55 protein-coding genes and 1 pseudogene (1 of these 56 running past the window's edge) are annotated in these 55,262 nt (G+C 71.3%); 20 read left to right on the top strand and 36 right to left on the bottom strand.

The genetic code is table 11. From position 1 onward, the window contains the following. Together E1294_RS12100 and E1294_RS12095 are read right to left on the bottom strand one after the other, a co-directional pair. Positions 1 to 90: the beginning of a phytoene desaturase family protein gene (locus E1294_RS12100; RefSeq protein ID WP_132507858.1), read on the bottom strand. 1,308 nt of this gene lie to the left of the window's left edge; 90 of the gene's 1,398 nt are visible here — the first part of the coding sequence; it begins with the start codon at positions 88 to 90; its stop codon lies off the left edge, out of view. A 4-nt stretch (positions 91 to 94) separates the two neighbouring features. After that, the gene (locus E1294_RS12095; RefSeq protein ID WP_132507856.1) at positions 95 to 733 is read right to left on the bottom strand and encodes a DUF305 domain-containing protein; all 639 of its coding nucleotides are present in this window, start codon (positions 731 to 733) and stop codon (positions 95 to 97) included. A gap of 121 nt (positions 734 to 854) precedes the next feature. Between E1294_RS12095 and E1294_RS12090 the strand changes: the two genes are divergently transcribed. Continuing rightward, positions 855 to 1,565, top strand: coding sequence for a thioredoxin-like domain-containing protein (locus tag E1294_RS12090; RefSeq protein ID WP_132507854.1), 711 nt, complete (start codon positions 855 to 857; stop codon positions 1,563 to 1,565). A 6-nt stretch (positions 1,566 to 1,571) separates the two neighbouring features. Here E1294_RS12090 and ald read toward each other — a convergent pair whose 3' ends face one another. Beyond that, positions 1,572 to 2,687: an alanine dehydrogenase gene (gene ald, locus E1294_RS12085; RefSeq protein WP_132507852.1), complete on the bottom strand. Its 1,116-nt coding sequence runs from the start codon at positions 2,685 to 2,687 to the stop codon at positions 1,572 to 1,574. Between the two features lie 149 nt (positions 2,688 to 2,836). Here ald and E1294_RS12080 point away from each other — a divergent pair, with 149 nt between their 5' ends. Further along, entirely contained in the window at positions 2,837 to 3,748 is a 912-nt protein-coding gene (locus E1294_RS12080) for an excalibur calcium-binding domain-containing protein (protein WP_132507850.1), read from the top strand. On the opposite strand, the gene E1294_RS12075 is transcribed toward E1294_RS12080, so the two are convergent. The 3 genes from E1294_RS12075 to E1294_RS12065 are packed head-to-tail and all read right to left on the bottom strand — an operon-like array spanning position 3,745 to position 7,607. Further along, on the bottom strand, positions 3,745 to 5,124 hold the full coding sequence (locus E1294_RS12075; protein WP_132507848.1) for an NCS2 family permease: 1,380 nt from the start codon (positions 5,122 to 5,124) through the stop codon (positions 3,745 to 3,747). The two genes, E1294_RS12080 and E1294_RS12075, sit on opposite strands and share 4 nt — an antisense overlap. Positions 5,125 to 5,181: 57 nt before the next feature. Next, positions 5,182 to 5,415 carry an EF-hand domain-containing protein gene (locus E1294_RS12070; RefSeq protein ID WP_132507846.1) on the bottom strand — a complete coding sequence of 78 codons (234 nt, stop codon included), beginning with the start codon at positions 5,413 to 5,415 and terminating at the stop codon, positions 5,182 to 5,184. Continuing rightward, positions 5,415 to 7,607: a molybdopterin cofactor-binding domain-containing protein gene (locus E1294_RS12065; RefSeq protein ID WP_132507844.1), complete on the bottom strand. Its 2,193-nt coding sequence runs from the start codon at positions 7,605 to 7,607 to the stop codon at positions 5,415 to 5,417. The genes E1294_RS12070 and E1294_RS12065 overlap by 1 nt, the downstream gene beginning before the upstream one ends. 94 nt (positions 7,608 to 7,701) lie before the next feature. On the opposite strand from E1294_RS12065, the gene E1294_RS12060 reads away from it, so the two are divergent. After that, positions 7,702 to 9,237 carry a helix-turn-helix domain-containing protein gene (locus E1294_RS12060; RefSeq protein WP_132507842.1) on the top strand — a complete coding sequence of 512 codons (1,536 nt, stop codon included), beginning with the start codon at positions 7,702 to 7,704 and terminating at the stop codon, positions 9,235 to 9,237. A gap of 4 nt (positions 9,238 to 9,241) precedes the next feature. Here E1294_RS12060 and E1294_RS12055 read toward each other — a convergent pair whose 3' ends face one another. Both E1294_RS12055 and E1294_RS57120 read right to left on the bottom strand, forming a co-directional pair. Further along, the gene (locus E1294_RS12055; protein ID WP_132507840.1) at positions 9,242 to 12,040 is read right to left on the bottom strand and encodes an AfsR/SARP family transcriptional regulator; all 2,799 of its coding nucleotides are present in this window, start codon (positions 12,038 to 12,040) and stop codon (positions 9,242 to 9,244) included. A 237-nt stretch (positions 12,041 to 12,277) separates the two neighbouring features. Further along, positions 12,278 to 12,412, bottom strand: a complete 135-nt coding sequence (locus E1294_RS57120; RefSeq protein ID WP_281284417.1) for a hypothetical protein — start codon at positions 12,410 to 12,412, stop codon at positions 12,278 to 12,280. A 62-nt stretch (positions 12,413 to 12,474) separates the two neighbouring features. On the opposite strand from E1294_RS57120, the gene E1294_RS12050 reads away from it, so the two are divergent. From E1294_RS12050 to E1294_RS12035, 4 genes are all read left to right on the top strand, one after another. Continuing rightward, complete coding sequence (locus tag E1294_RS12050) at positions 12,475 to 13,758, top strand: helix-turn-helix domain-containing protein (RefSeq protein WP_132507838.1); 1,284 nt, start codon at positions 12,475 to 12,477, stop codon at positions 13,756 to 13,758. 95 nt (positions 13,759 to 13,853) lie between these two features. Further along, entirely contained in the window at positions 13,854 to 14,444 is a 591-nt protein-coding gene (locus tag E1294_RS12045) for a copper resistance CopC family protein (protein WP_132507836.1), read from the top strand. Next, the gene (locus tag E1294_RS12040) at positions 14,441 to 16,417 is read left to right on the top strand and encodes a bifunctional copper resistance protein CopD/cytochrome c oxidase assembly protein (RefSeq protein ID WP_132507834.1); all 1,977 of its coding nucleotides are present in this window, start codon (positions 14,441 to 14,443) and stop codon (positions 16,415 to 16,417) included. The genes E1294_RS12045 and E1294_RS12040 overlap by 4 nt, the downstream gene beginning before the upstream one ends. Before the next feature lie 209 nt (positions 16,418 to 16,626). Further along, entirely contained in the window at positions 16,627 to 17,016 is a 390-nt protein-coding gene (locus E1294_RS12035) for a sensor histidine kinase (protein WP_132507832.1), read from the top strand. Between the two features lie 21 nt (positions 17,017 to 17,037). On the opposite strand, the gene map is transcribed toward E1294_RS12035, so the two are convergent. After that, positions 17,038 to 17,886: a type I methionyl aminopeptidase gene (gene map / locus E1294_RS12030; RefSeq protein WP_132507830.1), complete on the bottom strand. Its 849-nt coding sequence runs from the start codon at positions 17,884 to 17,886 to the stop codon at positions 17,038 to 17,040. A gap of 5 nt (positions 17,887 to 17,891) precedes the next feature. Between map and E1294_RS12025 the strand changes: the two genes are divergently transcribed. After that, complete coding sequence (locus tag E1294_RS12025) at positions 17,892 to 18,095, top strand: hypothetical protein (protein WP_132507828.1); 204 nt, start codon at positions 17,892 to 17,894, stop codon at positions 18,093 to 18,095. Here the strand turns inward: E1294_RS12025 and E1294_RS12020 are convergent. Both E1294_RS12020 and E1294_RS12015 read right to left on the bottom strand, forming a co-directional pair. Then, the gene (locus E1294_RS12020) at positions 18,092 to 18,736 is read right to left on the bottom strand and encodes a cyclase family protein (RefSeq protein ID WP_132507826.1); all 645 of its coding nucleotides are present in this window, start codon (positions 18,734 to 18,736) and stop codon (positions 18,092 to 18,094) included. The genes E1294_RS12025 and E1294_RS12020 overlap by 4 nt on opposite strands. A gap of 10 nt (positions 18,737 to 18,746) precedes the next feature. After that, entirely contained in the window at positions 18,747 to 19,325 is a 579-nt protein-coding gene (locus E1294_RS12015; protein WP_132507824.1) for a hypothetical protein, read from the bottom strand. 175 nt (positions 19,326 to 19,500) lie between these two features. On the opposite strand from E1294_RS12015, the gene E1294_RS12010 reads away from it, so the two are divergent. Then, positions 19,501 to 20,643: a lipase family protein gene (locus E1294_RS12010; protein WP_132507822.1), complete on the top strand. Its 1,143-nt coding sequence runs from the start codon at positions 19,501 to 19,503 to the stop codon at positions 20,641 to 20,643. 158 nt (positions 20,644 to 20,801) lie between these two features. After that, positions 20,802 to 21,455: an NADPH-dependent F420 reductase gene (gene npdG / locus E1294_RS12005; protein WP_132507820.1), complete on the top strand. Its 654-nt coding sequence runs from the start codon at positions 20,802 to 20,804 to the stop codon at positions 21,453 to 21,455. Between the two features lie 37 nt (positions 21,456 to 21,492). Here npdG and E1294_RS12000 read toward each other — a convergent pair whose 3' ends face one another. From E1294_RS12000 to E1294_RS11975, 6 genes are read right to left on the bottom strand one after another with little or no spacing between them, the layout of a single operon-like run. Continuing rightward, the gene (locus tag E1294_RS12000) at positions 21,493 to 22,098 is read right to left on the bottom strand and encodes a response regulator transcription factor (RefSeq protein ID WP_132507818.1); all 606 of its coding nucleotides are present in this window, start codon (positions 22,096 to 22,098) and stop codon (positions 21,493 to 21,495) included. Further along, positions 22,095 to 23,177: a sensor histidine kinase gene (locus tag E1294_RS11995; protein WP_165977240.1), complete on the bottom strand. Its 1,083-nt coding sequence runs from the start codon at positions 23,175 to 23,177 to the stop codon at positions 22,095 to 22,097. Before E1294_RS11995 ends, E1294_RS12000 begins: the two co-directional genes overlap by 4 nt. Beyond that, complete coding sequence (locus tag E1294_RS11990) at positions 23,174 to 23,905, bottom strand: ABC transporter permease (protein WP_132507814.1); 732 nt, start codon at positions 23,903 to 23,905, stop codon at positions 23,174 to 23,176. The genes E1294_RS11995 and E1294_RS11990 overlap by 4 nt, the downstream gene beginning before the upstream one ends. After that, the gene (locus tag E1294_RS11985) at positions 23,902 to 24,789 is read right to left on the bottom strand and encodes an ABC transporter ATP-binding protein (RefSeq protein WP_132507812.1); all 888 of its coding nucleotides are present in this window, start codon (positions 24,787 to 24,789) and stop codon (positions 23,902 to 23,904) included. The genes E1294_RS11990 and E1294_RS11985 overlap by 4 nt, the downstream gene beginning before the upstream one ends. Before the next feature lie 45 nt (positions 24,790 to 24,834). Beyond that, positions 24,835 to 25,521 carry an alpha/beta fold hydrolase gene (locus E1294_RS11980; protein ID WP_132507810.1) on the bottom strand — a complete coding sequence of 229 codons (687 nt, stop codon included), beginning with the start codon at positions 25,519 to 25,521 and terminating at the stop codon, positions 24,835 to 24,837. Positions 25,522 to 25,533: 12 nt separating this feature from the next. Further along, the gene (locus E1294_RS11975) at positions 25,534 to 26,964 is read right to left on the bottom strand and encodes an aminotransferase-like domain-containing protein (RefSeq protein WP_132507808.1); all 1,431 of its coding nucleotides are present in this window, start codon (positions 26,962 to 26,964) and stop codon (positions 25,534 to 25,536) included. Positions 26,965 to 27,024: 60 nt separating this feature from the next. Here E1294_RS11975 and E1294_RS11970 point away from each other — a divergent pair, with 60 nt between their 5' ends. Beyond that, on the top strand, positions 27,025 to 28,197 hold the full coding sequence (locus E1294_RS11970) for a trans-sulfuration enzyme family protein (RefSeq protein ID WP_132507806.1): 1,173 nt from the start codon (positions 27,025 to 27,027) through the stop codon (positions 28,195 to 28,197). Between the two features lie 109 nt (positions 28,198 to 28,306). Continuing rightward, positions 28,307 to 29,347, top strand: coding sequence for a pyridoxal-phosphate dependent enzyme (locus E1294_RS11965; protein ID WP_246082957.1), 1,041 nt, complete (start codon positions 28,307 to 28,309; stop codon positions 29,345 to 29,347). A 357-nt stretch (positions 29,348 to 29,704) separates the two neighbouring features. Here the strand turns inward: E1294_RS11965 and panB are convergent, their stop codons facing one another. Further along, positions 29,705 to 30,535, bottom strand: a complete 831-nt coding sequence (gene panB, locus E1294_RS11960; RefSeq protein WP_132507804.1) for a 3-methyl-2-oxobutanoate hydroxymethyltransferase — start codon at positions 30,533 to 30,535, stop codon at positions 29,705 to 29,707. 134 nt (positions 30,536 to 30,669) lie between these two features. On the opposite strand from panB, the gene E1294_RS11955 reads away from it, so the two are divergent. Continuing rightward, positions 30,670 to 32,079, top strand: coding sequence for an MFS transporter (locus E1294_RS11955; RefSeq protein ID WP_132507802.1), 1,410 nt, complete (start codon positions 30,670 to 30,672; stop codon positions 32,077 to 32,079). Here E1294_RS11955 and E1294_RS11950 read toward each other — a convergent pair. Beyond that, positions 32,072 to 32,386, bottom strand: a complete 315-nt coding sequence (locus E1294_RS11950; RefSeq protein ID WP_132507800.1) for a hypothetical protein — start codon at positions 32,384 to 32,386, stop codon at positions 32,072 to 32,074. The two genes, E1294_RS11955 and E1294_RS11950, sit on opposite strands and share 8 nt — an antisense overlap. 454 nt (positions 32,387 to 32,840) lie before the next feature. Between E1294_RS11950 and E1294_RS11945 the strand changes: the two genes are divergently transcribed. Next, positions 32,841 to 34,391, top strand: a complete 1,551-nt coding sequence (locus E1294_RS11945; protein WP_132507798.1) for an MFS transporter — start codon at positions 32,841 to 32,843, stop codon at positions 34,389 to 34,391. 7 nt (positions 34,392 to 34,398) lie between these two features. Then, on the top strand, positions 34,399 to 35,007 hold the full coding sequence (locus E1294_RS11940; RefSeq protein ID WP_132507796.1) for a TetR/AcrR family transcriptional regulator: 609 nt from the start codon (positions 34,399 to 34,401) through the stop codon (positions 35,005 to 35,007). Positions 35,008 to 35,317: 310 nt separating this feature from the next. On the opposite strand, the gene E1294_RS11935 is transcribed toward E1294_RS11940, so the two are convergent. Both E1294_RS11935 and E1294_RS11930 read right to left on the bottom strand, forming a co-directional pair. Beyond that, the gene (locus E1294_RS11935) at positions 35,318 to 36,094 is read right to left on the bottom strand and encodes an ABC transporter permease (protein WP_132507794.1); all 777 of its coding nucleotides are present in this window, start codon (positions 36,092 to 36,094) and stop codon (positions 35,318 to 35,320) included. Next, positions 36,091 to 37,035: an ATP-binding cassette domain-containing protein gene (locus E1294_RS11930; protein WP_132507792.1), complete on the bottom strand. Its 945-nt coding sequence runs from the start codon at positions 37,033 to 37,035 to the stop codon at positions 36,091 to 36,093. The genes E1294_RS11935 and E1294_RS11930 overlap by 4 nt, the downstream gene beginning before the upstream one ends. Positions 37,036 to 37,084: 49 nt before the next feature. Between E1294_RS11930 and E1294_RS11925 the strand changes: the two genes are divergently transcribed. Further along, the gene (locus E1294_RS11925; protein ID WP_132507790.1) at positions 37,085 to 37,849 is read left to right on the top strand and encodes a TetR/AcrR family transcriptional regulator; all 765 of its coding nucleotides are present in this window, start codon (positions 37,085 to 37,087) and stop codon (positions 37,847 to 37,849) included. On the opposite strand, the gene E1294_RS11920 is transcribed toward E1294_RS11925, so the two are convergent. Beyond that, the gene (locus tag E1294_RS11920; RefSeq protein WP_132507788.1) at positions 37,823 to 38,959 is read right to left on the bottom strand and encodes a DUF885 domain-containing protein; all 1,137 of its coding nucleotides are present in this window, start codon (positions 38,957 to 38,959) and stop codon (positions 37,823 to 37,825) included. The two genes, E1294_RS11925 and E1294_RS11920, sit on opposite strands and share 27 nt — an antisense overlap. Positions 38,960 to 39,072: 113 nt before the next feature. Between E1294_RS11920 and E1294_RS11915 the strand changes: the two genes are divergently transcribed. Then, the gene (locus E1294_RS11915) at positions 39,073 to 39,744 is read left to right on the top strand and encodes a TetR/AcrR family transcriptional regulator (RefSeq protein WP_132507786.1); all 672 of its coding nucleotides are present in this window, start codon (positions 39,073 to 39,075) and stop codon (positions 39,742 to 39,744) included. Positions 39,745 to 39,916: 172 nt separating this feature from the next. Here E1294_RS11915 and E1294_RS11910 read toward each other — a convergent pair whose 3' ends face one another. After that, entirely contained in the window at positions 39,917 to 40,279 is a 363-nt protein-coding gene (locus tag E1294_RS11910) for a MerR family transcriptional regulator (RefSeq protein WP_132507784.1), read from the bottom strand. Between the two features lie 76 nt (positions 40,280 to 40,355). Here E1294_RS11910 and E1294_RS11905 point away from each other — a divergent pair, with 76 nt between their 5' ends. Then, positions 40,356 to 40,991, top strand: a complete 636-nt coding sequence (locus tag E1294_RS11905) for an SDR family NAD(P)-dependent oxidoreductase (protein ID WP_132507886.1) — start codon at positions 40,356 to 40,358, stop codon at positions 40,989 to 40,991. 112 nt (positions 40,992 to 41,103) lie between these two features. On the opposite strand, the gene E1294_RS11900 is transcribed toward E1294_RS11905, so the two are convergent. From E1294_RS11900 to E1294_RS11875, 6 genes are all read right to left on the bottom strand, one after another. Next, complete coding sequence (locus E1294_RS11900; protein ID WP_220447688.1) at positions 41,104 to 41,802, bottom strand: GNAT family N-acetyltransferase; 699 nt, start codon at positions 41,800 to 41,802, stop codon at positions 41,104 to 41,106. 71 nt (positions 41,803 to 41,873) lie between these two features. Further along, a complete protein-coding gene (locus E1294_RS11895; protein WP_132507782.1) occupies positions 41,874 to 42,962 on the bottom strand; it encodes a hypothetical protein in 1,089 nt (362 codons plus the stop codon). Between the two features lie 229 nt (positions 42,963 to 43,191). After that, complete coding sequence (locus E1294_RS11890) at positions 43,192 to 43,704, bottom strand: SRPBCC family protein (protein WP_132507780.1); 513 nt, start codon at positions 43,702 to 43,704, stop codon at positions 43,192 to 43,194. Next, the gene (locus E1294_RS11885; RefSeq protein ID WP_132507778.1) at positions 43,701 to 44,072 is read right to left on the bottom strand and encodes a metalloregulator ArsR/SmtB family transcription factor; all 372 of its coding nucleotides are present in this window, start codon (positions 44,070 to 44,072) and stop codon (positions 43,701 to 43,703) included. Before E1294_RS11885 ends, E1294_RS11890 begins: the two co-directional genes overlap by 4 nt. Before the next feature lie 207 nt (positions 44,073 to 44,279). After that, positions 44,280 to 46,052, bottom strand: coding sequence for an NAD+ synthase (locus tag E1294_RS11880; RefSeq protein ID WP_132507776.1), 1,773 nt, complete (start codon positions 46,050 to 46,052; stop codon positions 44,280 to 44,282). A gap of 61 nt (positions 46,053 to 46,113) precedes the next feature. After that, positions 46,114 to 47,328 (bottom strand): MDR family MFS transporter, encoded by a 1,215-nt coding sequence (locus E1294_RS11875; RefSeq protein ID WP_246082956.1) that lies wholly within the window; start codon positions 47,326 to 47,328, stop codon positions 46,114 to 46,116. 59 nt (positions 47,329 to 47,387) lie between these two features. On the opposite strand from E1294_RS11875, the gene E1294_RS11870 reads away from it, so the two are divergent. Next, positions 47,388 to 48,353, top strand: a complete 966-nt coding sequence (locus tag E1294_RS11870; RefSeq protein ID WP_132507774.1) for a DUF5937 family protein — start codon at positions 47,388 to 47,390, stop codon at positions 48,351 to 48,353. Here E1294_RS11870 and E1294_RS11865 read toward each other — a convergent pair. After that, complete coding sequence (locus E1294_RS11865; protein WP_246082955.1) at positions 48,344 to 49,354, bottom strand: terpene synthase family protein; 1,011 nt, start codon at positions 49,352 to 49,354, stop codon at positions 48,344 to 48,346. The genes E1294_RS11870 and E1294_RS11865 overlap by 10 nt on opposite strands. An 8-nt stretch (positions 49,355 to 49,362) precedes the next feature. Next, entirely contained in the window at positions 49,363 to 49,908 is a 546-nt protein-coding gene (locus tag E1294_RS11860; protein WP_132507772.1) for an EF-hand domain-containing protein, read from the bottom strand. A gap of 175 nt (positions 49,909 to 50,083) precedes the next feature. Between E1294_RS11860 and E1294_RS11855 the strand changes: the two genes are divergently transcribed. After that, positions 50,084 to 51,445: a glutamine synthetase family protein gene (locus tag E1294_RS11855; RefSeq protein WP_132507770.1), complete on the top strand. Its 1,362-nt coding sequence runs from the start codon at positions 50,084 to 50,086 to the stop codon at positions 51,443 to 51,445. Positions 51,446 to 51,523: 78 nt separating this feature from the next. On the opposite strand, the gene E1294_RS11850 is transcribed toward E1294_RS11855, so the two are convergent. The 5 genes and pseudogenes from E1294_RS11850 to E1294_RS52630 form a co-directional block, all read right to left on the bottom strand. Further along, entirely contained in the window at positions 51,524 to 52,786 is a 1,263-nt protein-coding gene (locus E1294_RS11850; protein ID WP_132507768.1) for a tyrosine-type recombinase/integrase, read from the bottom strand. Position 52,787: 1 nt separating this feature from the next. Next, a complete protein-coding gene (locus tag E1294_RS11845) occupies positions 52,788 to 52,985 on the bottom strand; it encodes a helix-turn-helix domain-containing protein (protein ID WP_132507766.1) in 198 nt (65 codons plus the stop codon). A 183-nt stretch (positions 52,986 to 53,168) separates the two neighbouring features. Next, complete coding sequence (locus E1294_RS11840) at positions 53,169 to 54,356, bottom strand: DUF3631 domain-containing protein (RefSeq protein WP_181958488.1); 1,188 nt, start codon at positions 54,354 to 54,356, stop codon at positions 53,169 to 53,171. Positions 54,357 to 54,545: 189 nt separating this feature from the next. Continuing rightward, the gene (locus E1294_RS11835) at positions 54,546 to 54,941 is read right to left on the bottom strand and encodes a hypothetical protein (protein WP_132507764.1); all 396 of its coding nucleotides are present in this window, start codon (positions 54,939 to 54,941) and stop codon (positions 54,546 to 54,548) included. Positions 54,942 to 54,969: 28 nt separating this feature from the next. Then, a pseudogene (locus E1294_RS52630) lies at positions 54,970 to 55,262 on the bottom strand (bifunctional DNA primase/polymerase); the annotation flags it as partial.

The raw sequence follows: 55,262 nt of genomic DNA, 5'->3' as shown, positions 1-55,262 counted from the left end.
CAACAACACCCCGCGCCCGGCGCGGGCCAGCAGGACGGCGGCGACGAGCCCGTTGGGCCCGGACCCCACGACGACGGCGTCAGGGCTCATGGCCCTATCGGGGGGTCAGGATCGACGGGTAGGGCCGCGCGCCCCGCTTCTCGAGCAGATCCGTCATGAGCTTGATCTCACCGGACTGGCTGGCGACGATCTTCTGTGCCATGTTGACCACCTCGGAACGCGTGGAGAGCTTGAGCAGGCCCTCGGCCATCTCCACGCCGCCCTCGTGGTGGCGGATCATCAGCTGCAGGAAGAGCACCTCGGCGTCCTTGCCCTGCGCCTGCTTGAGCTTGGTCAGCTCCTCTGGGCTCGCCATGCCCGGCATGACTCCAGGGGTGGCCCCGGGAGCGGCCTCGCCGTGTCCGTGCCCGCGCATCCAGGCCATCACGGGCTGGTCGGTCGCCTGGGTGAGCTCCCACTGCTGCAGCCAGCCCAGGAACATGCCGCGCTGGTTGGCCTGGGTGTTGATCATGTCGAAGGCCAGGCTGTCGATCTCTGCGGCGGGGTCTTTGTCCCTGATCTTGAACGCCATGTCGACGGCCTGCGCGTGATGGGTGGCCATGTCACGGGCGAAACCGGCCTCGGGCGAGGTGTCGCCGGGTGCGCCGCCGCGGCCGAACAGCAGGAACGCCGCCACGGCCAGCACCAGCACGCCGCCGACGGCGAGAAACGATTTCCGCGCGGGTATTTCCATGGTCAGTACAGCGTACCCACCTGGGGGAGCGGCCGTGATCGGACCCTTATGTAGGTCTTATTACCCGCATACGCCCGGAGGGCATAGGGTGACCGGAGTTTGGTACGCCGATGGAGGAACGATGGCCAAGGAGAAGGCGCAGGCGAGGCGCGAGCATCTGGAGAGGATGCGGGCCGAGCAGCGGCGTAAACAGCGTCGCTCAGCGCTGCTCATGTGGGGCACCGGCGGTCTCATCGTCGTGGTGCTCGTCGGCGTGGTGGGCTTCTACCTCGTCAACCAGGCTCGTGAGACCTCTCTCGACGCGGTGACCAGCGCGAAGTACGAAGGTGGCCAGCACGTGTGGACCAAGGTCTCCTACAAGGAGACGCCTCCCGTGGGCGGCCAGCACCACAACAACTGGCAGCAGTGCGCGATCTACGAAAAGCCGATCCACAGCGAGCACGCCGTGCACTCGCTGGAACACGGCGCGATCTGGATCACCTACCGGCCCGACCTGCCCAAGGCGCAGCTCGACGCGTTGACGGAGGTCGCCTCCTCCACGGGGCAGCAGGACTACATGCTGATGAGCCCGTTCCCCAACCTGCCGTCGCCGATCGTCGTCTCGTCTTGGGGTAACCAGCTGAAGCTGGCCGACGCCAACGACCCGAAGCTCGGGGCGTTCATCAAGCGATACCAGAACGGGCCCGACACCCCCGAGCTCGGCGCCACCTGTGGCGGCGACGCCGCCATCACCACCACGGCCGACCAGGCGCCCCTGCCTCCCGAGCCCACGGGCCAGCAGCAGGCGCCGATGGAGACCACCTCCCCGGCGCCCAGCGAGTCCCAGCAGTAAGAGGGCTCAGGGCAGCACGTCCTCCGGCGGTGTCCACTCCATCGCGTGCGCTTCGGCCACCGGCCGGCTGGTCAGCCGGCCCTCGTGGGTGCTCAGGCCGAGCGCCAGCGCCGGATCCTCGCGCATGGCCCGCGCCCAGCCCAGTTCGGCGACGGCCAGCGCGTACGGGAGAGTGACGTTCGTGAGAGCGAACGTCGAGGTGTGCGGCACCGCGCCCGGCATGTTGGCCACGCAGTAGAAGATCGAGTCGTGCACCCGATAGGTGGGCTGCTCGTGCGTGGTCGGGCGGGAGCCGGCGAAGCAGCCGCCCTGGTCGATCGAGATGTCCACCAGCACCGAGCCCGGCTTCATCCGGCTGACCAGGTCGTCGCTCACCAGCGTCGGCGCCTTCGCGCCGGGCACCAGCACGGCGCCGATGACGAGGTCCGCCTCCAGCACCGCGCGCTCGACCTCCAGCGTGTTGGAGGCGATCGTCTGGCAGTGGCCCTGATAGATCAGGTCGGCCTGGCGCAGCTTGTCGATGTTCTTGTCCAGCAGCATCACCTCGGCCTGCATGCCGAGGGCGATGGCGGCGGCGTTCATGCCGGACACTCCGGCGCCGAGCACCACGACGTGCGCCGCCCGCACGCCGGAGACGCCGCCCATGAGCACGCCCCTGCCGCCCTCCGAGCGCATCAGGTGGTAGGCGCCGACCTGCGGCGCCAGCCGGCCGGCGACCTCTGACATGGGCGCGAGCAGCGGCAGCGCGCCGCCGGGCGTCTGCACGGTCTCGTAGGCGACCGCGGTGCAGCCCGAGTCGAGCAGGGCCCGCGTGCACGCCTTGCTCGCTGCCAGATGCAGGTACGTGAACAGCACCTGGCCCTTGCGCAGGCGGTGGTACTCCTCCGGCATCGGCTCCTTGACCTTCATGACCAGGTCGGCCGCGGACCAGAGCTCGTCGGCCTCGGGGACCAGCACGGCGCCCGCCGTGGCGAAGTCGGCGTCGGGGATGGACGAGCCGGCGCCCGCGTCGCGCTCGACGTAGACCTGGTGGCCGTGACGCACGAGCTCGTGGACCCCGGCAGGGGTCAGGGCCACTCGATATTCGCTGTTCTTGACCTCTCGGGGTACGCCGACCTTCATGAGACAACTCTTTTCGCCAGTATGGTGATTTACCCCCAGTCTTCCTTCTATAGCGATGAGAAGTGAGGATTGTTCGGCTGATTACCTGCGTGCCGCTCGTCCTCGATAAGCTCACCCGCATCCCGAACATCAGGATGAGGTCGCCATCGATGGACAAACCCGAAGAGCCGCCACCCGCGGACCCGGGAGAGCCGCAGGCCAGCAGGCTCACCACCATCGTGCTGATCGTCTCGCTCGTCCTCGTCGTGCTCGTGGCAGGTGTGCTCGGCACGGTCGCGGTCCTGATGACCCGCAGCCCCGACACCCCGCTGTTAGGGGGCTCGCCGCCCCAGCGGCTGTCCGTGCCGATCCACTTCGCCCCCGTCAGGGAGACCAAGCCCGCGCCCTGCCCCGGCGACCCCGCCGTGCTCGACGCCGAGCAGACCACCTGCTACCTCCTTGAGGACGGCGTCACGGTCGGCGCCGTGCAGAAGGTCGAGCCGGTGCGCGAGAGAGACGGCCAGTATTCCGTGCGCATCGCGATCGCGGCGGCGTTCAAGGAGCGGCTGGTTCAGCTCATCGACGAGCAGGTGCCCGAGCAGCGGCAGGTCGCCGTCGTGCTGGCCCCGGAGAAGCCCGAGGTGCCGAAGACCGTGCTGGCCGCGCCCATCGTCACGCAGCACATGGACGGCGACAGCATGAGCATCGCGGGATACACGAAGGAGGAGGCCGACGCGCTGGTGGCGCGCCTGCTGGGCGGCACGCCGAGCGCGTCCCCCACCGCCTCGCCGACCGGCCCCGCCTCCAGCGATCCCGCGCCCACCGGCCCCGCCTCCACGGGTCCCGCCTCCACGGGCGTCCCGTCCCAGCCCTCCACCGGCGCTCCCCAGACGACGCAGAGCAGCGGCCCCGGCACGACGCAGACGGGCGCCGCACGCGCCACCGACCGCCGCTACGGGAGCTGCAAGGAGGCCGTGGCCGCCGGCGACGGGCCCTACTACCAGGGCACGCACGCCGAGTACGCCTGGTACACCGACGTCGACCGCAACGGCGTGGCCTGCAACAGCGCCGACATGCGTTAGCCGAACAGCCGCTCGAGCCCGTCGATGGCGAAGTAGGCGAGGAAGACCAGCGAGACGATCCAGAGCAGCCACGGGATCTCCGAGAAGCGGCCCCTGGCCGCCTTGATGAGGGTGTAGACGATCACTCCGGCGCCCACGCCGTTCGTGATCGAATAGGTGAACGGCATCAGCGCGATCGTCAGGAACGCCGGCACGGCGAGGTCCAGGTCGTCCCAGGGCACGTTCCTGCTCTGCATCATCATCAGCGCCCCGACCAGCACCAGCGCGGGCGCGGCCGCCGCGGCGGGCACCACCGTGGCCAGCGGCGTGAACAGCAGCGTCACCCCCAGCATCGCCCCGGTCACCACGCTGGCCAGGCCGGTCCTCGCGCCTTCGCCGACGCCGGCGGCCGACTCCACGAAGACGGTGTTCGCCGAGCAGCTCACCGCGCCGCCCACCATGCCGGCCACGCCGTCCACGGTCAGGATCCGGCCCAGCCGGGGCACCTGCCCGCGCTCGTCGATCAGCCCCGCCTCGTCGCTGACGCCGATGATCGTGCCCATGGCGTCGAAGAAGCCGGACAACACCAGCGTGAACAGCACCACGGTCGCCGTCAGCGCCCCTGCCCTGGCGAAGCCGCCGAACAGGTCGAACGCGCCGACGAGCCCGAAGTCCGGTGCCGAGACCAGCGACTCGGGCACGCGCGGTGCGACCACGCCCCACGCCTGCGAGGGGATGGTGGCCAGCGAGTTCACCAGGATGGCCAGGACGGCGGTGACGGCGATGCTGATGAGGATCGCGGCCGGGGTCCCGCGGACGTACAGGACGATCATCAGGAGCAGGCCGAAGCAGAACACCGTGACCGGCCAGCCCGCGAGGTGCCCGGTGGCGCCGAGCTGCACGGGCGTGCCCGTGCCGCGCGCCACGAACCCGGCGTCCACCAGGCCGATCAGCGCGATGAACAGCCCGATCCCCACACTGATGGCGTGCTTGAGCGCGAGCGGGATCGCGTTCATGATCAACGTGCGCAGGCCGGTCACGGCCAGCACGATGATCACGAAGCCTTCCAGGACGACCAGGCCCATGGCCTGGCCCCACGTCATGTGCGGCGCGGCCTGGTAGGCGACGACCGCGTTCAGCCCGAGCCCGGCGGCCACGCCGAAGGGGGCGTTGCCGACGACGGCCATCAGCAGCGTGGAGACGGCCGCCGCGAGGGCGGTGGAGGTGGTCAGCTCGGCGATGGAGAGCCGCGCGCCGGTGACGTCCCTGGCGCCGGCCAGGATGAGCGGGTTGAGCAGGATGATGTAGGCCATGGCCATGAACGTGGTGAGCCCGCCACGCACCTCACGGCCGACGGTGGTCCCCCGCCCGGTGAGCTCGAAGAGCCTGTCGAGCACGCCATCCCCCTCAATGATCAGGGGGAATGCCCGGGAATTACCCGGCGGGGGACGAGATCACGCCTTTTCGTGCCGCCCTTGGCCCACGAGGCCGACGAACTCGTCGAGCCCGATCGTCCCGTCGCCGTCGTTGTCGGCGGACTTGATGAACGCCTCGACCTCGCTCTCGGACGCGCCCTGCCCGCCCAGCGCCTGGTTGGCCTGGCGGATCTCGGCGGCGGTCAGCAGGCCGTCGCCGTCGGCGTCGAAACGCCGGAACTCCGCCTCGGCCGCCTCACGTGCGCTTGCCATCAGAAACCCCCAGTGTTGACCGTCTCTTGAGACAACGCGATATCTTCCGGCCTAATCGGAACGCGAGTCAACCGGAGCCCGGTCGCCGCGCGCACCGCCGCCGCGATGGCCGGGGTGGAGGAGAGGGTCGAAGGCTCGCCCGCGCCGCGCAATCCGTATGGCGCCGCAGGGTCAGGATTTTCCAGGATTCTCGTCTGCATGGGCGGCATGTCGAGGATGGTGGGGATGAGGTAGTCGGTGAACGACGGGTTCAGCACGAGGCCGTCGCGGACCTGGATCTCCTCCATCAGCGCCAGCCCCAGCCCCTGCGCGGACCCGCCGTGGATCTGGCCCTCCAGCGCCTGCGGGTTCAGCACGCGCCCCACGTCCTGTACGGCCGCCAGCTCGACCACCTTGACCAGGCCCAGCTCCACGTCCACGTCCACGACCGCCCGGTGCACGCAGAGCGCGAGCTGCGTGTGCGAGTCGCCCTGCCCCGTGACCGGGTCCATCGGGTACGTGGGGCGGTGCCGGTATTCACGCGTCTCCTCGATCGGCCCGAACCTCTCCAGCGCCTCCCGGGCCGGCAGGCCGTCGAACCGTTTCCGCACGGCCTCGCAGGCGGCCCGCACCGCGCCCCCGGTGACGTACGACTGACGGGAGGCCGACGACGAGCCGGCCGAGCCGACCGCGGTGTCGGCGGTGGCCACGGTGACGTTCGCGATGCCGAGCTCGGTGCGGGCGATCTGCGCCTGGAGCGTCACCAGGCCCTGGCCCACCTCGGCCGCCGCCGTGTGCACGGTGACGTGCGGCTCGCCGCCGACCAGCTCGGCACGCACGCGGGCCGTGGAATAGTCGTCGAAGCCCTCGGAATAGCAGATGTTCTTGATCCCGACGCCGTAGCCGACGCCCCGGCGCACCGACTCGCCGTGGGTCGTCTGCGAGACGCCGCCCGGCAACGCCAGCTGCTCCGTGGCGGGCGGTCCCTCCGGCAGCGGCATCGACTCCAGGTCGCGCAGCATCGCGGCCAGCGGGGCCGGAGCGTCGATCAGCTGGCCGGTGATGAGGCGCGAACCCTGCGAGACGGCGTTGCGGACGCGGATCTCGACCGGCGACAGGGCGCACGCCTCGGCCAGGCGGTCCATCTGCGACTCGTACGCGTAGCACGCCTGCACCGCGCCGAAACCGCGCATCGCACCGCACGGCGGGTTGTTCGTGTAGACGCCGATGGCGTCCACGCGCACGTTCGGCACCTCGTACGGCCCCACGCCCAGCGAGGCGGCGTTGCCCACGACCGCGGGTGAGGACGAACAGTAGGCGCCGCCGTCCAGCAGGATGTCGGCCTTGACGTAGACGAGCCGGCCGTCGCGGGTGGCGCCGTGCTCATAGCGCATCAGGGCCGGATGGCGGTGCACGTGGCCGAAGAACGACTCCTCGCGGCCGTAGACGATCTTCACGGGGCGGTTCAGCCGCAGGGCCAGCATGCAGGCGTGCACCTGCATGGACAGGTCCTCCCGCGCGCCGAACGCGCCGCCGACGCCCGACAGCGTCAGGCGTACCTTGTCCTGGGGCAGGCCGAGGCAGGGGGCGAGCTGGTCGCGGTCCACGTGCAGCCACTGGGTGGCGATGTAGAGGTCGACGCCGCCGTCCTCGGCGGGCACCGCCAGCCCCGACTCCGGGCCGAGGAAGGCCTGGTCCTGCATGCCGACCTCGTACTCGCCGGTGACGACGACCTCCGCCTCGAACGTGTCGCCCCGGCGTACCGGCTGGTGGCGGACGACGTCCCTGGCCTGGCGAGGGTCGGTGACGGCGGCGCGGACCTCGTAGTCCACCACGATCGCTGCGGCCGCCCTGCGGGCCGTCTCCGGATGGTCTGCGGCCACCAGTGCCACCGGCTCGCCCTGGTAGCGGACCTGGTCGATGGCCAGCACCGGCTGGTCGCTGCGGTCCAGCCCGAAGAACTTGACGCCCGGCACGTCCTCGTGCGTCAGCACCGCCAGCACCCCGCCGATCGTCAGTGCCGGGCCCACGTCGATCGAGCGGATCCACGCCGACGGGTGCGGGCTGCGCAGCGTGACGCCCCACACCATGCCGTCCAGCCACAGGTCGGAGGCGTAGGCGAACTCGCCGGTCACCTTCAGCACGGCGTCCGGCCGCCGCGCGCTCTCACCGACGCCCTGTCCTGCGGTGGTGGTGCTCGCCGTCTCCGTCATCTTCCGAGTAGAGCACCGCCGCCGGTTTCGTCCTATGCGCCCGGCGTCAAATCCGGGTCAGCGGTTGTCCGCACCTCCTTGTATATTCCTCCAAATGCGGATCTCTGACCTGCTGGCCATCGAGGAGCTGCGCCTCACGCTGCTCGCCGGCGACCCCGCCCGCGAGTTCAGCACCGTGCACATCACCGACCTGCCCGAGCCTGGGCGCTACCTGGGCGGCGGCGAGCTGGTCCTGTCCGGGCTCATGTGGTGGCACGAGCCCGGGGACTCGGCGCGCTTCGTGGCCGCGCTGGCCGAGGCCGGGGTCGCCGCGCTCGGGGCCGGTCAGGCCTGGCTCGGCCACGTGCCCGGCGACCTGGTGACCGCCTGCCGGGCCGCCGGTCTGCCCCTGATCGAGGTGCCGACCGAGGTGTCGTTCCGCACGCTGGCCGAGCTGGTCGTGCCCCGCCTGTCCGGCGACGTCCGCGAGGCGCTCGGCAGCCACCGCAGGCTCGTCGCGGCCATGGCCGAGGGCGCCGACCTGCCCGAGTTGTTCCGGCTGACCGCCGCCGAGCTGGGCGTCACCGGCGCCGTCGTGTCCGCGTCAGGCGAGGTGATCGTCGGCGCGGCCGACGACCCGGAACGCCTCGCGACGGCGTACCTGACCGCGCCGCGGCTGCCCGCGCTCGCCGGCGACACCACGATCTTCGCGGTCGGGCGCGGCCACCGGGCCGCGGGCTGGGCGCTGGCCTGCGACGGCGACCTGCTCGGCCGGGCCGACGTCGGCTACGAGCTGGCCGCCTGCGTGGCACTCGAACGCAGCCGCATGGAGGAGGGGCGCAGGGTCGAGCGCCGATTGATCGAGCAGCTCGTCGCCGCCGCACTGGCCGAGGCCGACCTGCCCGAGCTGAACGCCCGGCTGCGGACGTGCGGCATCGACGCGGCGGAGCCGTACACGATCGTGAACGCCACCGTGTCCGGCCAGGGCGCCGCCCTCGGCCCTGCCGCGCTCGGCGGCCAGGTCGTCGAGGAGCTGCTCGGCCGCGAGGCGGTCGCGGCGGTGGTCCCGGGAATGGGCCCAGCGGTGGACCCGGCGGTGGACCCGGGAATGGGCGGGGACGGCGCGGTCGCCGTGGTGCCCCTGCGCGGGCGCACCGCCTCCGAGGTCGCCGGCCGGCTGCGCGCCGGGGCGCGGGTGTTGTCCACCCAGCAGGGCACGCGCGTCTGCGTCGGGCTGAGCGGCGCCCTGACCGGCGCCGCCGCCGTCAAGGGCGGGGTCGAGGAGGCGGGGCACGCCAGACGCCTGGCCGAGGCCCGCGCCGGCGGCGTGGTGACCAGCGACGAGATCTACACGCACGCGCTGCTGCTGGCCACCGTGCCGGTGGACGTGCGCCGCTCGTTCACCGCCCGGCTGCTGGCGCCGCTGCTCGACTACGACCGCACGCACCAGTCGGAGCTGGTGCGCACCCTGCGCGTCTACCTCGACTGCGCCGGCTCGTGGAACGCCTGCGCCGAGCGGCTGCACGTGCACGTCAACACCGTCCGCTACCGCGTCCGCAGGATCGAGGAGCTGACCGGCAGGGACCTGTCGGCGATGGCGGACCGGGTCGACTTCTTCCTCGCGCTCAGGGACACGGGACCGCCCAGATAGCGGATCAGACCTGGTGCAGCGCCTCGTGCACGGCCGCCTGCTCCTCCGCGAGCCGCCGCTCCCAGCGGGGGTTGCCGAGTGCGCCGCCGAAGCCGGCGGCCTCGGTCACGCAGGCGAGCGCCCGGTCCGGCCGCCCCATGACCCGGTGCGTGTACGACAGCCCGACCAGGCAGCGCAGTTTCCCGATCCGGTAGCCGACCAGCGTCATGAGGTCGGAGGCCCGTACGAGGTGCTCCAGCGCCTCCTCCGGCCGGCCCATGGCGAGGTGGGTCTCGCCGAGCCCCATGCGGATCTGGGCCTCGTGGGTGAGGTCGCCCACCTCCTGGGCGTCCGCCAGCGCCGCGTAGAGGGGCTCGCACGCCTTCTCCGGACGCCCAGCGCCGCTGTGGGCGTTGCCCGTCATCAGCAGCGCGTAGCGGACGCCCACCCGCGAGCCGATGCTCCTGGCGAGGGCGAGCTGGCGTTCGGCCCACGGGAGCGCCTCCTCGAAGCGCTCGCCCGAGATGTGCACGACGGCGAGGTTGCCCATCGCGCGCTGCTCGCCGAAGGCGTCGCCGAGCCGCCTGGCGATCGTCAGCGAGGCCCGCAGATGGGCGACGGCCTCGTCGGTGCGCCCCGTCACGCGCAGGGCGTTGGCGACGTGGTCGTGTGCGAGCTGCGCGCTCGCCTCGTCGCCGAGCCGCTCGCTGACCCGCAGGGCCTGCGCGTTCAGCGCGAGCATCGTCGTCATGTCGTAGGCCCGCTGCTGGTGCCAGGCGAGGCCGAACGCGAGGTTGATCCCCAGCCCGGCGATCGTGTCGTCGGGGAAGCTCATGGCCTGGGCGGCCGCGGCGACCAGGATGGGCTCCTCCTCGCAGAGCCACGCCTGGGCCTCCTCGCAGCCGGAGACCTGATGGGGAACCGCGTCCACGGGGGCGGCGGTCTGCACGCGGTGCGGGTCGATGACGCTGCTCGCCAGCCGGGCCGAGGCAGCGTAGTAGGAGAACACGCGGACGAGCGCGTCCCTGGCGCCGTCCGGCCGCAGCTCGCCCGCGAAGAGGCGGACGAGGTCGTGCAGCTGGTAGCGGCCGTGGCCGGCGCGGTCGAGCAGGTGGGCGTCGACCAGGCGTTCCAGCCCCGGCTCCGCCTCGGCGGGCGGCACGCCGAGCAGCGCGCCCGCCACCTCAGCGGTCGCCTCGGGCACGTGCAGCAGGCCGAGCAGCGCGAGGATGCGTGCGGCCTGCCGGTCGACGGCCCGGAGACCGCGCTCGAGCGCGGTGTGGCTGGCCGCGAGGCTGGAACGCACCGCCAGGTCGCCCACGGCGAGCTCGTGCAGGCGCCGCCGCTCGTCGCTCAGCCGGGCGGCCAGTGTCGCCACGGTCCAGTCGGTACGGCCGGCCAGGCGCGCGCCCGCGATCTTCAGAGCCAGCGGCAGGCCGTCGCACAACCGCACCAGGCTCGCCGTCTGCCCCGCGTCCGCCGCCACCCGGCCCGCGCCGGCGAGCCCGGCCAGCATCGTGGCCGAGTCCGCGTGGGACATGCGGTCCAGCTCCAGCTGGAAGTAGTCGTCGCCCCACGTCATGGTCTCGCGGCTGGTCACCAGGAGCGAGGTGCCGAACGGCGTGGCCAGCAGCGGCCGGATCTGCGCCAGGTCCGCTGCGTCGTCGAGCAGCGCCAGCACCCGCCGGCCGTGCAGGCGGCTGCGCCACACGGCGGCCGCCTCGTCGAGGTCGGAGGGCACGGCGTGGGGCGGCACGCCGAGCGCGCGCAGGAACCGCCCGAGGACCTCCAGCGCGGTGAGCGCGGGCAGCTCGGGCGTGGCGGCCCGGCAGTTGACGTAGAGCTGGCCGTCGGGGAACCGCTCTTCCACCAGGTGGGCGACCTGCACCGCCAGTGCCGACTTGCCGACGCCGGGCGGTCCCGTGATGATCACCAGGGGACCGGGCGGCGCGTCGTCCCCGGGTGCCAGCCGCTCCTTCAGCTGGGCGGTCTCATCCGCCCTGCCCACGAACACCGCCAGCCGCCGCGGCAGCTGGTGCGGCGCCGGCGGCGAGAGCGGGGCCGCGTCGGCGCGCAGCACCATCTCGTGGCACCTGCGCAGCCCCTCGCCGGGGGACAGGCCCAGCTCCTCGGCGAGGACGACCCGGCCCTCCTCGAAGGTCTCCAGCGCCTCCGCCTGGCGCCCGGAGCGGAACAGCGCCGTCATGAGCAGCTCGCGCGCCCGCTCGCGCAGGGGGTGCTGGCGGGTCAGGTCGCGCAGCGCCTCGATGATCTCCGCGTGCCGGTCGAGGCGCAGCAGGCTCTCCGCGCGCTGCTCGAGCGCCGACAGCCTGAGCTGCTCCAGGCGGTCGCGTTCCTGCTCAACGAACGGGCCCGAAAGGCCGCTCAGCGCGATGCCGCGCCACATCCGCAGGGCCTGGTCGAGCGCGCGCACGGCCTGCCGGTCGTCGCCGCGCCGCTGCGCCCGGTGCGCCTCGGCGACGCGCTCGCCGAACAGCACCGCGTCCACCTGACCGGGCCGCAGGTGAAGGACGTATCCGGCGGACGTGCCCGCCAGCAGCCGCGACGGCTCGCGGCGGCCGCGCGAGGGCTCGAAAGCGCGGCGTAAGCCGGAGATGTAGGTGTAGACGCTCTGCTCGGCGTTGCGCGGGGCGTCGTCGCCCCAGATGCCGGAGACGAGCCGGTGCATCGGGACGGGCCTGGCGGGGACGGAGGCGAGCAGTGCGAGGGCGACCTGTTGCCGGGCAGGGCCGAGGTCGAAGGGCTCGGCCTCCCGCTCACCGGTGACCGCGCCGAGCAGGCGGATGTAGATCTCTTCGCTCACGCGACCTCCCCGCTCCTGAATCACCCCAAGGCAGCGTCGTCGAAGCGATCACTGTAGATCAAATGTAGACGGCGCCGGGTAAACTTCTGGATCAAGGCCGGGCTGGAGGGCCACTTCGGAGCGGGGTTCGAGGGGCACACATGACGAGGGCGTGCCTCATCGTCCCGGGGAGTGCCAGGAGCGAGGTGCGGTGTCGCGCCCCTGACGCCGGGAGTGTGCCCCTCCGGCCGAATGGCCTCAGCAGCAGTCGCTGGAATCCTGATTGGCGCCGACGGGGGACATTTCAGCACTAGCGGCCGTAACATTGCCCGCAAAGGTCGCAGCGACCATCATCGCGGTGACCAGTGCCGACAGGGCAATACGCATACGCATGGGGGTTCTCCCTCGCCTATGTGGGGGTTGCTCGGACTATATCTTCTCAGGGAGCGACGACTGTGACCACATCTGACCTGGTCGGACTCCGCATCAAGACAGTTCGGCGACAACGCGGCCTGTCACAGGCACAGCTGGCGCATCCCGAGTTGTCGGACAGCTACGTCTCGTTGATCGAGAGTGGCAAGCGTACCCCGACTCCTGCCGTTCTGGAGCTATTGGCCCAGAAACTGGACTGTTCGTTGTCTTATCTGATCAACGGTGTGACCGCCGAGCAGATGGAGGACATCGAGCTGGCCCTCGGTTACGCACGGTTGGCGCTCGAGAACGGTGAGGTCGCCGAGGCCCGCACCCGCTTCCGTGAGCTGCTGGCCAACAGCAACCTGACAGGGTTGCCCACGCTTCGTCAAGACACCGAGTTCGGGCTGGCCCTCGCCACCGAGGCGGCCGGCGACCTCGACGAGGCGATCTCCATCCTCCTCAAGCTCCGCGAGGAGGAACTGTCACCCGAGCGGCGCATCGAGGTCGCCATGGTGTTGTGCCGCGCCTACCGCGACAGCGAGCGGCTGACCGAGGCCGTCACGGTGGGGGAGCAGATGCTGGGCGGGAGCGCCCGCCTGCCGTGGACCGATCCGCTCGTCGAGCTGGCCGCGACCCTGCTGTCGGCCTACATGCACCGGGGCGACCTGCTCCGCGCCCGCCAGTTCGCGGCCGAGCTGCTCAACGCGGCCGACGCGCTCGGCACGCCGCGCTCCGTCGTGGCCGCCAACTGGATGGCCTCCAACGTCGCCTACAACACCGGCCACAACGAGGAGGCGCTGTCCTTCGCCGAACGGGCCATGGCGGTGCAGCTGGAGAACGGTCATCCGCGCAGCGTCGCCAGGATGCGCCTCGCGCTCCTGCAGCAGCGGCTCAAGGCACGGCCCGCCGAGGCCGGCGCCGTGCGCGACGAGCTGCGCGCGACGGTCGCCGAGTTCGAGCAGACCTCGACCAGCACGATCGACAAGGCCAGGGTCCACGTGGAGCTGGCCTACGCCGAATACATGACCGGCGACCTCGACAAGGCCGTCGAGCACGCCAAGATCGGCAGAGGGCTGGTCCCCGAATACGGGCACGTGCTTGGCGCCGAGGCCAACCTCCTGCTCGGCCGGGCCTACGGCTCCGTCGGGCGCTCCGCCGAGGCCGCCGGTCACGTGGCGTCGGTGCGCGACTGGCTGACCCCGCTGCCCGACTCACGCCGCTCCGCCTCCACCTGGCTGGCCACGGCCGAGACGATCGAGGAGCTGGGCGATGCGGAGGGGGCCGTCGAGGCCTACCAGCGGGCACTGGCCTGCGCGGGTCTGTAGGCGGGCCCCTGCATCGGGGCCCGTACATCGGGGCACATACATCGTGTGCATCGGGGTCCGGACCGGGCGGTGGCGTCGGTAGCCTTGAAGGTGCCATGAAGAGATCCCCGTTCGCGGTGTTCGCCGCGATTCTCGCCGCCGCCCTGCTCGTGTCCGGCGCCGCTCCCGCCCTGGCCCACGACGCGCTCAAGAGCAGCTCGCCGGCCAAGGGCGCCGAGGTCAAGGCCCTCGACGAGGTCGAGCTCGAGTTCACCGCCAAGGTGCGCATGCCGTTCGTGATCGTGCGGGGCTCCGGCGACGACCAGCACCAGCTCGGCAAGCCCGAGCTGGACGGCGCGGTCGTGCGCCAGGCGGTCAAGGGGCCGCTGCCCGACGGGAAATACACGATCGCCTACCGGGTCGTGTCCTCCGACGGCCATCCGATCGAAGGGGAGATCCCGTTCCGGGTCGAGGGAGCGGAGACGCCGTCCCCCAGCCCCAGCGAAGAGACGGCGACGAGCGAGGCGCCCGCACCTGCGAGCAGCGTCGCGTCCGAGCCCGCCGCGCCCGCGGCCTCGTCGCCGGCTGCCGAGCAGGCGTCGGCTGAGCAGGAGGCCATGTTCCCGGTCTGGCTGATCATCGTGATCGGCGCGCTCGTCGGCATCGGCATCGGATTCCTGCTCAGCGCGCGGAAGAAGAAGCCATGAGCCGGGCGGCGCGTCTCGCGATCGCCGGCGCGGGGGCCGCCATCGCCGCCCTGGTGATCGGCATGATGGCCGGAGGCAGCGCCTTTCCCAAGATCATTCCCGGGCTGCCCGACGCCGGAGCGGTCGTCAGGTGGGGGCTGCCGCTGTCCAAGCTGCTCATGGACGCGGCCGGAGTGCTCACCGTCGGCTTGCTGCTGATGGCCGCCGCGCTGCTGCCCAACGACAAGGGCGTGCTCGGCAGGACCGCCGTCGACTACGTCAAGGCCAGCTCGTGGGCGGCGCTGGCGTGGGCCGGGTCGGCGTTCCTCGCCATCCTCTTCGGGGCCGCGGAGTCCATCGGCAGGACCGTGCCCCAGATCCTTGAGCGCACCATCCTGACCAGCTACGCCACCCAGACCACGCAGGGTGTGGCGCTGACGCTCGTGGTGCTGTTCGGGGTGGCGATCGCGCTGTTCTCGCGCGGCGCCATCACCGCCGGAGCCGCGGCGGGACTGCTGGTGTTCGCGCTGGCGACGCTGCTGCCCGCGCCGCTGACCGGGCACAGCGCCTCCTCGCCCAACCACGACCTGGCCACCTCGTCGGTGGCGCTCCACCTGCTCGCCCTCGCCCTGTGGGTGGGCGGGCTCGTCGTGCTGGCCGCGCACGCGCTGCGCCGCCAGCCGCAGCTGGAGGTGGCCGCCGCCAGGTTCTCCCGGATGGCCGTGTGGTGCTACGTCGGCGTGGGGCTGTCCGGGCTGTTCAGCCTGGTGGCGCGGCTGGGCGCGGTCTCCGACCTGTGGACATCCGAATACGGCCTGCTGGCTGTGGCCAAGATCGTGGCGTTCGTGCTGCTCGGCTACGTGGGCTACTGGCACCGGCAGCGCACGCTGGCCGACCTCGCGGCCGGCCGGCCCCGGGCGTTCACCCGGCTGGCAGGCGGCGAGACCCTGCTCATGCTGGCCACCGTCGGGCTGGCGGTGGCACTGTCGCGCACGCGGCCGCCCGAGGTCGTCGTGCCCGCCGACCGGGCGTTCGAGCTGCTGGGCTTCCCCATGCCGCCGGAGCTGTCGCTGGCGAACGTGTTCACGTTGTGGTGGCTCGACCTGTTCTTCGCCGTGGTCGCCGCGGTCCTGGCCGGGCTCTACGGGGCCGGCGTCTACCGACTGGCGCGGCGCGGGGTCGCGTGGTCATGGGGGCGCACTGCGTCCTGGTTCTTCGGCGTGGCGCTGCTGGTGTTCGCCACGCAGAGCGGGCTGGCCCGCTACGCCAAGGTCATGTTCGACGTGCACATGATCGAGCACATGACGCTCTCCATGGTCGTGCCGATCTTCCTGGTGCTCGGCGGGCCGGTCACGCTGGCCTTGCGCGCGCTCAAGCCCTCATCGAGGAGGGGCGACCGCGGGCCGAGGGAGTGGATCACCACGATCCTGCACAGCCGGTTCACCAAGGTCGTCACGCATCCCCTGGTGGCCACCTCCATCTTCGTGGCGTCGACGTACGCGCTCTATTTCACGCCGCTGTTCGAGTCGGCCATGCAGGAGCATCTCGGGCACATCTGGATGACCCTGCACTTCCTCATCAGCGGGTGCCTGTTCTTCTGGGTGATCGTCGGGGTCGATCCTGGGCCCCATCGGCTCCCGCACGTCTGGCGGCTGCTGATGCTCTTCGTCACCATGCCGTTCCACGCGTTCTTCGGCATCGCGCTGATGATGATGGGCGCGGTGATCGCCTCCGGATGGTACGAACAGCTCGGCCGCCCCTGGGGCGACACGCTGCTGCAGACGCAGCGCGACGGCGGGGCGATCGCCTGGGGGTTCGGCGAGATCCCGACGCTGATCGTGCTGCTGGCCATCGCGGTGCAGTGGTATCAGGACGACGACCGGCAGGCGCGGCGCACCGACCGCAGGGCCGACCGCGCCGGTGGCCGAGACCCCGAGCTCGACTCCTACAACGCCTATCTCTCCCGTCTCAACCGTGCCGACAAGGGCGAGTAGCCGTTCGGACACGGCCTTCTATCTTCTCCGTACACGTCTCAGGACCGCCGGGTAGCCTGACTTCCAGGGGAGACGAGCATAACCTCATTCGCCGGCGTGCGCAGCCTTGAGGGGGGATTGCGCACCGCGCGGTTTGGGAGCGCCGGAGTGGGGAGCGGCGCGAGCCCGGGGTGCCAAGAGAGGCGAGACCATTGTCTGAAGAGACGCGGATGCGCGGGGGGCAGAGCCTGGCCGAGGCGCTGGAGGCCTGCCTCGTCGAGTGGTCGGAGCGCACGGGAATCGAGGTCGAGACCTGGGCGCTGCCCGCCACGGACGTGCCGTCGCGCGTGACACGCGGCGTCATGGCCGCGATGGGCGAAGCACTGTCGAACGTCGAGCGTCACAGCAGGGCCAAGACCGTCTCCATCGCCGTCACCGCGGGCAGGAGCGGGCTGCGCATGACCGTCAGCGACAACGGCAAGGGTTTTCCCGCGCCGGTGACGGGGCGCGGGATCGCCAGGATGCGGGCGGCCTTCGCGGAGATCGGCGGAAGCCTGTCGGTCAACGGCGTGCCCGGAGAGGGCACCACGGTGACCGGGGTGGTGCCCATGCGGCGGTGACGGAGCCCAGGGCAGGGTGAGTCAGGGCAGGGTGAGGATCTCGCTGCCCGTGTCAGTGACGACGATTGTGTGCTCGAACTGGGCCGTGCGCTTGCGGTCTTTCGTGACCGCGGTCCACTTGTCGGGCCAGATGTCGTAGTCGATGGTCCCCAGCGTCAGCATCGGCTCGATCGTGAACGTCATGCCGGGCACCAGCTCCACCCGCAGCGACGGGTCGTCATAGTGGGGGACCATGAGGCCGGAGTGGAAGCTCGTGCCGATGCCGTGGCCGGTGAAGTCGCGCACGACACCATAGCCGAACCGCTTGGCGTACGCCTCGATGACGCGGCCCACGACGTTGAGCTGCCGCCCCGGCGCGACCGCCTTGATCGCGCGCATCATCGCCTCGCGCGTGCGCTCCACGAGCAGCCGCGACTCCTCGTCGACCTCGCCCACGAGGTAGGTGGCGTCGGTGTCGCCGTGGACGCCGCCGCTGTAGGCGGTGATGTCGACGTTGACGATGTCGCCGTCGCGCAGCACGGTGTCGTCGGGGATGCCGTGGCAGATCACCTCGTTGATCGACGTGCACAGCGACTTCGGATAGCCCTTGTAGCCGAGCGTGCTCGGGTAGGCGCCATGGTCGATGAGGAACTCGTGGCCGATCCTGTCGAGCTCGTCGGTCGTGACGCCGGGCCGGACGTTGTTGCCGACCTCCTCGAGCGCCTGGGCGGCGATCTTGCCCGCCACCCGCATGCGCTCGATCATTTCGGGAGTCTTCACGTCGGACTCGCCGGTGACGGGGCGCTTCTTGCCGACGTACTCCGGCCGCTCGATGTGGGCGGGGACCTTCCGGATGGGCGATACTCGCCCTGGCTGGAGCAGTGTCGTCATGAAACATGAGTCTACGGGGCAGAATTGACCTCGTGAGCGAAGGCCAGTGGTGGTTCTGCCTCAAGCACATGAGGGTCGAGCCCGACAAGGGGTGCCCCAACAAGGACCGGATGGGGCCCTACGCGTCCGAGCAGGAGGCCGCCGGGGCGTTGCGGCGCGCCGCCGACCGCAACAAGGCATGGGATGAGGCCGAGGAGGACGACGACTAGGGCACGACCGCGTAGGCCCTGACGGGAAACGTGCCCAGGCCGGCCACCATCGGCGGCGCGGCGTGGAAGCGGAAACCCTCGTCGGGCAGCACGTCCAGCCCTGTCAGGTGCTCGACGATGGGGATCCCCGCGCGCAGCAAGATCGAGTGGGCGGGGCGTTCGCCGTGCGGCGGGGTGTCGTCGATGTTGAGCGAGTCGATCCCGACCAGCGCCGGGCCCTGCCCCGCCAGCCAGGCCGCCGACTCGGGCGCGAGGTGGGGGTGACCGTGGACGTAGGCCTCGGTGCCGAAGTGGCGGTCCCATCCCGTGTGGATCAGCACGGCCCGGCCGCGTACGTCCAGCGCTCGGTCCAGGCTCACCGCGCGCCGCCCTTCGGCCCGGATCACCAGGCCAGGAAGGTCGGCCAGTTTCGTGAGCGGCACCTGCGAGAGGTCGTCGCCGCCGGCGTAGCGGTGGTGCGGAGTGTCCACGTAGGTGCCGGTGTTGGCGGCCAGCGTGATCACGCCGATGTGGAACTCCGTGCCCGGCGCGTACATGCCGCGCGAGTCCTCCCGGCTCAGGTGCACCCCGAGCTCCGGGGCGGGGACGCCGGGATAGGTGGTCATCCCCTCGACGATGCGGTGGCTGAGCTCGATGATCACGCAGCTCCTCCTAGTCGGTCATCTGGGGGCCGCTGACCTTCTCCAGCAGCCGGGCCAGGCGTTCGCGCAGCCCCGGGCGCCGCTCCACCTCGCCGGCCGCCGCGCTCACCAGGTGCTGTGCACCGTCGAACGTCACCAGCCCGCCGCGCGGCACCGCGATCGCGTCATGGGCGAGGCCGGTCAGCTCGGCGTCGCCGCCCTCGATGGCCAGGATCGTCGCGCCCGTGCGCCGCGCGTCGTCGACGCGTTCGAGCAGCGGGACCGGGGCCCGCTCCTCGGCCAGCACGAACAACGTCTCGCCCCGGGCCGCCCGCTCCAGGCGGTCGAGGCCGACGCGCAGGTGGGCGGGAGCGTCGGCCGGCGGTGTCCAGCGGACCAGGGTGGGTGCGAGCTGCGTCAGCCCGGAATATCGGGCCTCGTCGCTGAGATGCGCGGTCAGGTGCCAGGGCTCGTCGTCGGGAGGGCCGACCAGCAGCAGGCCGCCGGGCGAGCGGGTGGCGCGCAGAGCGAGCCCCAGCTCGCGCGCGCGGTCGATCCAGCCGGTGTCGGCCAGGAGTTCGCGCAGGAGTGCCACCGATCCCGAGTCCATCCACCCATGGTGCCTGACGTCGTACTTCCGGGGTGGCTGATTCGGGAGTGGCGTACGGACACGAGGTGGATCTCCCCGTCAAATCGGGCCTTGACAGGGGGTTACTTGCGAGTAACGATCGGGCTCGCGGCGCCGCCGTCCCCGAGTGTGTGATCCTCAAAGAGAGGGGCGGCACATGACCTTACGTGTCCGCGTCAGCATGTCCGTGATCCTGTTATCGATCATGTCCCTCATCGCCACCCCCGCCCGCGCCGCGACCGCCGGCGACGTGGTCTCGGCCCAGCCCACCACCGTCTACCTGCTGCCGGGCAGGCTGCTCGAGGTGCCCGTCAACGCCTGGCACGTCCTCTACCGCTCCACCTCCGCGACCGGCTCGCTCACCACGGTCTCCGGCACGCTGCTCGTGCCCAAGGGCCGCTACCCGTTCGGCACGCGCCCGATCGTCGGGTACGCCGTCGGCACCCACGGGCTCGGCGACCAGTGCGCCCCCTCCGCCGCCATGAGCCAGGGCCGGGAGGCCGAGCTCGCGCTGGTGAGCCTGTTCCTGCTCAAGGGGTTCGCGGTGGCGATGACCGACTACGAGGGGCTCGGCACGCCCGGGCCGCACACGTACATGGCCGGGATCTCGCAGGGGCACGCCGTGCTCGACTCGATCAGGGCGGCCGCCCGCGTGCCCGGCGCTGGGCTGTCGAGCCGGGCGCCCGTCGCCGTCATGGGCTACTCCCAGGGCGGCGCGTCCGCCGGATGGGCCGCCCAGCTGCAGCCCGCGTACGCGCCCGAGCTGCGGCTCAAGGGCGTCGCGGCCGGCGGCGTTCCCGCCGACCTGCACGCCGTGGCGAACCACCTCGACGGCGGCGACGACTTCGGGCTGGCCGCGGCCGCCGGAGTGGGGCTCGACGCCGCCTACCCCGAGCTCGACCTCGAGGCCGACCTCAACGACCGGGGCCGCGCCCTGCTCGCCGACGCCGCCGATGACTGCGTGGGCGACCTGGACAGGCTGGCCGGACTCCGCTTCTCCGACCTGAGCCCGGTCGACCTGCTCGGCCAGCCGAAGTGGCAGGCGCGCCTGGCGGAGAACCGGCTCGGCTCCTCGGCCCCGGAGGTGCCGATGTTCCTGTACCACGGCACCGGGGACCAGATCATCCCGCTCTCGGTGGGATCGACGCTGCGCTCGGAGTACTGCCGGGCCGGGGTGACCGTGCGCTGGGTATCGTTGCCCGCGCCCGACCACGTCGCCGGAGCCATCGAGGGCGGGCCACTGGCCATCGAGTGGCTGGCGCTGCGGATGTACGGGCTGCCCGCGTCCGGCAACTGCTGACCCGCCGGGCCGCGCCCGCCGAGCGCGCTCATCGTGCCGCGCTCGTGCCGCGCCCGCCGCGCTCGCCGGGCGCTGCCCGCCGGTGCTCCTTCTCGCCGGACTCGCCTGCGGCGAGCCCGGCTGCCGGTCCGGCGTGGCGGAGCTGGCATGATCTGGTTATGACTGACGTTAACGGGCTTTCCATCGGCATCCTCGGCGGCACCGGCGACCAGGGCAAAGGGCTGGCGCGGCGGTTCGCGCTGGCGGGGCATCCGGTGCTGATCGGGTCGCGCAGCGCCCAGCGAGCCCAGGAGGCGGCCGACTCCATCGGAGCGGGTGCGGCGGGCGACGAGAACGCCGCCGTCGCCTCCCAGGCAGACCTCGTGATCGTCGCGGTGCCGTACGACGGGCACAAGGCGCTGCTGGAGTCCCTGCGCGCCGAGCTGGCAGGCAAGATCGTGGTCGACTGCGTCAACCCGCTCGGGTTCGACAAGCAGGGGGCGTACGCGCTGCCCGTCGAGGAGGGCAGCGCGGCGCAGCAGGCCGCCGCGGTGCTGACGGCGAGCCGGGTGGTGGCGGCCTTCCACCATGTGTCGGCCGTCGTGCTGATGGATCCGTCGGTGGAGAAGGTGGACCTCGACGTGCTGGTGCTGGGCGACGACCGCGAGGCCACCAGCACGGTGCAGGCCCTGGCCGAGGCCATCCCGGGGGTGCGGGGCGTCTATGGTGGACGGCTGCGCAACGCCCACCAGGTGGAGGCGCTGACCGCCAACATCATCTCCGTCAACCGCCGCTACAAGGCACACGCCGGATTGCGCATCACCGACATCTGACCAGGGGTGGGCGCGCGCCGCATCGCCGGGTTCCGGCTCAGAGCCAGCCGGCGTCCTCGGCGATGCGGATGGCGTCGATCTTGTTGCGGGCGCCCGTCTTGGTGATCGCCCCGGTCAGGTAGTTGCGTACGGTGCCGGGTGACAGGTGCAGGCGGGAGGCGATGTCCTCGGCAGACGCGCCTTCGGCCGCCTCTCTGAGCACGGTCGACTCCCTGGGCGTCAGCGGGCTCTCTCCGTATTCCATCGCCGACGAGACCAGCTCGGCGTCCAGCACGCGCAGCCCGGCGGCGGTGCGCCTGATGGCGTCCGCGAGCCGGTCGCCGGGGGCGTCCTTGACCAGGAACGCCTCGATGCCGGCGGCCAGCGCCCTGCGCACGTGGCCGGGCTGGCCCATGGCGGTGAGCACGAGGATCCGGCAGGACGGCAGGCGCTCGCGCAGCTCCGCAGCGGCGGTGATGCCGTCGACGACCGGCAGGTCGATGTCCACGATGGCGACGTCGGGGCGGACCTCCATGGCCCTCGGCACGATCTCGTCGCCGCGGGTGACCTCCGCGACCACGTCGATGTCGGATTCGAGGCCGAGCAGGGCGGTGAGGGCGGCGCGGATCATGTGCATGTCCTCGGCCAGCAGCACCCTGATCATGCCGCGACCTCCACGGCCAGCAGGAAGCCGCCGGTGCCCGTCGGGGTGGCGGCGCAGGAGCCGCCGGCCTGCGCGGCCCGCTCCGCCAGGCCCGTGAGCCCGCCGCCGCGCGGTCCCGAGCCGGTCGGCGCGCCGTCGTTGGCCACCTCGAGGCGGATGGCCCCGTTCTGCAGCGACGTGGTGATCGTGCACGTTGTGGCCCTGCTGTGGCGCAGGACGTTGGTGACCCCCTCGCGCACCGCCCAGGCCAGCGCCTCCTCAGAACGCCTGGGGAGTGGTACGTCGGCCAGATGCGCCTGCGCGCCCACCCCGGAGGACTGCAGCAGCGCCACCGCCTTGTCGACCTCACCGGCGAGCGACACCGCCCGGTAGCCCTTGGCCACCTGCCGCACGTCCTTGGCCGCCTCCCTGGCCACCTGTACCAGCTGGCCCACCTCCGCGCGGGCCGAGCCGGGATCGCCGTCCATGAGGCGGGCGGCCAGGTCGCCCTTGAGCGCGATCGCGGTGAGGCTGCGGCCGAGCCCGTCGTGCAGGTCGCGGGAGATACGCAGGCGCTCCTTCAGCACCGCGGCGTCCGCCAGCTCGGCCCTGGCCTCCTCCAGCTCGGCCGTCACCCGGACGAACCGCACCAGCGCGTACGTCATCGCGCCCGTCGTGGGCACGGTGACCACGTAGAAGGCGACGATCACGGGCAGGGCTCCGGAGAAGGTGAGGACGGCGCCCTCGTACACCATCATGAGCCCCACCAGCGCGCCGCCCCAGCGCAGCGGCAGGAACACCAGCAGGGTCCCGGCCAGCATCGGGGCCGCAACGGCCGACCAGCCGCCGGGCAGCAGCTCGGGCAGGTAGGTGGCGATCGCCTGGAGCACGAGCGTGAGAGGGAAGAGTGGCGGGCGCCCATCGCGCAGCGCTGCGCGCATGTTGAGGGAGTAGGTGGTGACCACGGCCGTGATCGCGATCGTGGCCAGCACGCCGTAGCCGGCGCCATGCTGGAAGTAGAGCAGCGCGATCATTGTGTAGGCGCATGAGACCGCGACGATCAGCCCGGTCGCGAGCCGTCTGGCGGATGACGAGATCACAGCCACGATGATGACCTGCGAGGCTCCCAGCGGAACCACAGTCGGATCGCGGCGAGCCCGGCCAGCGTCCACCCGGCCAGAATGAGGAGGGGCACGACGAGGTCGCCGGTCCTGACGGCGTTGACGACGGCCGTGGTCGGCAGGAGGTCGAGGGCGGGACGCAACCATGAGGGCAGCGGGATGGAGCCCATCGCTCCCGCGGAGACGCCCGCCACCAGGAACACCGGCGTGGTGAACGCCGCCGCCAGCTCCGCGCGCGGGATCGCGGCCGTGTACGCGGCGCCGAGCAGGGACGACACGGCCGAGCCCGCGATCGTGACGGTGGCGAACGCGAGGGGGTTCGCGGGCAGCGGAACGTCCGCCAGGAGGTGCACGGCCAGCGTGCACAACACGATCACGGCCACGGTCTGGGTGGCGGTGCCGGCGATCTGACCGGTGAGGATCTGCGCGTCGGTCAGCCGGGTCGTCCGCAGCCGTTTGAGGACGAGCTGGTCGCGGCGGGCGGCCAGGGCGACGGCGACGTTCATGAACGCGGTGATCGCCAGCAGCAGAGCGAGCGTGCCCTGGAAGATGTGGGTGGCGGAGGCGACGCCGTCGGAGGTCACGTTCCGCATGAGGGCGGGCATCCCCACGGCCAGCCCGACGGGCGTGACCACCGAGGCGAACACCATGGACTTGTCCCGCCAGAACAGGCGGGCGCCGAGACGGTAGGTGGCGGCCATGCTCATCGGGCGCTCCCGGACAGGTCGAGGAAGAGGTCTTCGAGGGTGGCCGTGCGGACCTCCAGGCCGGTCAGGCGCACGCCGCGCGACGCGGCCCAGCTGAGGAGCGTCTGCGCGGCGAGGTCGGGATCCTCGGTGCGGCAGACGGCCCCGCCGCCCTCCAGGGTGACCGGCAGCGGCAGGTCCGCGGGACGGACCTGGGCGGGCATCCGGAACGCCACCCGCCCGCTCCGCGCCGCGAGTGTCTCCTCCATCCCGCCGGAGGCCACGATCTCGCCCCTGTCCATGATCGCCAGGGCGGAGGCCAGGCGCTGCGCCTCCTCGAGGTAGTGGGTCGTCAGCAGGACCGTGGTGCCCTGCCCGGCGAGGTCGCGGACGACCTCCCACGTTCTCGCCCGCGCCTCGGGGTCCATGCCGGCCGTCGGCTCGTCGAGGAACAGCACGTCGGGGCGGCCCAGCAGGGCGAGCGCGAGGTCGAGCCGGCGCTTCTCGCCGCCGGAGAGCTGGCGCACCTTCGTGGCTGACCTGCCCGCCAGCCCGGCCAGGTCCAGAGCCTCGTCGCGCGGGCGGGGAGCGGCGGTGAAGTCGCGCCAGGTGTCGACGGTCTGGGCGACCGTCAGGTCAATGAAGAACCCGGCCTCCTGCAACATGATCCCGACGCGCCGGCGCGCCGCGGCCCTGTCGGCCCAGGGGTCGAGGCCGAGCACCCGCACCGTGCCGCTGTCGGCGCGCTGGAAACCCGCGAGCACCTCGACCGTCGTGGTCTTGCCCGCGCCGTTCCTGCCGAGCAGCGCGAAGATCGTGCCTTCGGCCACCTCGAACGAGACGTCCTTCACCGCGGGGAAACCCTGGTGGCTCTTGCTGAGCCCGCTCACGTCGATCGTTGTCATGGATCCGACTATCGCCGAACGTGATCGCGGACGGCAGTGAAGAATTCACGACTTTCCGGAGAGCATGAGCAGCGCGTCGGTGACGCCCTCCGGGTCGATCACCTGGTGCAGGTGCTGGCCGGGCAGGCGGGTCACGGGCCAGCCGCGCCGCGCGGCCTCCTCGGCGATCGTGTCGTACGGCGGGCCGTACCACAACAGTGAGCACCTCACGTCGTCCCACCCCGCGGGCACCGGCAGGGACTGCGTGTAATAGTCGAGCGGCAGCCGTGGTTGCTCCGCCGCGACCCGCACGCGTACCGCGGGATCGGGCAGCAGCGCCACCACGTCCTCTTCGTCCCACCAGTCGGTCCAGCGCGGAAGCATCCCGTCGGGGCCCGCGAGGTCGCGCAGGAACGGCAGGAACCCGTCGTCCGCGACCTTGACCAGCCCGTCGCGCGGCGGGAGGTGCGCGTCGGCGAACACGCAGGCCACCACCCGCCCGTCGAGCCCCTCCTTGATCAACGGCAGGTGGAGTCCGGCGTTGCTGTGCCCGGCCAGCACCACGCGGGTGCCGGGGGTGACCGCGCGTACCTTCTCCACCACCTGCGGCCAGTAGGGCGCCTCGCCCGCGGTCACGCCGGTCAGGTCGGGCACCACCGCCGCGTGCCCGCGGCGCTCCAGTGACTCGGCCACGGGAGCCCAGGTCGAGGGCCCGACCGCGGGGCTGTGCACGAGTACGAAGGTCGTTTCCATGATCCCACCCTGTCAGACGACCAGGGTCCTACGGGAGACCGATTTGTCCGATCCGTCGTAGACGGCCCAGGCCGCGGCCAGGTTGTTCACCGCCCGCGAAAGCTCGTCCTCGGGGAGCAGGAAGTGCAGCCGCATGTGGTCGGCGTGCCCGCCCGCGGGGTCGAACGACCTGCCAGGCGGCACCGCGACCCCGTGCCGGAGCGCGACCTGGGCGAAGGAGTCGACGTCGCCTCGCGGGATCCGTACCCAGAGGGTCTGGCCGCCGAGCGCGGGCTCGAACGACCACGACGGCAGGCGCTCGCGCAGCTCGGCGCAGAGATGGTCGTGAAGCCGGCGGGACGTGCGCACGCGGTCGGCGCGTACCTCGTCGAGGCGGCGGAGCAGGGCGACGGCGGCGAGCTGGCTGACGACCTCGCCGCCGAGGTCGTACACGGCCCGCAGCCTGGCCAGCCGCGCGACCAGCGGGGCCGCCGCGCGGATCCACCCCACGCGCAGCCCGCCCCAGACGAGCTTGCTCAGCGAGCCGACCGTGATGACCTGCTCACCCCGCCCGTACGCCACCAGCGGCGGCGGCGTCTCACCCGAGAAGCACAGCTCGGCGCGGACCTCGTCGTCGATCAGCGGTACGTCGTGCTCCGCGGCCAGCGCGGCCAGCCGCCTGCGCACCGGGACGTCCATGACGGCGCCGTCCGGGTTGCGGGCGGTGGGTACGAAGTACGCCAGCGCGGGCCGCTCGCGCATGGCCGCGCCCGCCTGTTCCGCCGTCACCGGCCGGATGGCCGCCGCGGCGTGCCTGAACACCTCCAGCGCACCCGGGTAGGTCGGCGTCTCGGCCGGCACGGTGTCGCCAGGGGCCAGCAGCAGCCCGGCGAGCAGGGTGAGCGCCTGCTGCGCACCGGTCGTCACGATGATCTCGTCGGGCGTCGTCGGCACGCCGCGCCCGTTGTAGTAGGCGGCCAGCGCCTCCCGGAGGGAGGGCTCGCCGGCCGGCTGGTAACCCAGGCCGCGCATACCGGCCAGCCGTGCCCCGGCCTCCGCGTACGCCTCGAACAGCGCGTCCGGCGGGTCGGGCGGCGCGGCGCACGTGAGCAGTCGCACGCCGTCCGGCGGATGCAGGATGTGCATCAGCAGCGGGTTGGCCGCCACGCCGTCGGCGGACCGCGCCGCGGGCAGGTCGAGTGCGGCCACCCGGGTGCCGCTGCCCTGCCGGCGCACCACGAGCCCTTCCTGCTGCAGCAGGTCGTACGCCGCCACCACGGTGCCCCGGCCCACCGCCAGCCGCCTGGCGAGCACGCGGTCCGGCGGGAGCGGCTCGTCCGGCGGCAGCACGCCGTCGTCGATCAGCGCCCGCAGCCTGGCGGCGAGTAGCAGGTACAGCGGCCCGCGTCCCGACGCCCAGCGGCCCAGCAGATCGAGGAGGTCATCATGATTGGCCCCATTCATGGACCAATTCTGTGGCATTGGCCCTGACATCGAGTCCCTTTTATGGGCGATCCTTAGCCTATGAGCGAATTCCGCCCTGAAACGCGGGCCGTGCACCCGCCTCAGCCGGCCGTCGAGGGCAGCCGTCCGATCAGCGTTCCCATCTATCAGACCTCGGGGTTCGTGTTCGAGGACCCCGCCGTGATGGCCGCGTCGATGGGCCGCCCCGACGGCGCGTTCGTCTACGGGCGCTACACCAATCCCACCGTCCGCTCCCTGGAACTGGCCGTCTCCGGGCTCGAAGGCGGCGCCGGAGCCGTGGCCACCGGATCGGGCATGGGCGCGATCAACACCGTCCTGCTCGGCCTGCTCAAGCCCGGCGACCACATGGTGGCCCAGCGATCTCTCTATGGGGGGACCGCCGCCATGCTCAACGAGCTGACGGGCAGGTTCGGGATCGCGGTCACGTACGTGCCGGAGAACGACCCCGCGGCCCTGCGCGCCGCCGTGCGGCCCGAGACCAGGCTCGTCTACCTGGAGACGATCAGCAACCCGATGACCCTCGTGGCCGACCTGCCCGGAATGTGCGCGGCCGCGCGCGAGCTGGGCATCCTGTCCGTGGTCGACAACACGTTCGCCACGGCCATGCTCTGCCGGCCGATCGAACACGGGGCGGACGTCGTGGTCCACTCGACGACCAAATACCTGTCCGGGCACACCGACGTGGTCGGCGGGCTCGCCGTCTTCGCCGACGCCGCACTCTACGAGAAGGTGTGGCACTTCTCGATCGAGCTCGGGGCCTCGGCCGACCCGTTCGCGGCCTGGCTGACGCTGCGCGGGCTGCAGACGCTGGGGCTGCGCATGGAACGCCACTGCTCCAACGCCCACCACCTGGCGATCCGGCTCGCCGAGCACCCCGCCGTGACGGCGGTGCACTGGCCGGGGCTCGCCTCGCACCCGTCGTACGAGCTGGCGGGCAAGCTGCTGCCGGGGTTCGGCGGGGTGTTCGCGTTCGACCTGGCCGGCGGGCGGGCGGCCGGGGAGAAGTTCATGAGCTCCGTACACCTGGCGCTGCTCGCCCCCTCGCTGGGCGGCGTAGAGACGCTCATCCTGCACCCCGCCACCACCTCACACCGGTCGCTCAGCCCCGAGGAACTGGCGCGCAGCGGCATCGGTGAGGGCACGGTGCGCATCGCGGTGGGCATCGAGCACCCCGAGGACCTGTGGTCGGACATCGCCCAGGCGCTGGCATAGGGTCGGGTTCTGCGATCAGAACCGCAACTCCACAGATCCGCAACTCCACAACCAGCAACGCCGCAACTCCACAACTCTGCAACTCCACAACGACGAACGAGGGGACAACGTGACCACCGTCGCCCACGAGCACGTGCTGGCCGCCGCCAGGAGGATCGACGGCTTCGCGCTCCGCACCCCGGTGCTCGAGATCTCGCCCGGGCTGTTCTTCAAGCTCGAACTGCTCCAGCACTCGGGATCCTTCAAGGTGCGCGGGGCGTTCAACCGCATCCTGTCGGCGGGCGAGCTGCCCGCAGGCGGGGTGATCGCGGCCAGCGGCGGCAACCACGGGCTGGCGGTGGCGTACGCGGCGCGAAAGCTGGGCGTGCGAGCCGAGATCTTCGTCCCCGAGGTGACCAGTCCGGTGAAGGTGGCGGGGCTCGAGGCGCTGGGCGCGCACATCACGCAGACGGGCGCCATCTATGCCGAGGCCGCCGAGGCCGCCGCCAAACGCGCCGCCGAGACCGGCGCGCTGACGGTGCACGCCTACGACCAGCCCGAGGTGATCGCCGGGCAGGGCACCACTGGGCTGGAGGTCGTGGAACAGACCGGTGGCGTGGACACGGTGGTGGTGGCCGTCGGTGGCGGCGGCTTCGCCGCCGGCGTCACACTGGGTACGGAGAGCACGGCGGACAGGGCGGGCAGACCGGGTACGGCGGATATGTCCGGCACGGAGGGTTCGGCGGGTATGCCGGGTGCGCCGGGTCCGGTGGGCTCCCCGGGTTCCGCGGCGGGCGTTTCCGGGGCGGGTCCGCGGATCGTCGCCGTGGAACCCGAGCGGATTCCGACCCTGCGGGCGGCGCTGCAGGCGGGCCGGCCGGTGCCCGTCGAGGTGAGCGGTGTGGGGGCCGACGCGCTGGGCGCCACCAAGATCGGCGGCCTGGCCTTCGAGATCCTCTCCGGGCCCAGGGTGGAAAGCGTGCTCGTGACGGACGCGGCGATCGTGGCCGCCCGTCGCGCCCTCTGGCAGCGGCACCGGATCGCGGCCGAGCCCGCCGGCGCGGCCGCGTACGCGGCGCTCCTGTCGGGCGTCTACACACCGAGCCCGGGGGAGCGTGTTGCGGTCATCGTCTGCGGCTCCAACACCGATCCCGCCACCCTGGCCGTCTGACCGCCCGTGAGCCGCGCCGGCCCCGGCAGCGACCGGGGCCGGGCATCCTCACGGCGTGCGCTCCGCGCGGCATGAGCATGCGCGTGCCCCGAGACGCGGGGTGCGCATCCAGCACGGACGGTCCGGGCCGGTCGGGCTCGTTGGTTTTTGCCGGGAGTGTTCGTGTGCGGGCCGGTCGGGCTCGTTCGTTCTTGTCGGGGACGTTCATGTCCCGTGCGGTGAGGGCCGGTCGTTCATTGGATACCTCCGAGGAAACCCTCGACTTCAGGCGAGGGAGGAATCGGATCCCCTGCGGACCGGACGGATGCTTCCCCGGCGGACTGCCGGGCCTGCCGGGGAAGTGTCGGTGCGCCGCGGTCAGCGGTAGGTGTGCTCGGGCGCGGGGAAGGCACCGGAGGTGACGTCGGCGGCGAAGGCACGGACGGCGCGGTCCATCTCGGCGGCCATGTCCGAGTACTGCTTGACGAACCTGGCCGGCCGCGGCGTCAGCCCCATGAGGTCCTGCCACACCAGCACCTGCGCGTCCGTCGAGGGGCCCGCTCCGATGCCGATCGTCGGGATCGCCAGCGACGTCGTCACCCGCTGCGCCAGATCGGCCGGCACGCACTCCAGCACCACCGAGAACGCTCCGGCCCCCTCCAGGTCCTTGGCGTCCGACATCAGCTCGTCTCCTGACTGCCCGCGCCCCTGGACGCGGTAGCCGCCCATGACGTTGACCGACTGCGGGGTCAGGCCCAGGTGCGCCATGACCGGGATGCCCGCCGAGACCAGTGCCTCGACCTGGGGCACGGCCCGGCGGCCGCCCTCCAGCTTGACCGCGTGCGCGCCCGCCTCCTTCATGAAGCGCGCCGCCGTCTCCAGCGCCTGTTGCGGAGAGGACTGGTACGACCCGAACGGCAGATCGGCGATCACCAGCGCGCGCGACGAGCCGCGTACGACGGCCGCCGTGAGTGGCAGCAGGTCGTCGACCGTGACGGGGAGCGTGGAGTCGTGGCCGTAGACGACCATGGCCGCCGAGTCGCCCACCAGCAGGACAGGGATGCCCGCCGCGTCGAACACTCTCGCCGTCATCGCGTCGTAGGCGGTGACCATGGGCCACCGCTCTCCGCGCTCCTTGGCGGCGGCGAGGTCGCGGACGGTGACGCGGCGTCCGTCGGCGCCGCCGTACAGCGTGGTTGAAGAGGACATGTGTCATCACTCCAGGAAGGTCTCGAGGCGCCCCAGTGGCGTCCCCGGACTCCTCCGATGATGGCACGCGCGGAAAACCAGTGGCAGAAATGTCGGGGCCGATTGCCAGAATCAGCGTGGAGGTAACGAACACCATGGCTCTTGACCCCTACCGGCGCCTGCTCAGGATTCCGGGTCTCCCCACGTTGCTGCTCGTGGGGCTGCTGGCGCGCATCCCGTCCACGGCGGTGGGCATGGCGCTGACCTTGCACGTCGCCACCACGCTCGACCTGGGTTTCGCCCGGGCGGGGCTGGTCACCATGGCCAGCACGATCGGCATGGCGATCGGCTCGCCGCTGGCGGGGAGGTTCGTCGACAAGTACGGGCTACGTCCCGTGGTCGCCGTCACGACCGGGGCGCAGGCGGTGTTCTGGGCGTGCGCGTGGGCGCTGCCGTTCCCCGTCCTCGCCGTGGCGGCGGCGGTGGCGGGGCTGCTGGGGCCACCGGTGTTCAGCGTGACGCGCCAGTGCCTGGCCGCCATGGTGCCCGAGCCCCAGCGGCGCAGCGGTTTCGCGCTCGACTCGACGCTGGTCGAGTTGTCCTACATGACCGGTCCCGTGCTCGCGGTGGCCGGCGTCACGACGCTCGGCAGCGGCCCGACGATGGCGATCATCGGGCTCGGGGTGACGTCGGCGGGTGTGGGGCTGATCGTGCTCAACCCGCCCACCCGCTCGGCCGACGAGACGGCGGAGCAGACGGTCAAGGTGCCCAGGAGGCAGTGGGTCACGCCGGCGTTCGCGGCGCTGCTCGGCACGGTCGCGGCGGCCACGTTCGTGCTCACGGCGGCGGAGCTCGCTCTGGTCGCCACCATGGAGCACGCCGGCCAGACAGCGTGGGTCGGCCTCGCCGTGGCCGTCTGGTCGGTTTACTCCCTGATCGGCGGTTTGCTGTACGGTGGCCTGTCCCGCGGGTTCTCGCCGCTGCTCCTCGTCGGAGCCATGGGCTTGCTGACCATTCCCGTGGGGTGGGTGGGCGGCGGCTGGCACTGGCTGGTCCTGGCGTTGCTGCCCTCGGGCGTGCTCTGCGCGCCGTCCCTGTCGTCCAGCGTCGACGTGCTTACCCGCTGGGTGCCCGCCGGGGCGAGGGGCGAGGCGATGGGCTTCCATGGCACCGCGCTGCTGGTGGGTGGTGCCGTCTCCGCGCCGATCGCGGGGGCCGTCATTGATGGGAAGGGTCCGGCATGGGCGTTCGCCGTGGCGGGCCTGGCGGGGGTGGCCACGGTGGTGATCGCCTTCCCGTTCTGGCACCGCCGTCCGATGACAGCCACCGCGCTGAGCCGGCCCGTTACGCCGCGGCCGGAGGGTGGTTCCAAGGTGCCGGTGGAGACGGTTGCCACGGCGCCCGTGGAGCAGGTAGCCGTGGTGCCGGTGGAGGGGACGTCCGGCGTGCAAGGAGAGAAGGCCGTCCGGGCGCCGGAGAAGGGCACTTCCCTTACGCCGATGGAGGATCCTCCAGTGCTGGTGGAGGACGCTCCGGCACGCCAGGACCCTCTGGGAATCAGCTGAACAGGTCGTGAAGGGTCTGCGTGGTGGCCGCGGGGGTGAGCCAGGTTTCGAGGTGGTCCAGGTCGGTGCAGGAGGTGATCCGTGCGCGGGCGTCTTCCGGGATGTCGAAACCGCGGGCCGTCAGCACGAGCAGCACCATTCTGGCCGCTTCCTCCGCCTTACCCGCTGTCCGGCCTTCGGCTCTGCCTTTGATGCGGCCTTCCTCCAGGCCGCGGCCATAGTGCTCGCGGGCGAAGGGGCTGTGGACGGGCCAGTCGGTGGACGTCATGATCCCCTCCATGAGGCGCTGAATCTCGGGCGCGGCCATGCTGCAGGCGTATTCATAGCACTTCGGAGCGTGTTCGCCGCGCGTGTCTGCCCGTGCTAGGGCGAACGCCTCGACGACTTTGCGGCTGAGGCCGTGGACCATGACGGACAGCCGCCAGGTCCAGGCGTTCGGCGGCCTGCCGGGGTTCGACGATGGCGGGAATGCCGTCAGGCCCCAGCGCCCGCGCCTGGAAGCGGAGGCCGGCGAGCCCGGTGCCGACGGGCTGCGCGTGGTGGGCCACCCCTTTCCGCATCGGTCGCGGCGAGCGTCGAAGCGGGGAACGTCCCCGGCACCGGTGTGAGGGGTTGGGGGCGAGTGGTGGGCGTGGTCGCGGTGTTCTCGCGACTCACAGCGTTCACTCCTTATTTACGAAACGGGGCCGTTGCGTATCGGAATGTATTGCGCTACGGTGTCGTTGCGAAACTTAGGCGTATCGAAATTAAAGGACCTTGTCATGGATTCGAAAACGGGACATCCACGCCGATGGGCGATCCTCGGCGTGCTGGTGTTCAGCTTGCTGGCCGTCGTGCTGGACAACACGATCCTCAACGTCGCGATGAAGACCATCGCCGACGAGACGGTGGGTTTGGGGGCGACGCAGAGCGAGCTCGAATGGGCGATCAACTCTTACACGCTGGTGTTCGCCGGGTTGTTGTTCACGTTCGGCGTGATCGGCGACCGAACAGGGCGAAAGCGCATGTTGTTCATCGGCATGGTGTTGTTCGGGCTGGCCTCGCTGGCCAGCGCCTATGCCCAGGATCCGACGCAGTTGATCCTGGCGAGGGCGGCGATGGGCATCGGCGGCGCGGCGATCATGCCGGCCACGCTGGCGATCATCTCCAACGTGTTCCCGCCCGGTGAGCGCGGCAAGGCCATCGGCGTGTGGGCCGGTGGTGTCGGTCTCGCGGTGGCGATCGGCCCGATCACGGGCGGCCTGCTGATCGAGCATTTCTGGTGGGGCTCGGTGTTCCTGGTCAACGTGCCGATCGTGCTGGTCAGCCTGATCCTGATCTCCATGGTCGTGCCCGAGTCGCGTGACCCGAAGCCGTCCAGGCTCGACCCGCTGGGCGTGGTGCTGTCGATCATCGGTCTCGTGGCCGTCGTGTACGGCATCATCCGCGGCGGCGAGCTCGCCACCGTGGCCAGCGCCGAAGTGCTGGTGCCGACGCTGTTCGGGCTGGCGGTGCTCGGCGTGTTCGTGTGGTGGGAGCGGCGCATCGACCACCCGGTCTTCGACGTCCGCAACTTCGCCAACGTCCGCTTCAGCTCGGCCATCGGCATGATGGGCATCGTCTTCTTCGCGATGATGGGCGGGATGTTCTTCCTGACCTTCTACCTGCAGATCGTGCTGGGATTCACGCCGGTGCAGGCGGGAGCGCTGATGATCCCGTTCGCCGCGGCGCAGCTCATCTTCGCGCCGCTCAGCCAGCGGGTGAACGAGCGGTTCGGCGCCAAGCTGTCGGCCACGGTAAGCATGATCGTGGTGACGCTGGCACTGGGCAGCTACGCTCTGATGGACCAGAACACGCCGATCCTGCTGATCGAGATCGTCTTCTTCGTGCAGGGTGCGGCGATGGCCAACATCATGCCGCCCGCGACCACCGCCATCATGGAATCGTTGCCGAGGGAGAAGGCCGGCGTCGGGTCCGCGATGAGCAACACCGTCCGCCAGCTGGCCGGCGCGCTCGGCGTGGCGGTGCTCGGCTCGGTGTTGTCCTCCAGCTACCGGGGCGAGATGGCGCCGGTGCTGGCCGGCCTGCCCGCCGACGCCCGGCACTCCGCCGGTGAGTCGATCATGGGGACGATGGGCGTCGCCCAGTCTCTTGGAGAGCAGGGGCAGGCGCTGATCAAGCCGGCGTTCGCCGCGTTCGTCCACGGCATGCACGTCACGGCCCTGGTCTCGGCGGTGGTCGGCTTGCTCGGCATCGTGGTGGTGGCCAGGTGGATGCCCGGCAAGCCGCGCCCGGTGCTGCAGACGGAACAGAGGGAACCCGCTACAGTGTGAGGCCGCGATGATGATCCAGGAACCAGCGGTTGCCCGCCCCGCGGGCCGTCCGCGCAGCGAGAAGGCCGAGAAGGCGATCGTCGAGGCGACCCTCGATCTGCTTGGCGAAGGCATGGGCGTGTCCGAGCTGTCCATCGAGGCGATCGCGTCGAGGGCGGGCGTCGGCAAGACGACGATCTACCGGCGCTGGTCCAACAAGGAAGATCTGGTCGTCGACGCCCTCGCCACGCTCAAGGCGCCGCTGCCGGAGCTCGGCGGCACATCGGTACGCGACGACCTGATCAGCCTGCTCGACGCCATGCGCAGGGAATCGGCCCAGCCTCGCAGCCGCTGCGTGATGAACATCGCGATGAGCGAGGCCGATCGTTATCCGCGGCTGATGGAGCGGTTCGTCAAGCGGGCCATCACTCCTCGCAGGCAGGCGATGCGCGCGGTGATCGAGCGCGGCATCGCCTCCGGCGAGCTCAACCCCGACCTGGACGTCGACATGGGCATGGCGTTGCTCTCGGGGACGATGCACTGGCACACCAAGTGGGCGCCCGAGGGCGAACTCGCTCCCGACCTGGCCGAACGGGTTGTCGACATGGTCATGGCAGGGATAGCGCCTCGACCCTGATCGACCCGGTGGCCCGGTCGGCCCCCTGTGCCGGTGGCAGGCCCCCTGCGGCCGCGTCAGGGCCTGTGCCAGCGGTGACAGGCCCGCAGCCGCGTAAGGGCCTGCGCCCGTGTCAGGCCCCGTTAGCCTGGTCGGGGCCTGTGGCCTGGTCAGGGACTGTGCCGGTGTCGGGGCCTGTGGCCTGGTCAGGGCCCGTGCCGGTGTCGGAGCCCGTAGCCGGATCAGGGCCTGTGCGTGTTTCCAGGTGGGACGGCACGCAACCGCGTCCGGCCTAGGTGTCCGGTTGCCTGGTTCCAGGTGGGCGCGGCGGCTAGGCGGCGGTTCTGCGGCGGAAGAGCAGGGCCGCGGCCGGGACGCTGATCACCACCACGCCGACCAGCCACGCCGCCGCCACCGCCCCCGACGAGCCCACGGGCCGGTCGAGGAGCAGTGCCCGCAGCGCCTCGATGATCGGTGTGGCCGGCTGGTTGTAGGCGAAGTCACGCAGCACGCCCGGCATCGTCTCCGCCGGGACGATCCCGTCCGAGAGGTACGGCAGGAAGAGCATCGCGAAGCTGAACGCTCCCGCCGCCTGGGTCGACCTGACCAGGAGTCCCCACACGACCGCGAGGGCGGACATCGCCAGGACGTATCCCGCGACCAGCGCCAGCACCAGAGCCCAGTCGGTGAGGGTGGCGTCGGGGCGGAACCCGAGGATGATCGCGGCGAGAAGGGCGATGGCGGACGATGCCACGTTGCGCACCACCGAGGCCACGACGTGTCCCGCGGGCACCACCCAGCCGCTGATGGGCAGGGTGCGGAAGCGATCGATCATGCCTCCGGTCAGGTCTTCGGAGATGTTCACGGCGGACAGGGCGGCTCCGTACCCGCCTGACATGAGCAGCACGGCGGGGACGACGAAATCGATGTAGGGCAGGCCGCTGGAGCCGGTGGTGATCGCGCCGCCGAACACGTACACGAAGAGCAGCATGATGATCACGGGCAGCGCCGTGTTCACGATGAGGCCGTCGAGGACGCGCAGTTCGCGGCGCAGGTCGCGGGCGACGAGGCGGCGCAGGTCGCCGGCCGAGGTGACGAGGGCGCTCATGCCGCGGCCGCCGTGAGCTCGAAGAACACGTCGTCCAGGGTGGGGGCGCGCAACGCCACGTGCTCGACGTCGATCCCGGCCCGGTCGAGCAGGTCCAGTGTCCTGCGCAGGTGCCTGGGATCCTGGACGGCCACGGTGACCTCGCGGGCGTCCGGGCCGAGGTGGGCGTCGGCGAGCGCGGCCCCGGCGCGGGATACGTCGTCGGCCCGCGACAGGCGCATCACCAGGCGTTCCGAGCCGACCTGGCGCTTGAGCGCGGCGGGGGAGTCATCGGCCACGACCCGCCCGCCGTTGATCACCACGACGCGGTCGGCGAGGTGGTCGGCCTCGTCGAGGTACTGGGTGGTCAGCAGGATGGTGGTGCCGGAGGCGAGCAGTTCGCGGATCACCGACCACAGTTCGGCCCGGCTGCGCGGGTCGAGCCCGGTGGTGGGCTCGTCAAGGAAGAGGATCCTGGGGTTGGAGATCATGCTCGCGGCGAGGTCGAGGCGGCGGCGCATCCCGCCGGAATAGGTCGAGACCCGGCGGTTGGCCGCGGCGGTCAGGTCGAAGCGTTCGAGCAGCTCGCCCGCTCGCCGCCGGGCCTGCCTCCCGCCGAGGTGGTAGAGGCCGGCGAACAGCTCAAGATTCTCCCGGCCGGTCAGCAGGCCGTCGACCGTGGCCTGCTGAGCGGTCAGCCCGATCATGCGGCGCACCGCGACGCCCTCGCGGGTGACGTCGTGGCCGCCCACGGTGGCGGTGCCGCCGTCCGGCGCGAGCAGGGTGGTCAGGATGCGCACGGTGGTGGTCTTGCCGGAGCCGTTCGGGCCGAGCAGGGCCAGCAGCGAGCCGGTGGGCACGGTCAGGTCGATCCCCGCGAGCACCCGCGTGCCGCCGAAGGACTTGGTCAGTCCTCTGACGTGAACAGCTTCTGTGAATGGCGTACTGTGTATGACGTTCATAGTTTTACGATAATGCAGAATCCTAGGAGTGAGTCAAGGAGGAACCCGAATGGCGCAGGAGTGGTCGTTGCCGCCCGTCGTGGAGCGGTTGTGGGGGCGCGAGCCGGTCCCGCGCCGAGGGCCGAGACCGCGGCTCGACCTGGCCATGATCACCTCGGCTGCCATCGAGATCGCCGACGCCGAGGGTCTGACCGGGGTCTCGATGGCGAGCGTGGCCTCGCGGGTGGGGGTGGCGGCGACGGCGCTCTACCGATATGTCGGGAGCAAGGAAGACCTCCTCACCGCGATGGCCGACTTCGTCGTGCCGATGCCGCCCGACGCCGCGGGCCGGCCCTGGCGTGACTACCTCGCGCTCTGGACCCGCGCCCAGCGCGACATCCTCCTTGAGCACCCCTGGTTGTTGCCGATCGCGCGGCTCAGCCCGCCGCTCGGCCCCAGACGGCTGCTCTGGCTTGACCGCCTGCTCGCCGCGCTCGACGGCCTGGGGCTGGACGACGGAGAGAGGATCAACGTGGCCAGCGCCCTGGCCGGCTACGCGCTGACCGACTCGGCGCTCGTCACCACGGTCGGCGTAGGAGAGGCGCAGCTCGACGACGGGGGCATCGAGGGGGCCGGCGACTACGGCGAGGTCCTCGCCGGGCTGCTCGACCCCGAGACCTACCCGGCGCTGTCGGCCGCCGTGCGCGGGGGCGCGCTGCGCGGCGCCGAAGGATGGGTCGACGACGACTTCCGCTTCGGCCTCGAACTGCTCCTCGACGGCGTCGAGGCGCTGATCGCGCGGCGCGCGTCAGGGGATGATGCCGGCGGGAAGTAGCTGTTCGGTGAGCAGGCGGCGGACCCGGTCCGGCGTGGTCGCCCAGGGCCGCAGGAGCTCCCATCCATGGAAATATCCGAACAGGTACGGGCTTGTCGGCGATGGCTTGATCAGCCCCATGGCCAGCGCCACCTCGCTCTCGCTGTACAACGCCCACCGACCCAGGTAGGCGGCCAGGTCCGCCTCGCTCCTCCCCTCGTCCGCCATGAACACGGCGTTGCCCCAGACGCCCCACAACACGTTCTTCGCGTTGTGGATCGCGGCCAGGTCGCTCCCGTCGGGCCGGATACCGGCCTCGGGAAAGACGTGCTCGTCTAGCCAGGCCCGCGCCGCGTCGCCGGGGAAGACGATCTCCTCGGCGAGCAGGCCGAGGCCCTCGCTGAGCACGAACGACGGCGACACCATGAACCGTACGCTCTGGTCGTGCCGGTGCTCCTTGAGCATCGACTCGGCGATGTGCCCGGGATGGCCCTCGTGCGCGATGACGTACAGCAGGTCGGCCAGGTTGAACGGGATCGCCTTGTTGACGTGGATCGTGGACTTCAGCCCACCCTCGTACGCGCCGGCCGCGTGGAACGCCGCCCCCTCCACGAGCCGGACCTCCACACTCTCCTCCGGCAGCGGGATGATCGCACTCGTCCGCGCCCGCGTCTCGGCCACCGCCCTGGCCGCCAGCTCCGGAAGCCGCTCGATCGGCTGCAGCGTGTGGGCCGCCTGCCACGCCCGCATCCGGTCGGCCAGCGACCCGCCGGTCCTCGGGAGCGCCGCGTCCAGCTCCGCGTGCGCCTGCTCGAACACCTCCTCGGGCAGCCGCCGCGGCTCCAGGCCCAGGCACTCGCGCGCGTACTCGGCGAGTGGCAGCCGCCCGCCGTCCAGCCGGCGGGCGACGGCCCGCAGCGCGCGCACCTGCGCGGCCAGGTATGCCGACGGGGCGGACTCCAGCAGCCGATCCGCCTCCCCGGCCAGCTCGCCGGGGGGCGCCGGCGCCTCCGACTCCGCCGTCGCCCGCCACTCCGCCGGACCCGAGTAGATGAGCAGGCCGCCGCCCAGCAACTGGTTGACCCGCAACGCCAGCATCGCGTAGTCGTGCTGCCACCGCTGTTCTGCCATGGATTCTCCTCCTTCGTCCTGGGCGGCCTAAGCTAGCCGTACGGTTTTCCGTACAGTGCACGGAAGGGGGACGGAAAGGGCGCGGAGAAAGGGCGCGGAAAGGAAGTGGGAGCGTGCCGGAGTCCATCTGGTTCCGCGACGACGACCGGCCACGCCGGCCGCGCCTGACGCGCGAGCGCATCGTCACGGCCGCCGTCGCGCTGCTCGACGCCGAGGGTGGGGCCGGGTTCTCGATGCGGGCGCTGGCCGCGCGCCTGCGGGCGGGGACGATGTCGCTCTACGAGTACGTCAGGAGCAAGGAGGACGTCCTCGACCTGGCCCTCGACGAGGTGATCGGCGAGATCGAGCCCGCGGAGGCCGGCCCGTGGCGGGAGCTCCTGGTGCGCCAGCTCACCCAGAGCAGGCAGGTGATGCGCCGCCACCCCTGGGTGCCCGCGCTCACCGCCACGCGCCCCCTGCTCGGACCGAACGCGGTGGCCCGCTCCCGCGTGTTCTACTCCGCGCTGGCCGAGGCCGGGCTGAGCGGCGCCACGCTCGTCGCCGCCGTCGGCACGCTCAGCTCGTACGTCAACGGCTTCGTCGCATCGGAGAACACCTGGTGGGACACCGTACGCACGCCCGAAGCCGACGCCGAGATCCGTGGCAAGGTCAGCCGGCACCTTGACGACCACGTCGACGAGCTAGCCCGGCACGCCCAGGTGGACAACGGCGATTTCGACGCCCAGTTCCTGCTCGGGCTCGACCTCATCCTCGACGGCATCGTGACTCGCCTGCCACCCGGTTGAGGGAGCCGGCCGATGCCGGATTCCCCGGGCGCGATCGTTCCCGGCCTCCGCGGGACCGCCACGAACAGCGCAACGCGGGTCCCGGCCTGCGCGGCTCGTGGCGCTGACCGTGATCATGGTGACCGGTGGCCGCCCCTGGCGCGGTGGCTCGGGCGGGAGCCGGTCCACGCGGTCACCGCTGTTCCGTGACGGCCGCCAGCAGGGAGTCGAGCGCGCGCTGGGACGTCTGGAGCCGTTCGATGGTCTCGGCGATGCGCCGGCGCTCCCTCCGCAGGCTGCCGGCCATGCCCTGGCACCCGGACGGCACCATCCGCCCGCCGTCGTCATGCACGCAGTCGAGCAAACGCGCGATCACCGACGTCGGCAGGCCCGCGCCGAGCATCGCCCGGATGTGGCGGACGGCGGCCACGTCCGCGTCGCCGTAGTCGCGGTAGCCGTTGGGCAGCCGCGCGGGCCTGAGCAGGCCCTGCTCCTCGTAGTAACGCAGTAGCCGCCTGCTCACCCCGGTCTCCCGGGCCAGGTCACCGATCCGCATGTGTTCCCTTGACCTTCACATCGATGTGACGCCTTACCGTCTCACTGTCCAGGCCAACAACGCGAAGGAGCCGATGATGCCGGGTGTGGTGGTGATCGGGGCGGGACCGGGGATCGGGCGGTCCGTCGCCCGCCGGTTCGCGAAAGAGGGCATGGAGGTCGCCCTCGTCTCGCGGTCAGGGACGACGCTGGATCTGGACGGGGCACGCGCCTACCGGGCCGACAGCGCCGACGAGGACGAACTGCGCGCCGCGCTCGACGCGGCCGCCGCCGATCTGGGCACGCCGGACGTTGTGGTCTACAACGCGGCCGTCATCCGGCCCGACACGCCCGCCGAGGCGAGCATGCGTACGCACCTCGGCACCTGGGCGGTCAACGTGGTAGGTGCGCTGATCACGGCCGCGCACGTCGCACCCGCCATGGCCCGGCGTGGCGGCGGGTCTTTCCTCATCACCGGCGGGATGCCCGAGCCCAAGGCGGCCTACACCAGCCTCTCGCTCGGCAAGGCCGGTGTGCGGACCCTGGTGGACCTCCTCGGCGAGCAGTGGGGGCCGTCGGGTGTGCACGTGGCCAGCGTCACCGTGGCCGGGCCCGTCGCGCCCGGCACGGACTTCGACCCCGACGACATCGCCGAGCACTACTGGCGCCTGCACACCCAGCCGAGGTCCCGATGGGACCGGGAGGTCGTGCACGGAGGCGGCGCCGGTGGGTGAGCCCGGCACCCGCCGATGGCGGGTGTCCGTATGGGAGAGGCGGTGGCGGTCAGTGAGGTCGGACCGGGAACGGGGTGCCCGCGGGTCGTGTCAGCCGGCCCGGTGGCTCCCCTTAGCGGGTGAGCTTCCACAACCAGCCGATGGCGCGGAGCCCGAGCCGCGCCGCCACCCGCTGCGAGGAGTGGTTGTCCGCGCTCGTGCTGTAGAACAGGCGGGTGCCCGGCAGGAGATCGGCCCAGGTGGCGGTGGTCGCCGCGGCGAGGCCACGACCGCGGAACGCCGGTGCGGTCCACACCCCCGCCTCGGCGCCGGCGGTTGTCAGGCGCGCGGTGTGGCAGATGGCGGCCACCTGGTCGTCCGCCACGACCATTGCCCAGGGCGCGCCGTCGCGGCCGTCGAGGAGGTCGTCCCACTCATCGCGGGCCCAGGTGCAGGGTCGCAGGGAGCGTACGCGCTCGGCGTGCGCCGGGTCGTCCGACCGGAGCACTCCGGCTGCGGGAGCGTCGAAGGGCACCGGTGACGGCGGGATCAGGTAGCACGGCCCGCTGGACACCGTCGTCGTCTCTCCGAGGAGCACGCGGCACTGCTCCAGCACCTCCGGCGGCTGACAGGGGGTTGAAGGGTCGCCGCGGGCGACCAGATCGAGCAGCCGGGCGGTGAGCGCGCCGGGCACGTCGTGTCGCACCGCCGCGGTCATGCCGTCGGCCGCCACACCCATCACCAGGTCTTCCGGACCGGGCAGACGGCCGTGGTCGTCGAGGCGCCAGATGACGCCGATCTCGATGGCCAGCAGGTCGACGTCGCGAATCACGGTGGGTCTGCCTCCAGGTCGGTGCGGTGTAAGGACTGCTGCGCGGGACGTTCTGCCCGGGGACGAGTCTCTCATTTCGGGGCCGAGCCGGTGGCAGGGTCTGGCTCGGGTGGGGAATCGACCAGGGTGAACGCGGTGGTCGCGGCCACCCTGCCGTTGACGATCACGTCGAGCTCCCTCCCGCCCGGTGGCTCGTCACGGGTGGTGACCGGGCGGAAGGAATGGTTCTTGTGCAGGGTGAACGTCGCGCCGGGGCCACCGGCCGCCCGCTGGCCCAGGTGGAACACGCGGCGCGAGCCCGGGCGCCGGATCGCGTATTTCAGCAGCATCGGCCCCGGCGCGCCGGCCGTGACCGTGACGGTGAAGGACAGCTTCCCGCCGATGGGCACGGTGTCGGCCTCCAGGGCCAGCGCGTCGACCGCGCCGCTGCCCGGGGTGACGCCCATGAGCGCGAGCGCCTCGGGGTGGCCCGTGCGCAGCAGCCCGCGTGCCGCGTGCCGCAGCACCTTCTCCACGTGGGAGCCGCCATCGGACCGCCAGCGCGCGAGCAGCTCAAGAGCCACCTGGGGATGGTCTTTGGCCAGGTCGTTGACGTGGTTGGCGACCGAGCGGCGCACGTATTCGCTCGGGTCGTCGCGCAGGCGGTCGAGCAGGGGCAACGTCGGCCCGGGCGTCATCAGCCAGGCCACCCGCCCGGCCCACGGCAGCCGGGGCCGTGAGCCCTCGGAGGCCAGACGGCGCAGGTGCGCGTCGGGGGACTCGGCCCACGCATGCATGATCTTGAGTGCGTCGTCGTGATAACGCTCCAGAAAGGGGCGTACGGCGAACTCGCCCGTCGCGTACGGCGTGAGCGTGGCCAGCGTGGCCATCGCGGGCTCCAGATGTTCGAGCCCCGCGGTGGCCGTGTGGTCGGTGGCCGGCCAGCCGCTCCACATGTCGAGCCGCACCCGGGACGCGCCCTCGCGCACGATCTCGGCGGCCCGGGGATAGGGCAGCGGCAGCGCCTCGTGCAGCGCCGCCGCGACATGCCTGACGCGGTCTTTGAGCTCCAGCCCGCCGAGCCCGGCCAGGGCCCGCTCGGTGAAGCGGACGCGGGGGAACGGCGCCCAGGCCGCGGTCAGCCCTTCGGCCAGGACCTGCACGGAGGCAGAATTGATCATTTCTTTCAGTGGTCGGGGCACGGGCGATACTGTGCCAGCCGCCACCGACAGTTCTCGCCCTTCACGGCGCCGGCCCTTCCTGCGCGCGCCACTGAGGTGCGCAGGGGCACACCCGGCGACGCCCGCCTGCCCGCCGCCTGTGATCGGCCCGCCTGCCCGGGGCGCCACCGGGTGCTTGGAGGAGGCCGCCGGCGGCGCCGCGCCGGCGGCCTATGTGCTGTCCGGTGAGCTAGGCGCTTTCCGGCGCCTCCGGCGACAGATCGCGGTAGTACGCCTGCATGGCGGGGTGGTAGTCGTCGAAATCAGGCGTGGGTGAGCCGTCGCGGGAGGCCACGAGCATGTCGAGGTAGTACTCCCAGCCGGGCCCGACGTCGCCGGCCATGTCCGTGCCGTCCAGGTGCTGGACGAAGCGCAGATCCGTCGTGCCGGCGGATTCCGACAGCAGCACCTCGACCCGCCAGGCCCCGAACGCGTCGATCGCCGACACGGCCAGCCGGTGCGGCGGCTCGCAGGCCTCGATGCGCAGCTCACACCAGGGCTCCTGCTCCTCGTGCACCATCCGCACCTTGATCGTGCGGCCGGGCGCGGCCTCGCCCTCCCAGGGGCCGAACCAGCGGGCCGTGCGCTCGGACTCGGTGATGCTCGCCCACACGTCCTCGGCGGGCGCGCGGAAGGTCCGGGTGAGAACGAGATCGTCTCCTGAGGCCGTGCCGAACAGCCGGCCGGTGGGGATCGGGCTCATGCGGTGTTCTCCTCGCTGCTGTTGGTGTTGGGGCGGCTGGTGTTGGGGCGGCGCTCGCGGCGCGTTCGGTAAACCTCTGTCTCCAGTGCGTCGAAGCGGTGCTCCCACCCGGACGGCCGGGCGAACTGGGAGAGCCAGGCGAGCAGCTCGCCGAGCCTGCCGGAGTCGAGCGCGTAGAGGCGCTGCCTCCCGACCAGCTCGTCGCGCACCAGGCCGCTCTCTCTGAGCACGCGCAGGTGACGGCTCACGGCCGGCCTGCTGATCGCGAACTGCTCGGCGATCTGCCCGGCGGACAGCCGCCCGTCGCGCAGCATCTCCAGGATCCGCCGCCGCACCGGGTCGGCGATCGCTCCCGCCACTTCGTCCACGCAGAAAGCGTAACCTGTAGGTTACGCGTTGGCCAGAGTCCGGGTGCGTCTGGGCAACCTCCGGTTGCGCGTGATGACCGCAGGCGCGGGATGACCGAGCGGATCCGGCTCGGTGCAGCCCTGGGGCTCGCGTCAGCGCCGGCCCGCGGGCGTCGCGGGTGCACGACTCCCGGGCCTGGGCCTGGCCGCCATGGGCCAGGGTGGGGATCAGCCCGTGGACTCGCGCCACCTGTTGGTGATCGGCAGGCGGCGGTCCCGGCCGAAGTTCTTGGGAGTGATCTTGGGGCCTGGCGGATACTGCCTGCGCTTGTACTCGGCCACGTCCACCAGCCTGATCACCCGCGTCACCAGCTCGGGATCATGGCCGGCCGCGATGAGCTCCTGGGAGCCCATGTCCTTCTCCACGTAGTCGTCCAGCAGCCGGTCCAGCACCTCGTACGGCGGCAGCGAGTCGGTGTCGCGCTGCCCGGGCCGCAGCTCTGCGCTCGGCTCCTTGGTGATCGAGTTCTCCGGAATCGGCCGCTCGGCCTCTATCAGGAAGGAGGGGCCGGAGTGGGTGTTGCGCCACCTCGACAACTCCCACACCATCGTCTTCGGCACGTCCTTGATCGGGGCGAAGCCGCCCGCCGAGTCGCCGTACAGCGTGGAGTAGCCCGTCGCGAGCTCGCTCTTGTTGCCCGTCGTCAGCACCAGGTGGCCGTGCTCGTTGGACAGGCCCATGAGGATCATGCCGCGCACTCTGGCCTGGATGTTCTCGGCTGCCAGGCCGGACAGGTCGATCTCCTTCTCGTAGGCGTTGACGATCTCGGCGATCGGCACGATCGCCGACCTGACGCCCTGCCTGCGCACCAGCTCTTGCGCGTCGGTCAGCGAGTGGTCGGAGGAGTAGCGGGACGGCATGAGCACGACGTGGACGCGCGAGGGGCCGATGGCGTCCGCGGCGATCGTGGCCGTCAGGGCCGAGTCGATGCCCCCCGACAGGGCCAGGATGACCGACTCGAAGCCGTTCTTGGCCACGTAGTCGCGGACGGCCAGCACCAGCGCGGAGTAGACCTCGGCATGCGGGTCCAGCCGCTCGGCGATGGGGGCGGGCGCCGGGGGATAGGAGGCGACCGGGTCGGCCGACAACACCAGCCGCTCGACCGTGATCGTGGTGCCGTCCCCCGCATCGTACGGGAACGTCCCCGTCTCCGCCTGCGAGGGCGACAGGTCGAGGTCCACGACCAGCAGCTCCTCCCTGAACTGGCCGGCCCGCGCCAGGAGCTCGCCCGAGCCGTCCACCACGATCGAGTCGCCGTCGAAGACCAGCTCGTCCTGCCCGCCGACCTGGTTGACGTAGACGAGCGCGCACCCCGCCTCGCGCGCCCTGCGCGCGCACAGCTCCAGGCGGACGTCGTCCTTCTCCTTCTCGTACGGCGAGGCGTTCGGGACGACGAGCAGCCCGGCTCCCGCCTGCCCGGCGACGGACACCGGGCCGCCGTCCTGCCAGAGGTCCTCGCACACCGCGATGGCCACGTCGACCCCGTGCAGGCGGAAGACGGGCAGCCGGTCGCCGCGCACGAAGTAGCGGTATTCGTCGAACACCCCGTAGTTGGGCAGGTGGTGCTTGGCCGTACGGGTGACCACCTCGCCCTTGAAGAGCAGCGCGGCGGCGTCGAGCGGCGCGCCCTTCGGCTGGCCGGTCCTGGGCGCCAGGCCGGCGCGGTCGACGTAGCCGACGACCACGGGCAGCTCGCCGAGTCCTTCCCGGTCCAGCCTGCGCGCCACCTCTTCCAGGGTCCTGATGCTGGCGTCCACGAACGACGTACGCAGCACGAGGTCCTCGACGGGATAGCCGGTGAGGAACATCTCGGTGAAGACGACCAGGTGGGCACCGCGTTCGGCGGCGTCGCGGGTCCACACGATCAGCCGGTCCGCGTTGGCCGCCAGATCGCCGACGGTCGGGTTGGTCTGTGCCAGGGCAATCCGCAGTTGAGCCACGCGCACAGCCTAATACGTCCCGATTTTTATCGTCCAAGCGACGAAAAGTGACATATGTCGCTCAACGGCGCCGGATCGCGGGGCCGAGCGCCAGCATGCCGAGCGCCGACATCGCGCCGACCCCGCCGATCGTGAACCACAACGCCTTCGAGCCCAGCTCCAGCAGCGGACCGCCGATCAGCGGCGCCAGCACCGCGGCCATCGACCACGCGAAGCCGAACAACCCCGAGTACCGCCCGCGCAGATGCGCGGGGGCGAGCGCGGCCACGACGGCGCCGGGGACGCCGGCCGTGATGATCTCTCCCGCCGTCCACACCGCGATCGTCACGGCCAGCCCGAGCGTGCTGGTGACGAACGCCGTCATCGCGAACCCCAGCCCCATCACGGCCAGCCCCGTCGCGAACGTGCGGGAGGCGTCCCTGCGCCCGAGCCAGCCCGACACGAGCGGCTGCACGAGGACGATGAGCACCCCGTTCAGCGCCATGGCCAGCCCGAACTGCCCCGGCGACAGCTTCACGACCTCCGTCATAGCCACCGGCAGCATGGTCATCGTCTGCCCGTAGACCAGCGCGTGGCCCAGCACGACCAGCGTGAACCCCACCATCACCCGGTCGCGCAGCACCACGCCGAAGCCGCCGGCGGACTCCCTCGCCTCCGGCCTGGTCTCCGGCACGGCCCGCCACACCAGCGCGGCGAAGACCACGCAGGAGACCGCGTCGATCCAGAACAGCCAGACGAAGCCGAGCTCCGCCAGCCGGCCGCCGCTCGTCATGCCGATCGCGTAGCCGAGATTGATCCCCCAGAACAGCAGCCCGTACGCCCGGGGCCGTTCCGAGGGGGAGACCAGGTCGGCGACCAGGGCGGTCGAGGCGGGCCTGTAGACGTCGATCACCAGGCCGAGCGCGAACATGGAGACCAGGATCGCCGGCAGCGTGGAGCTGTAGCCGAGCGCCAGCATGCTCACGGCGGTGGCCACCATGCCGCCCGACAGCGTGGCCCGGCGCCCGATCCGGTCCGTGAGCACCCCGGCGAGCAACTGCGACAGCAGCGAGCCGGCACCGTAGACGCCCATCACGAGTCCCGCCGCGGCCAGCGACAGGCCGCGGCTCTGCGTCAGGTAGACGCCGGTGAAGGGGACGACCATGGTGCCCAGGCGGTTCACCAGCGTGCCGCCCCACAGGGCCCAGAACGGGCGGGGCAGCCCGCCCACCATGGACTGGAGGAAGGACGGCTTCCCCTGCGGGTCTGACGGCTTCTCGGCAGCGATGCGTGACACGCAAGGAATCGTGATATGTCCGTCTTTGGGTTGCGAACGATTTAGGGCAGACTAAAAGCATGTCGATCACCTGGGTGCTCACCCCGGAGGACGTCGCCCGCATCCGGTTCGCGTTCTCACCCATGTGGGAGCTCGTCGCGAGCCTGCGCACCCTCCAGGGGCCCGCCCGGCAGTCAATCCACCTGCCGTGGATCAAGGCCGTCCGGCCCCGGCTCGCCGGGCTCGACCTGAGCGAGCTGTTCGCGCTCGTCCCGCCGACCGGCTACCTGGCCGACTTCATCACCCCGCCGCCGGACACGCCGATGCCCGACTTCGCCGCCGAGCTCGACCGGGTCAGGCGTACGCCGCCGGAAACGGCCCGGCGGGAGGCCCTGCGGGTCGAGGGAACCGACCGGGCGGTGGTCGAGCGGTTCACGGCCGACCCCGAGGCGGGCGTGGCCAGGGTCGCGCGGGCGCTGGAGGCGTACTGGAAGACGTGCTTCGCGGAATTCTGGCCGCGCGTGTACGGGCTGCTGGAGCGCGACGTGCTGCGCCGCTCCCGCCGGCTGGCCGAGGGCGGTGCGCGCCAGTTGTTCGCCACGCTTGACCCCGCCGTCACCTGGACGGGGGAGAAGCTGCTCATCGACCGGCCGTGGTGCGCGGTCGAAGGGGTGCGCGGCGACGGCCTGGTGCTGGTGCCCAGCGCGTTCTGGTGGCCGTCGGTGGGGGTGATCACGGCGCCGTACCAGCCGATGCTCGTCTATCCCGTGCTCGGCGTGGGCACGCTGTGGGAGCAGGGGCCACCGCCCGCCCCCGGCGCGCTGGCCGCGCTGATCGGCAGGAGCAGGGCGCAGATCCTCCTCGCGCTCGCCGAGCCCGCCACCACCACGGCCCTGGCCGCCCGCATGTCGCTCACACCGGGCGCCGTCAGCCAGCACCTCGGCGTGCTCAGTGGCGGCGGGCTCGCGGTGGGGATGCGGATCGGCAAGCAGGTCGTCTACCGCCGCACCCCCACGGGCGACATGCTCGCGTGCGGTCATGCGTAGCGCTGGGACTCCAGCAGCCAGTCGAGGTGGGCGCGCGGCGCCGCCAGGTAGGCGCAGGCGACCTTGCTGACGTCCCTGGCCGCCTTCGGCGCGAGATCGGCGAGCGGCAGCCGCCTGGCCGCCTCCTGCATGTCCTGACATCGATCGGCGATCCGGTCCAGCACCCACGCGGTCGCCTCCCGCTCGCCCAGCCCGAGCTGACGCATCGCGAGCACGACGAGGTTGTGCACGTCGCCGCGCTCCTTCGGCCGCGAGGCGACGTCGTTGCACCACGCGGTGACGTCGCTGCAGGCGTCCACCAACCGGCGCCAGGGCTCGCCGTCGTGGACCCAGCCCGGCACCTCCACCCGCAGGCACGGCTCCACCAGGTCGTACAGGTAGGGCCCCACCGTGCCCCTGCGGAGCTCGGGATATTCCTCCAGCGTCGGCATCCGGCCGGCCGCCCTGTTGTCGGCCTCCGTACGGCACGCGTCGTGCTGTCGCTGCAACCCCACCGCGAACCTCGACCGCCACCGGTCGCTCATCCGCGCGCTCGTCACCCGCCACAGGTCGGCGAACGCCGCCTCCAGCGGATGGCCGGCCGCGCCCCTGAGCATGCCGTCGAAGATGTCCAGCCGGCACGACCCCTCGTCCAGCTCGTCGTCCAGATGGAACAGCCACGTCAGCCACTGCGCGAACAACGCCGCCGCGGCCGCGTCGAACTCGGCGAAGGCCCGGCCGGCCATCCGGTGGAAACCGACGCCGGGATCGGCGCGCAGGCCGGTGCGCCTGGCCCAGTCGAGGACCGCGGCCTCGATCGCGTACACGGCCGGGTGCATCCGGCACGGCGCCGCCATCGCGGGCACCCGCTCGGTGAGCGGCAGCAGCGCCACGGCGGCCGAGCCGCCCCTGCGCGGCAGGGGCAACATGGACGTCAGCGCCGAACGCAGCGCGGTGCGCACCGTGGCGAACACGGTGGTGCTCGTGGTGCTGTTCACGGTCATCTTCGCGGTCGTCTTCACAGGGGTCTTCACAGCGGCCCGAAGAGCCAGTTGCCCGCGGCGTTGGGGTCGCCGCTCCTGTAGTACTCGGCAGCGGCCCGGACCAGCCCGTCCACGGTGAGCGTGCCCCTGCCCTCCCTGTCGAGCCGGTCGAACGCCTCGTCCACGTCGTCGTAGGCCACGCCGAACGCGCACAGCAGCGTACGGAACTCGGCGGGGCCGACGATTCCGTCCCCGTCGGCGTCGCACAATTCCGCCACCGCCACCGTCGCCGGCCTGAACACCGGGTCGTAGCGGTCGCCGGTGACGAACGCCGCCGTCATCCCCTTGCGGAAATCCTCCCGTGCGACACCGGAGTCGCCGTCGCGCTCGAGCGCCAGCGACAAGGTGGACCAGATGCCGTCGAAGCTGCCGACCAGGCTCGCCCCGGTGACCGAGGTGGGGGACTCCCCGAAGCCCACCAGAATGCGGGCGCCCAGACCCAGCAGGTCCTCACGCTCGACGACGCCGTTGCCGTTCGCGTCGATGTGGTCGAACGCTCGATCGAGCTTGTGATTGAGCAGGTCGATAGCCACCAATGCCTCCCCCGAGACTGACTGCGTGATCACAGTAAGTCGGGGCGGGCCCTTTGTCAGCGAGGCTCGCACCGGCTTGTTCACGGGCCCCTCCCACGGCACCCCCCGTAACGTGTGCGAAACACGGACACGGCATCCTGGTAAGGGACCCGTACTGTCGTCTTGAGGGGATGCCGTGGACCGCCAGCAGGAGTTCGTGCTCCGCACGCTCGAGGAACGCGACATCCGGTTCATCCGGCTGTGGTTCACCGACGTGCTCGGCTTCCTCAAGTCCGTCGCGATCGCCCCCGCGGAGCTGGAGGGCGCGTTCGCCGAGGGCATCGGCTTCGATGGCTCGGCCATCGAGGGCTTCGCCCGGGTCTACGAGTCCGACATGCTCGCCAAGCCCGACCCGGCCACGTTCCAGATCCTGCCCTGGCGCAGCGAGACGCCGGGCGCGGCGCGCATCTTCTGCGACATCCTCATGCCCGACGGCTCGCCGTCCCACGCCGACCCTCGCTGGGTGCTCAAGCGCACGCTCGCCAAGTGCGCCGACATGGGCTTCACCTTCTACACCCACCCCGAGATCGAGTTCTTCCTGCTGAAGAACCGGCCCGAGCCGGGCGGGCGGCCCGAGCCGATCGACTCGAGCGGCTACTTCGACCACACCCCCCACAGCGCCGGCCACGACTTCCGGCGCCAGGCGATCATGATGCTGGAGTCGATGGGCATCTCGGTGGAGTTCAGCCACCACGAGGGCGCGCCCGGCCAGCAGGAGATCGACCTGCGCTACGCCGACGCGCTGACCACGGCCGACAACATCATGACCTTCCGCCTGGTCATGAAGGAGGTCGCGCTGGAGCAGGGCATCTGGGCCTCGTTCATGCCCAAGCCGTTCACCGAGCACCCGGGCTCCGGCATGCACACCCACATGTCGCTGTTCGAGGGCGACCGCAACGCCTTCTACGAAGCCGGCACCGACTACCGCCTGTCCAAGATCGGACGCTCGTTCATCGCCGGGCTGCTCAGGCACGCCGCCGAGATCACCGCCATCACCAACCAGTGGGTCAACTCCTACAAGCGGCTCTGGGGCGGTGCCGAGTTCATCGCCGGTCAGGGCGGCGAGGCGCCCTCCTACGTGTGCTGGGGCCACAACAACCGGTCCGCGCTGGTCCGGGTGCCGATGTACAAACCGCACAAGGGCGGTTCGACGCGCATCGAGTTCCGCTCGCTCGACTCGGCGTGCAACCCCTACCTCGCGTTCGCGCTGATCCTGGCGGCCGGGCTGAAGGGCATCGAGGAGAGCTACGAGCTGCCCCCCGCGGCCGAGGACAACGTGTGGACGCTCACCAGCGCCGAGCGGCGGGCCCTCGGCATCCAGCCGCTGCCCGGGTCGCTGGACGAGGCGATCGCCGTCATGGAGCGCAGCGAGCTGGTGGCCGAGACGCTGGGCGAGCATGTCTTCGACTTCTTCCTGCGCAACAAGCGGGCCGAGTGGCGCGACTACCGCCGCACCGTCACCGAGTTCGAGCTCAGCCGCTACCTGCCCGTGCTGTAAGTCCAGGTCAGCGGCGGTTTTCGTCCGAATGACAGCGCTGGGTCAAGGGTGTAGCGCCCATGACCCAACGTTGTCTCGCTAGCTCTGGGCCGTCTGTGGGCCGTCGGACTGAGATTTCGTAGTCTCATAGACCCCGTCCACGGCCCGGCGGGTCCGTCCCTCGCTGCTCGGCATCAGGTGCGTGTAGACCCTGAGAGTGAATCCTGGGTCACTGTGGCCAAGGTACTGGCTGAGAGCCTTGATGCTCTCGCCGGCGTCCAGCAGAACCGAGGCGTAGAAGTGCCTCAACGCATGCATGCCGTGCTCGCGGGCAGCTTGATGTCGCTCTCCGCTCTTCGGCTCCGGGATGACGCCGCCCCTCACGAGAGCGGGCTTCCAGGCGTACATGTTGAAGTCGCTCCGCCTGACCGGGCCGCCGTCCTTCCGGGAGAAGAGCAAGACCTTGGTGACCGGGGGTCCGTCGGGAGTGCGCCAGGGCAGCGTGACCTTGGCCGGTGGGTAGAGCTCCAGGTGTGCCTTCACCACCTCAGCTACGCGGTCCGAGAGAGGGACGTCACGCTCTTTCTCCCGCTTGGGAGGAGCGAAGACCAGGCGACCGTTGACGACCTTGACCTGGTAGGCAACGTGTAGCCAACCGGCCTCGAAGTCCAGTTCGTCGAGCGGCAAGCCGAAGATCTCGCCTTGCCGAAGCCCGCATCCGCCGCCGAGGTCGGTCATGGCCTGGTAGTGCTCGGGGAGTCCCGCCCGGACTGCGAAGACGCGTTCAGCCGTCCACGGCTGAACGCGTCCGCGGGCGGGAATGGGTGCTCTGACTGATCGTGCACTGCACGGATTCTTGGTCAACAGGCCGTCGTCTATGGCGGCGGTGAACACGGCGGACACGCTGCCGAAGATGACGCGACGGTAGGACGATGCGGGAAGCGAACCCTCCAACTCGCTCAGCCACTGGCGAATGTGGCCAGGCTGAAAGGAGTCGAGCGGGCGCGTACCGAGGTAGGGGATGGCGTGCCGGCGGAGCTGTGTCGCTACGGACACTCGAGTGCTCAGGTCCGTGGTCTGGGAGGCCAGCCAGCGGTCGGCGTATTGCCCGAAGGTGATTCGGGCGGCACGGGGGTCGATGTACTGCCCGCGTGACATGTCGGCCTCAATGCTGGTCAACCATTCCTCTGCCCGGCGCTTCTGACGGTCTGGAAAGGAACAGCTTTTCTCGGTGCCATCAGGACCGACGTAGCGGGCGCGGTATCGCATGCCTGTCCCGTACCGGTCGGTGCGGACGCGCTTGGGTTTGCCGTCGGCTCCGGCCTCGGTCTTGTACCAACGGTCTTGAACGTGTCCAGCCACGTCAGCCCTCCTCTCGCTGAGTCTGCTTTGCGACCCACGCGAGTACCGCCGTCAGGTCGTAGCGGAGGTGACGGCCGACACGGAATCCGGGCGGGCCTGTGCGCTTACGCCGCCATTGGTAGACGGTCTCCTTCGGCACGTTGAACATCTCGGCCAGATCCTCGGGGGTGAGAAAGTGCGGTGCTGCTGTCGTTGGCATGATGGATGTGCCTCTCTGATGGGGTGCGGCCCCTGCCGGTTCTGCTTTGCCAGCGCTTCCGGCGGGGTCGCTTCAGGTGTCATTCGCAGGTGGTCTTGGGCGTTTTCTGGAGGGGTAGCCGTCCCAGCCGTCCCAGCCTCATTTGTGCTGGTCAGGCTGGGACGGCTTGTTTTGCTGGGACGGCTAAGCCGTCCCACGGTCCGAAGCCGTCCCGCGCTGACCTGCGATGACAAGGCTGGGACGGCTGGGACGGCTACCCCCCTCGAACAGCGGGATTTCGGCGTGCGGCGGGGCGTCCGGAGGTGTCGGCGTGGGGCAGTAGCGTGCCCAGGCGTCGGTGAAGTCGGCTCGTTGGTAGCCCTTGGCCTGGGTGCCGTCGGTGAAGCGGATGTTGGCTGAGCGGATCTCGTACTCGCGCAGGATGACTCCGAGCTTCATCGCGGTGAGCCCGGTGGGTCCGTAGTCGGCCCAGGGCGCTTCAGGGTCGGCCTTGAGCCGTTCCAGCAGGGTTGCGGTGGGCAAGGCGGGATCGGTGCCGAAGGCGGTGCGGCAGTCGGCCAGCAGCCGTACCCGGGCGGAGGTCTGGCCGTTGTCGTCGGCTTCGGCGGTGAGGGCGAGGACGGCGGCGCGGGCGTCGTCGGGCCAGTGGCCGCCGGCGTGGTCGGCCACGGCGACGAGCGGTTCCCAGGTGTCGGCGGCGCGGTCTTCCACCGGCATGGCGGGTTCGGCCCGCTCCAAGACGGCCAGGTCGGCGCGGAGCCAGGCGCGCAGCTCGGCTGCCAGCTGGCGCAGAGCAGGCCGGTCGCGTTTGTGGCGGTAGGGCGAGACAGTTTCGCCGGGTCCGCGGCGGCGCATGCGGATGACGACGGCGCGGTCTTCGATGGTGTCGGGCATGGCGCCGATTCCGGCGAGTGCGGCCATGGCGAAGGTGGGGATGCTCTCCACGCGGTGGGTGTTGGCGTCGTAACGTTTGGCCGGCCGGTTGCGCTGGTGTCCGGCATTCAGCAGGCCGCGGAGGTCTTCGTTGCCGTCGGCTTTGGGGCCGAAGATGGTGTCGGCTTCGTCGACGAGCATGGTGGGAGGGTCGTCGCTGATGGAGCGGTAGACGGCGGCGCTGCTGCTGTTGACGGTGATGAACGGTTCGTGGCAGGTGGCCTCCACCACGTCCAGCAGCCGGGACTTGCCGCAGCGCTTCTCCGGGGCGCGGATGACCAGGCGTGGGGCGTGTGCCCAGGCGGGTTGGGCGTGGGTGGCGGCGATCCACAGCACAACGGCGTTGGCGGCCTCCGGCGTGGGGAGGATGACGTATCGGGTGAGTGCGGCCAAGAGCGCGTCCAGCAGGGTCGCGCCGTGGCTGTTGGGTTGGTTCACGAGATCAGTGCTCCCAGAGTTGCGGTGGTGCGGTCATGCGGCGACGGTGCGGGGGCGTTGGGCGCCCGCGCGTAGGCCGGATGCGATGGTGGCTCGGGCTTCGGCCGGTGGGCGGCCTCGGCGGACGCTTGCCGGTTGTCGCCGAGGCCGCGTCCGGTCGTAGCGGTTGCGAAAGCGGCTGCGGTTTGATCAGCCGAACTCTCCTGGCCAGTACGTGATCGGCCACGCACCCCTGGTCCCGGGCTCAACGAACAACCGGGCGCTGAACTCGTACCACCCGACCCGGCGTAGGTCGAACGTGGCGTAGCCCTGACGGATCGTCGCTCGTACCCGGTTGGCGCCGCCGTCGAGGACAGTCAGCGGGTCGTTCACCACGGCGTCGGGTGGGAAGTGGATGTGCCGGATGTACTCGGCGACGGCCGCCGTCATTCGCTCGGAGCTGACGTGACCAAGCACGTACAGATGATCGTGGTCCTCGCTGTCATAGAGATCGAGGCCCGCAGCAGGAAATCCCTTGGGGGGCCGGTTGCGGCGGCGGTGCCAGGTGGCCAGCAGACCGCGAATGACGTGGGAAAGGATCAACATGAACGGGGCCTCCGAACGTGTGCTGCGGTCATGCGGCGACGGAGCGCGGGCGTTGGGCGCCTGCGCGTAGGCCGGATGCGATGGTGGCTCGGGTTTCGGCCAGTGGTAGTCCGGCGTCGCCTCCTCCCTGTTCCAGCAGGGTTGTCACCTCCTGCTGGTTGAGCGCGCCGCCGGCCACGAGTTGGCCCAGGGCGATGGCGGCGAGGTAGAGGGCGCCGTTGCGCTGGCCTATCGGGGCGGTGGTGATGCGCTGGAGTTCGCGGGTGAGGGCGGCGTGTAGGTAGGCGCCGCGCCGCCCGTCGGGCAGGGTGAGCCGTACGG

It is taken from the genome of Nonomuraea diastatica (genome assembly GCF_004349015.1).
GTDB lineage: Bacteria > Actinomycetota > Actinomycetes > Streptosporangiales > Streptosporangiaceae > Nonomuraea > Nonomuraea diastatica.
Note: the sequence above shows the minus strand (reverse complement) of the source record. Positions and strands in the feature narration are given on the sequence as shown.

Bases quoted from the DNA above. Each gene is read 5' to 3' on its own strand.
- E1294_RS12095 (WP_132507856.1), bottom strand. From the start codon at position 733: ATGGAAATACCCGCGCGGAAATCGTTTCTCGCCGTCGGCGGCGTGCTG.
- E1294_RS12090 (WP_132507854.1), top strand. From the start codon at position 855: ATGGCCAAGGAGAAGGCGCAGGCGAGGCGCGAGCATCTGGAGAGGATG.
- ald (WP_132507852.1), bottom strand. From the start codon at position 2,687: ATGAAGGTCGGCGTACCCCGAGAGGTCAAGAACAGCGAATATCGAGTG.
- E1294_RS12080 (WP_132507850.1), top strand. From the start codon at position 2,837: ATGGACAAACCCGAAGAGCCGCCACCCGCGGACCCGGGAGAGCCGCAG.
- E1294_RS12070 (WP_132507846.1), bottom strand. From the start codon at position 5,415: ATGGCAAGCGCACGTGAGGCGGCCGAGGCGGAGTTCCGGCGTTTCGAC.
- E1294_RS12065 (WP_132507844.1), bottom strand. From the start codon at position 7,607: ATGACGGAGACGGCGAGCACCACCACCGCAGGACAGGGCGTCGGTGAG.
- E1294_RS12060 (WP_132507842.1), top strand. From the start codon at position 7,702: ATGCGGATCTCTGACCTGCTGGCCATCGAGGAGCTGCGCCTCACGCTG.
- E1294_RS57120 (WP_281284417.1), bottom strand. From the start codon at position 12,412: ATGCGTATGCGTATTGCCCTGTCGGCACTGGTCACCGCGATGATGGTC.
- E1294_RS12045 (WP_132507836.1), top strand. From the start codon at position 13,854: ATGAAGAGATCCCCGTTCGCGGTGTTCGCCGCGATTCTCGCCGCCGCC.
- E1294_RS12040 (WP_132507834.1), top strand. From the start codon at position 14,441: ATGAGCCGGGCGGCGCGTCTCGCGATCGCCGGCGCGGGGGCCGCCATC.
- E1294_RS12035 (WP_132507832.1), top strand. From the start codon at position 16,627: ATGCGCGGGGGGCAGAGCCTGGCCGAGGCGCTGGAGGCCTGCCTCGTC.
- map (WP_132507830.1), bottom strand. From the start codon at position 17,886: ATGACGACACTGCTCCAGCCAGGGCGAGTATCGCCCATCCGGAAGGTC.
- E1294_RS12025 (WP_132507828.1), top strand. From the start codon at position 17,892: ATGAGTCTACGGGGCAGAATTGACCTCGTGAGCGAAGGCCAGTGGTGG.
- E1294_RS12015 (WP_132507824.1), bottom strand. From the start codon at position 19,325: ATGGACTCGGGATCGGTGGCACTCCTGCGCGAACTCCTGGCCGACACC.
- E1294_RS12010 (WP_132507822.1), top strand. From the start codon at position 19,501: ATGACCTTACGTGTCCGCGTCAGCATGTCCGTGATCCTGTTATCGATC.
- npdG (WP_132507820.1), top strand. From the start codon at position 20,802: ATGACTGACGTTAACGGGCTTTCCATCGGCATCCTCGGCGGCACCGGC.
- E1294_RS12000 (WP_132507818.1), bottom strand. From the start codon at position 22,098: ATGATCAGGGTGCTGCTGGCCGAGGACATGCACATGATCCGCGCCGCC.
- E1294_RS11990 (WP_132507814.1), bottom strand. From the start codon at position 23,905: ATGAGCATGGCCGCCACCTACCGTCTCGGCGCCCGCCTGTTCTGGCGG.
- E1294_RS11985 (WP_132507812.1), bottom strand. From the start codon at position 24,789: ATGACAACGATCGACGTGAGCGGGCTCAGCAAGAGCCACCAGGGTTTC.
- E1294_RS11980 (WP_132507810.1), bottom strand. From the start codon at position 25,521: ATGGAAACGACCTTCGTACTCGTGCACAGCCCCGCGGTCGGGCCCTCG.
- E1294_RS11975 (WP_132507808.1), bottom strand. From the start codon at position 26,964: ATGAATGGGGCCAATCATGATGACCTCCTCGATCTGCTGGGCCGCTGG.
- E1294_RS11970 (WP_132507806.1), top strand. From the start codon at position 27,025: ATGAGCGAATTCCGCCCTGAAACGCGGGCCGTGCACCCGCCTCAGCCG.
- panB (WP_132507804.1), bottom strand. From the start codon at position 30,535: ATGTCCTCTTCAACCACGCTGTACGGCGGCGCCGACGGACGCCGCGTC.
- E1294_RS11955 (WP_132507802.1), top strand. From the start codon at position 30,670: ATGGCTCTTGACCCCTACCGGCGCCTGCTCAGGATTCCGGGTCTCCCC.
- E1294_RS11950 (WP_132507800.1), bottom strand. From the start codon at position 32,386: ATGGCCGCGCCCGAGATTCAGCGCCTCATGGAGGGGATCATGACGTCC.
- E1294_RS11945 (WP_132507798.1), top strand. From the start codon at position 32,841: ATGGATTCGAAAACGGGACATCCACGCCGATGGGCGATCCTCGGCGTG.
- E1294_RS11940 (WP_132507796.1), top strand. From the start codon at position 34,399: ATGATGATCCAGGAACCAGCGGTTGCCCGCCCCGCGGGCCGTCCGCGC.
- E1294_RS11935 (WP_132507794.1), bottom strand. From the start codon at position 36,094: ATGAGCGCCCTCGTCACCTCGGCCGGCGACCTGCGCCGCCTCGTCGCC.
- E1294_RS11930 (WP_132507792.1), bottom strand. From the start codon at position 37,035: ATGAACGTCATACACAGTACGCCATTCACAGAAGCTGTTCACGTCAGA.
- E1294_RS11925 (WP_132507790.1), top strand. From the start codon at position 37,085: ATGGCGCAGGAGTGGTCGTTGCCGCCCGTCGTGGAGCGGTTGTGGGGG.
- E1294_RS11920 (WP_132507788.1), bottom strand. From the start codon at position 38,959: ATGGCAGAACAGCGGTGGCAGCACGACTACGCGATGCTGGCGTTGCGG.
- E1294_RS11910 (WP_132507784.1), bottom strand. From the start codon at position 40,279: ATGCGGATCGGTGACCTGGCCCGGGAGACCGGGGTGAGCAGGCGGCTA.
- E1294_RS11905 (WP_132507886.1), top strand. From the start codon at position 40,356: ATGCCGGGTGTGGTGGTGATCGGGGCGGGACCGGGGATCGGGCGGTCC.
- E1294_RS11895 (WP_132507782.1), bottom strand. From the start codon at position 42,962: ATGATCAATTCTGCCTCCGTGCAGGTCCTGGCCGAAGGGCTGACCGCG.
- E1294_RS11890 (WP_132507780.1), bottom strand. From the start codon at position 43,704: ATGAGCCCGATCCCCACCGGCCGGCTGTTCGGCACGGCCTCAGGAGAC.
- E1294_RS11870 (WP_132507774.1), top strand. From the start codon at position 47,388: ATGTCGATCACCTGGGTGCTCACCCCGGAGGACGTCGCCCGCATCCGG.
- E1294_RS11845 (WP_132507766.1), bottom strand. From the start codon at position 52,985: ATGCCAACGACAGCAGCACCGCACTTTCTCACCCCCGAGGATCTGGCC.
- E1294_RS11835 (WP_132507764.1), bottom strand. From the start codon at position 54,941: ATGTTGATCCTTTCCCACGTCATTCGCGGTCTGCTGGCCACCTGGCAC.